Consider the following 57,276-nt stretch of genomic DNA (forward strand, 5'->3'; position numbering starts at 1 on the left):
GGCGCTCACCGGCCTGTGCGCGATGGCCGCCGCCTCCCTGATGGCGGACTCGGGACTGACCCCGTGGCTCGCGCTGCCGGCGGCCCTGCTCGTCGGCGCGCTGGCGGGCCTGGTCAACGGCACGCTCGTGGTCCTGACCCGGATCAACGGCTTCATCGTCACCCTCGCCACCATGTCGGTGATCTCGGGCCTGCGGTTCAGCATCAACGGCACGGGCACCTACCAGGACTACTCCCCGGGGCTGGTCCGCCTCGGGAGGGCCGACGTCCTCGGACTGCCCGTCGTCTTCCTCGTCGCGGTCGCGACCGCCGTACTGGTGTGGTTCTTCTTCGCCCGGTGCGTCGCCGGACGCATGCTCCTCGCGAGTGGAGGCAACCCGTTCGCAGCTCGCCTGTCGGGCATCTCCAACGACCGCAGCGTCGTGCTGGCCCACCTGCTGTCCGGGCTGCTCGCCGCGGTCGCCGGCGTCCTGGTCGTCGCGCTGTCGGGCAGCGTCAACGCCAGCGTGGGCGACGACCTGCTGCTGCCGAGCTTCGCGGCGCCGATCATCGGCGGCGTCGTGCTCACCGGCGGCGTCGTCAGCGTCCTCGGCACTTGCCTGGCCGCCTTCATCGTCCGTCTGGTCGACGTCGCCCAGGCGCAGTACGGCATCAACCCGCGCTGGGTGGACCTCGTCGTCGGAGCCGTCGTGCTCGGCGCGGTCCTGGTCAGCCAGCGCCGCGGGAAGGGATCGTCATGAGAGTCCGCTGCAGCCAGCTCGTCAAGGTCTTCCCGGGGGTGCGCGCCCTCGACGGCGTCGACCTCGACCTGCGCCCCGGCACGGTCCACGCGCTGCTCGGTGAGAACGGCGCGGGCAAGAGCACCCTCATCAAGGTCCTCACCGGTGTCCACCGCGCCGACGGCGGGACGGTGACGCTCGGCGAGGACGGGGAGACCCGCACCGTGGCGTTCTCACGACCGCTCGACGCGCAGGCCGCGGGCATCGGCGTGGTGCACCAGGAGCGCAACCTCGTGCCGTCGTTCTCCGTCGCCGAGAACATCGCCCTGCAGGCGTTGCCTCGCCGGGCCGGGGTGGTGGACCGCGCCGCGGTCCGCGACCTCGCCCGGCGCTGCCTGGCCCAGCTCGACCTCGACCTCGACGTCGACCAGCCGGTGGCGGAGCTGTCGGTCGCCCACATGCAGCTGGTGGAGATCGCCAAGGCCCTCGCCACGGACAGCCAGGTCCTGCTCCTGGACGAGCCGACCGCCTCCTTGACCGCGGACGAGGCCGACCGGCTCTACGCCGTGGTGCGGCGCCTGCGCGAGCAGGGTCACGTCGTCGTCCTGGTCACGCACAAGCTCGAGGAGGTCTTCGCGATCGCCGACGTCGTGACGGTGCTGCGCGACGGGCGCAGCGTCGCCGGGTCGGTGCCGCTCGCCACGCTGACCCGCGGCGACGTCGTCGACCTCATGGTCGGTCGCGCCCACACCGAGCTCGAGCTGAGCGAACGGTCGGTGGACCGTGCGGGGACGCCGGCCCTCGAGCTGCGAGGCGTCTCCACCTCGGTCGGTCACCGCGGGATCGACCTCGCGGTGCACCGCGGAGAGATCGTCGGCCTCTACGGCCTGGTCGGCGCCGGTCGAAGCGAGCTCGTGCGCGCGCTGCTCGGCCTCGACTCGGTCACGGGGGGCGAGGTCCTCGTCGACGGCGACGCCGTGACGATCCGCTCCGTCGGTGACGCCCTGCGGCGCCACCGGATCGGCTACGTCACCGAGAACCGCAAGGAGGAGGGGGTCTTCCTGACCCAGAACCTCGCCCGCAACGTCGCGGTCACCGTCTGGGACCGGCTCGCCCGGTTCGGCCTCGTGCGCGACCGCGACGAGAAGGACCTGCTCGCGACGTACCGCGACCGCCTCGGGATCCGGCTGTCCGGCCCCGACCAGCTCGCCGGGCAGCTCTCCGGCGGCAACCAGCAGAAGATCAGCCTCGCCAAGTGGCTGGCGGCCGACTGCTCCGTGCTCGTCGTCGACGAGCCCACCGTGGGCATCGACGTCCGCACCAAGGCGGCCTTCCACGAGCTCATCGTCGAGCTCGCGGACCAGGGGCTGGCGATCCTGCTCATCACCTCGGACCTGCCGGAGATGGTCACGCTCGCCGACCGGGTCGCGGTCATGCACGAGCGGCGCATCACCGGTGAGCTCCTCAACAGCCACCACTACACCTCGATGAGCGCCCAGGTCATCCGGCTCGTGCACGGCGAGTCCGCCGTCGACGACCCGCCGGCCGCCTGACCGGGCCCGTCCCGCACCACCCCACGACCACGCACCAGCACCGAACACCACAGGAGACACGAGCAGATGAGACTGGCACGAGCCGGTGAGCCGGGGGCCGAGCGCCCCGTCGCCCAGGACGAGAGCGGCGCGTGGCGCGACCTGACCGAGGTGGTCGGCGACCTCGACCCGAGCGCCCTCGCCCCCGAGGCCCTCAAGCGCGTCGCGACGGCCGTGGCCGGCGGTGACCTCCCCGTCGTCGCGGAGGCCGCCCGCTTCGGACCCCCGCTGGCCCGGATCGGCAAGATCGTGTGCGTCGGGCTCAACTACCGCGACCACGCCCGGGAGACCGGCGCCGAGGTGCCGGCCGAGCCGGTGCTCTTCATGAAGGCCCCCGACACCGTCGTCGGTCCCGACGACGAGGTCCTCGTCCCGCGCGGCAGCGACCGCACCGACTGGGAGGTCGAGCTCGCCGTCGTCATCGGCAGCACCGCGGCCTACCTCGAGACCCACGAGGACGCCGCCGCGGCGATCGCGGGCTACGCCATCAGCCACGACGTCTCCGAGCGCACCTTCCAGCTCGACCGCGGCGGGCAGTGGGACAAGGGCAAGAACTGCGCGACGTTCAACCCGTTCGGTCCGTGGCTGGTGACGGCCGACGAGGTGGGCGACCCCCAGCGCCTCGGTCTGCGGCTCTGGGTCAACGGCGAGCTCAAGCAGGACGGCACGACCGCCGACATGGTCTTCGGGGTCCACGAGATCGTCCGCTACGTCTCGCAGTTCATGACCCTCCACCCCGGCGACGTCATCAACACCGGCACCCCCGCCGGCGTCGCGCTCGGCGTGCCCGGCACGCCGTACCTCGTCGCGGGCGACGTCGTCGAGCTCGAGATCGACGGGCTCGGCCGCCAGCGCCAGCAGTTCGGGAGCGCCTGATGAGCGGCTCGACGCAGGAGGAGTTCGCGGGCCTGCGCGCCCTGGTCACCGGCGGCGCCTCCGGCATCGGCCTGGCCGTCGCCGAGCTGCTGCGTGACCGCGGGGCGCAGGTGGCGGTGCTCGACCGCGACGTCAGCCCGCTCGACGGGACCGGCTTCGTCGCCGTCACCGCCGACGTCACCGACACCGCGGCGGTCGACACGGCCGTCGCCGAGGCGGTCGAGCGCCTCGGCGGCCTCGACGTCCTGGTCAACAACGCCGGCGTCGGCGCTGCCGGCTCGGTGGCCGACGCCACCGACGAGGAGTGGCACCGCGTGCTCGACGTCAACGTCGTCGGCACCGCGCGGGTCACCCGGGCGGCCCTGCCCGCCCTGCGGGCCTCCGACCATGCGGCGGTGGTCAACACCTGCTCCATCGCGTCGACGGCGGGGCTGCCGCAGCGCGCGGTCTACTCCGCGAGCAAGGGCGCGCTCCTGTCCCTGACCCTCGCCATGGCCGCCGACCACCTCCGCGAGGGCATCCGCGTCACGGCGGTCGCGCCGGGCACCGCCGACACCCCGTGGGTCCAGCGGCTGCTCGCGGCCGCCGACGACCCCGCCGCCGAGCGCGCGGCCCTCGAAGCCCGCCAGCCGCACGGACGACTCGTGTCGGCCGCGGAGGTCGCCCACGCGGTGGTGTTCCTGGCCTCGCCGCTCTCGGGCTCGACCACGGGCACCGTGCTGGCCGTCGACGGCGGGATGGACCGGCTGCGCCTGCGGCCCCCGAGCGGTGACGACCGGTGAGGCGCGTCGCCCAGGTCGTGCGGCTGCGCCCGGAGAAGCAGGAGGAGTACGTCCGGCTGCACGCCGAGGTGTGGCCGCAGGTCCTGGCCCGGCTCAGCGCGAGCGGCATCACGAACTACTCGATCTTCCTGCGCGACGGCCTGCTGTTCTCCTACCTCGAGCACGTCGGTGACGACTACGACGCCGACGTCGCGGCCATCGCCGCGGACCCCGTGACCCAGCAGTGGTGGGAGCTCACCGACCCCTGCCAGGAGCGCTGGGACGACACGTCCGAGGGCACCCCGTGGGCGCCCATGGAGGAGGTCTTCCACCATGCCTGAGACCACGACCGCAGCAGTGAGCGCACCGGTCCTGGAGCGTCGCAGCCTCGGCTCGACCGGGCTCGAGGTGACCACGATGGGCTTCGGGGGCGCCAGCATCGGCAACCTCTTCCGCGCCGTCGACGACGAGACGGCCCGCGCCGCGGTCGACGCGGCCTACGACGCGGGCGTGCGCTACTTCGACACCGCGCCGCACTACGGTGTCGGGCTGTCCGAGCGCCGGCTCGGCCGCGCTCTCGCCGACCGGGACCGCGCGAGCTACGTGCTGTCCACCAAGGTCGGCCGCCTCCTCGTGCCCCACGACGAGCCGTCCGGGACCGACCTGGCCGAGGGGTTCGACACCCCCGACGACCTGCGCCGGGTGCGCGACTACTCCGCGGCCGGCGTACGCCGCAGCCTCGAGGAGAGCCTGGAGCGGCTGGGGCTGGACCGCATCGACGTGGCGCTGGTCCACGACGCCGACGACCACATGGACCAGGCGCTCGACGAGGCGCTCCCGGAGCTCGCGCGGCTGCGCGACGAGGGGGTGGTGGGAGCGATCGGCGTCGGCATGAACGGCTGGCGCGAGCCGCTCCGCTGCGTCGAGGCGGGCGCCGTCGACGTCGTGATGCTCGCGGGACGGTGGACGCTGCTCGACCGCACCGGGAGGACCCTGCTCGACGCCTGCGCGGAGCGCGGGGTCTCCGTGCTGGCCGCGGCGCCGTTCAACTCGGGGCTGCTCTCGCGCGCCGAGCCCGACGCGGACACCCACTTCGACTACGCCGCCCCCGACCCGGCGCTGGTCGACGCGGCGCGACAGCTCGCCGCCCTCGCCCGCGACCACGGCACCACGCTGCCGCACCTCGCCCTGCACTTCCCGCTGCGCCACCGCGCCGTGGCCTCGGTCGTGACGGGGCAGGCCAAGCCCTCCCACGCCCGGACCTCGGCCGCGTGGCTCACCACCCCCGTGCCGGAGGCCGTGTGGCCCGAGGCGGAGTCGATCGTCCAAGGAGTGCTATGACCACCGCCACGACCACCCCCGCGACCGCCGCGAGCAGGGTCCGCTCGCTCGAGATCAGCGACATCCGGTTCCCGACGTCGCGCGAGCTCGACGGCTCCGACGCGATGAACCCCGACCCCGACTACTCCGCGGCCTACGTGCGGATGACGTGCGACGACGAGTCCGAGGGCGACGGCTTCGTCTTCACGATCGGACGCGGCAACGAGGTCGTCGTCGCGGCGCTGCAGGCTCTGGCGCCGCTCCTGGAGGGACGCGCCGTCGGCACCCCCCACGACCTCGCCGAGGCGTCGCGGGCGCTCCTGCACGACAGCCAGCTGCGCTGGCTCGGGCCCGAGAAGGGCGTCATGCACATGGCGGTCGGCGCGGTGGTCAACGCGCTGTGGGACCGCCAGTCGCGGGTCGCGGGGGTGCCGCTGTGGGAGTACCTCTCGTTCCTCTCCCCGGAGGAGATCGTCGACCAGGTCGACTTCCGCTACCTCAGCGACGCGCTGAGCCACGAGCAGGCCCTCGACATCCTCCGGGCGGCCGAGCCCGGTCGCGAGCAACGCGCGGCGTCGCTGCGCGAGCAGGGCTACCCGGCGTACACGACGTCGCCGGGGTGGCTGGGCTACAGCGACGAGAAGATGGTCCGCCTCGCCGAGCAGGCCGTCGCCGAGGGCTTCACCCAGATCAAGCTCAAGGTCGGCGCCGACCTCGAGGACGACGTGCGTCGCCTCAAGCTGGCGCGCGAGGTGGTCGGGCCCGACATCCGCATCGCGATCGACGCCAACCAGCGCTGGGACGTCGACGACGCGGTCAACGCCGTGCAGCGGCTCAGCCCCTGGGATCCCTACTGGATCGAGGAGCCCACGAGCCCCGACGACGTCCTGGCCCACGCGGCGATCCGCCGCCAGGTCGGACCGGTGAAGGTCGCCACGGGCGAGCACGGGCAGAACCGCGTCATCTTCAAGCAGCTGCTGCAGGCCGGGGCGATCGACATCCTCCAGATGGACGCGGCGCGGGTGGCCGGGGTCAACGAGAACCTCGCGATCATCCTGCTCGCCGCGCGCTTCGGCGTACCGCTCTGCCCGCACGCGGGAGGGGTCGGTCTGTGCGAGCTGGTGCAGCACCTGTCGATGTTCGACTACGTCGCGGTCAGCGGCTCGATGGAGGACCGCGTCGTGGAGTACGTCGACCACCTGCACGAGCACTTCGAGGACCCCGCGGTGGTCCGGGGCGGTCGCTACGCCGCGCCCACGGCCGCCGGCTTCTCGGCCCGCATGCACGCGGAGAGCCGCGAGCGCTTCGCGTTCCCCGGCGGAGCCGCCTGGGCCACGACGTGAGGGGTGCGTCGTGCGTGTCGCCCTGATGGTCACCTGCATCAACGACGCGATGTTCCCCGAGACCGGTCGGGCCACCGTCCGGCTGCTGCGCCGGCTCGGGGTCGACGTGGACTTCCCGACGGCGCAGACCTGCTGTGCGCAGCCGATGGTCAACACCGGCTACCTCGACGAGGCGGTGCCGGTGGTGCGCACGTTCGTCTCGGCCTTCGAGGGCTACGACGCCGTCGTCGCCCCGTCGGGCTCGTGCGCCGGCTCCGTGCGGCACCAGCACGCGCTGGTCGCCCGGCGCGCGGCGGACCGTGCGCTCGCCGACGGCGTCGCGCGCACCGCGGCGCGCGTGCACGAGCTGAGCGAGTTCCTCGTCGACGTGCTCGGCGTGGTCGACGTGGGTGCCTACTTCCCGCATCGCGTCACCTACCACCCCACGTGCCACTCGCTGCGGATGCTCGGCGTCGCCGACCGTCCACGCCGGCTCCTCGAGGCCGTGCGCGGGCTGCGGCTGGTCGACCTGCCCGACGCGCAGGAGTGCTGCGGTTTCGGTGGCACGTTCGCCGTCAAGAACGCCGAGGTGTCGGTCGCGATGGGGGCCGACAAGGCGCGCCACGTCCGTGACACCGGAGCCGAGGTGCTCGTCGCCGGGGACAACTCCTGCCTCCTGCACGTCGGCGGCCTGCTCTCGCGGCAGCGCTCCGGCGTCCGGGTGGCCCACCTGGCCGAGGTGCTGGCCGCGACGGAGGCCGACGCGGCGTGAGCGCGACGTTCCTCGGCACCCCGCCGTTCCCCCGGGCCGCAGCGCAGGCGCTGGCCGACACCCAGCTGCGGCACAACCTGGCGCACGCCACCACGACCATCCGCGCCAAGCGCGCGGCCGTCGTCGCCGAGGTCGACCGGTGGGAGGAGCTGCGCCTGGCCGGCGCCGCGGTCAAGGAGGCGGCGCTGCTCGACCTCGACACCCACCTCCTGCGGCTCGAGGAACAGCTGCAGGCCCGCGGGGCCGTCGTCCACTGGGCCCGCGACGCGGCGGAGGCCTGCGCGGTCGTCGCCGACGTGGCTCGGGCGCACGGCGCGGACGAGGTGGTCAAGGTGAAGTCGATGGCCACCCAGGAGATCGGGCTCAACGAGGCGCTGGCCGCCGAGGGGATCGCCGCCTGGGAGACCGACCTCGCCGAGCTCATCGTGCAGCTCGGCGGCGACCTGCCCAGCCACATCCTGGTGCCGGCGATCCACCGCAACCGGGCCGAGGTGCGCGAGATCTTCCGGCGCTCGATGGCCGAGGTCGGCCGCCCCGCCCCCGACGACCTGACCGACGAGCCAGCGGCCCTCGCAGCGGCGGCGCGCGAGCACCTGCGCGAGAAGTTCCTGCGGGCCACGGTGGCGGTCAGCGGCGCCAACTTCGTGGTCGCCGAGACCGGCACCCTGGTCGTCGTCGAGTCCGAGGGCAACGGCCGGATGTGCCTGACCCTGCCGGAGGTGCTGGTCAGCGTCGTCGGCATCGAGAAGGTCGTGCCGACCTTCGCGGACCTCGACCCGCTGCTCCGGCTCCTGCCGCGCTCGTCCACGGGGGAGCGGATGAACCCCTACACCTCCACGTGGACGGGGGTGACGCCCGGCGACGGACCGCAGGAGGTGCACGTCGTGCTGCTCGACAACGGGCGCACCCGGGCCCTCGCCGACCAGGTCGGCCGGCAGGCGCTGCGGTGCATCCGCTGCTCGGCCTGCCTCAACGTCTGCCCCGTCTACAGCCGCACGGGCGGGCACGCCTACGGCTCGGCGTACCCGGGGCCGATCGGGGCGATCCTCAACCCGCTCATGCGCGGCACGGGCGACCCGCAGACCGACTCGCTGCCCTACGCGTCCTCGCTGTGCGGCGCCTGTTTCGAGGTCTGTCCGGTGCGCATCGACATCCCGGAGGTGCTGGTGCACCTGCGCAGCCGTGTCGTCGACGCTCACCGCGGCGACGCGGTGCCGTCGGCGGAGGCGCTCGCCCTGCGCGGAGCCGCAGCGGTGCTGTCCGACGCCCGACGGCTCGGCGCCCTGGAGCGGCTCTCTGGTCGGGCCGGGCGGCTGCTCGAGCGGTACGGCGGCCGGCGGCTGCCCGGCGGGCGTCGGGGGCTGGGCCGGCTCCCGGGCCCCGGGGCGGCGGCCTGGACGGGCGCGCGGGACCTGCCCTCGCCCCCACCGGAGTCCTTCCGCGCGTGGTGGCGGCGCACGGGCCGGCACGAGACCTCGGGGTCCGGCACGTGAGCGCGCGCCGGTCGGTGCTCGACCGCGTCCGGGCGGCTCTGGCCGACGTCGACCCGGCGGCACGTGACCTCGTCCCGCCGCCGGCGCCGCAGGTCGAGCCCGTCGACCCCGCCGCTCTGCTCGACCGCTTCGTCGAGCGGGTCGCGGACTACCGGTCGGTGGTCGAGCGCTGCTCGGACGCCGACGTGGCCGCCGCGGTGACGGCGGCCGTGCTCGGGCACGTCGGTCGGGCGGGCCGGATCGTCGTGCCCGAGGGCCTCCCCGCCGACGTCGTCACGAGCCTGGAGGCCGCTCTCGCCGCGGTGGTCGTCGACCGGCCCGGGGCCGCGCTGTCGGCGTACGAGCTGGACGCGCTCGACGGGGTCGTCACCACGGCCGCGGTCGGCGTCGCGGAGACGGGCACGCTCGTCCTCGACCACGGGCCGGGTCAGGGCCGGCGCGCCCTCAGCCTCGTGCCCGACCTGCACGTGTGCGTCGTACGCGCGGAGCAGGTCGTGCCCGACGTCGCCGACGCCCTGGCCCGCCTCGACCCGCTCCGGCCGGCGACCTGGGTCAGCGGCCCCTCGGCCACCAGCGACATCGAGCTCGACCGGGTCGAGGGCGTGCACGGCCCGCGCGTGCTCCACGTCGTGGTCGTGGACCCCGCCTGACCTCCCGGCCTCACCGGGTTCAGAACGGCTGCGCGATCGCGGTGACCCGCCGGGTCGCCAGCTCGATCATCAGCTCGGCGGCCGGGGACAGGGTGGCGCCGCGGCGGTGCACCACGGTGAACAGGTCGAAGAGCTTGGGACGCAGCGACTGGATGCCGGCGTTCGGGGCCAGGCGGGGGAGCAGCTGCTCGGCGGCACCGCGGGGGATGACGGTGTCGGCCAGGCCCTTGCCGACGAGCTCGACCGCGATCTCGACGTCCTCGACCTCGATCCGGGTCGGTGGGTTGAGACCCGTCTCGTGCAGCCACTGGCGCAGCATGATGCGGATCGAGTCGGTCGCGCGCCAGGTCGTCTCGGGCATCACCAGGCTCGCCTGGGCGAGCCGGCGGGCGGTGATCGGGTGCTCGAGGCGTTCGTGGTCGGCGCTGACGTAGACGAGCTCGTCGCGGGCGACGGGCCGGATCTCGAGCCCCTCGCTCTCCAGCGAGTGCACCGCGATCATCGCCGCCTCGAGCTTGCCTCGGCGCAGATCCTCGGCGACCTCGGAGGAGTTCTGCCCGACCAGCTCCACCCGGACGCCGGGGTAGCGCTCGAGCACGTCGGCCACGAGCCCGGCACCGGCGTACAGCCGCGCGGTGCCGAACATCCCGAACCGGATCGTCCCGGTCTCGAACGCCTTGACCTGCTGCGCCGCCCGCCGGGTGTCCTCCGCCGCGGCGAGCGTGCGCTCGGCGTGCGGGCGCAGGGTGTCGGCCACCGTCGTCGGCACGACGCCGCGACCGACCCGGCGGAACAGCTGCACGCCGAGCGACTTCTCGAGCGCTCGGACCTGCTCGGAGACCGATGGCTGGGCGTAGCCGAGCTCCTCCGCCGCCCGGGTCAGCGAGCAGTGCTCGTAGACGCTGAGGAAGACCGTGAGCTGGTGGAGTGAGAGCACGCTCACAACTCTAGGCGAGTCCTTGGGTTGTCATCGGAAAGACAGGCTACCCCTATGACTTGCGCTCCCTCAGACTGGAGTCACGAGCCCTCCACGTCCGGTGGGCCAGAGAACCCGAATGGAGGCCCTCGACATGTTCGACCACCACTGCTCCGCGTGCGACAAGCGCCAGCTCATCTTCCCGAGCCAGGTGAACGCCCTCGTGAACACCGCCGACGGCATCCAGGTGTCCTTCACCTGCTGGTGCGGGGCCGAGCAGACCCTGCTGACCGGCAACTCCGCCGGCCGCCGGGAGTCCGTCGCCGCCTGAGTGCACTCGGCCGTCGGTGACGACGGCAGCGGCGACCTACCCCCACAGCACCCCCGCCTCGCCCCGTACGGCGAGCGGGGGTGCGGTCGTTTTCGCACCTCACGACGCGCCTCCCTATACTCCTGCAGGTTGCCCTCGCGGGCAGCGCGCCGCCTTAGCTCAGTCGGTAGAGCGTCTCACTCGTAATGAGAAGGTCGTCGGTTCGATTCCGACAGGCGGCTCCACTGAGGGCACATCACGGTGCTCGTCCATTGGCGCTGTCGGCGTCATGGGGCCGTTGCTCCCGTGCTCGGATCGGAGTCCGCTCCCGAGTCGGCTGCACTGGACCGCGCGTCGCACCACTCGGGCCATCGACTCGTACTAGTCGAAAAGTCCGACCTTGATCAACCGACTTCTGCTCGTGTGTTCGATTGGCCTTGACGGAGGCCCGCCGTGACACAGCGGTCACGGCCCGGCTCACCACCTCAGGACGGCCGGTGACGTCCCGCGTCGTGGTGGAGTTTCTCGACACCGTGCGGGTCAGTGATTGTTGATCATGCCGTCATGAGTTCGGGCTTGGCCACCTCCTGGTCGGTCTTCTTGGCGCCGGTCACGAGTTCCATCGAGTGCTCGGACAGGTATCGCCGTTCGGCAGTGACCTGCCACTCGTCGTGGGCCTCGACCAGGACGGCTCCTGCTAGGCGTAGTAGCGCCTCGGGGTTGGGGAACACGCCGACGACGTCGGTGCGGCGCTTCACTTCCTTGTTGAGCCGTTCCAGCGGGTTGGTCGACCAGATCTTCTTCCAGTGGCTGACCGGGAACCCGGTGAAGGCGAGGAGGTCGTCGTGGGCGTCGCGGAGCATCTGCTCGACCTTGGGCAGCTGTTTGCCGAGCATCAGCGCGATGACCTCGAACTGCTCGATCACGTGCTCGGCGTCGGGCTGGGCGAAGATCGTGCGGATCGCCGCAGCGACCATCTCGGAGTTGCCCTTCGGGACGATCGCCAGGACGTTACGCATGAAGTGCACCCGGCAGCGTTGCCAGGCGGCGCCGATGAATACCGACGAGATGGCCTGCTTCAGTCCGGTGTGGGCGTCGCTGATGACGAGCTGGACTCCGCCCAGACCACGGGCCTTCAGTCCGCGTAGGAACGCGGTCCAGAACGCCCCGTCCTCGCTGTCGCCGACATCAAAGCCCAGCACCTCGCGACGCCCGTCCGCGGTGACGCCGGTAGCGATCACGACCGCCTGGGACACGACCCGGCGGTTGACCCGGGCCTTGCAGTAGGTCGCGTCGAGGAACACGTAGGGGTAGGCGATGTCGCCCAGTGACCGGTCACGAAACGCCCCGACCTCTTCGTCGAGGTCGGCGCAGATCCGGGAGACCTCGGACTTGCTGATCCCGCTGGCAGCGCCGAGGGCTTTGACGAGGTCGTCGACCTTCCTCGTCGACACGCTGTGGAGGTAGGCCTCCATCACGACCGCGAACAGCGCCTGGTCGACCCGCCGTCGGCGCTCGAGCAGCGAGGGGAAGAACGACCCCTCCCGCAGTTTCGGGATCCTCAACTCAAGATCCCCAGCGGTCGTCGAAAGGGTCCTCGGCCGGGTCCCGTTGCGTTGTGTCGTGCGTTGCTCGGTGCGTTCCCAGGGGCCGGCGCCGATCACCGCAGTCAGCTCGGCGTCGATCAACGCCTGGTAGATCGTCTGAGCTGCGATGCGGACGCGGTCCTCGACCCCGCCCGCCTGCATGGCTTCAAGCACCTCGAGTAGTGCAGCATTGTCCAAGGCCATCGTGCTTCGTGTCCTATCCGTGAGTGTCTGTCGCGAGTACTCACTGACCGTCGCACGATGGCCGCCTACGTCACCGGCAACACGACCGTCCTCAACGCCGAGGAACTACACCACTCGGCGGGACGCCACCGACGGCCCCCGATGACTGAAGTCCACGGAACCAACGATCCCCGTTTCCACCGGTCAGCCGCACGCAAGGTTCGGCGGGTCCGGGCGGCCGACCCACGAGTGGACGCTGAGCCGCGACATCCACCCGTCGTGCAGAGGAGCGCCTGGACATCGTGGTCCGCAAGACCGTCTCGCCGGGGTTACCTGAAAGATGTCTCTGGCGATAGCATTCTGCAATGCCCATGATCGGGGTCCCGGCCGCGGCACGACGTCTCGGGGTCAGCCCCGGCCGCGTGCGCCAGCGCATCTCGGACGGCTCACTGCCCGCTGAGTGGGTGGGGCGGCAGTGGGTCATCGACGAGCGAGACCTCGCGCCGCTGACGGATCTACCGGGCCCAGGCCGCCCCCTCTCCGAGCGGTCCGCGTGGGCCCTCATCGCTCTGTCGAGCGCGCTCGCCAACGAGAACGCCGACGGTCCTGCCGTCCGGTGGATCGCAGCGCTGCCTGCCCTAGACCGGTCCCGAGCGCGCAAGCGGCTGCGCAACCTTCTCGCCGACCACCAGGCAGCCTCGGACGAAGGTCATGCCGCAGAGTCCGCTGCCGCTCTTCGCTCGCTGGTCGGCAACCGGGCGCGGCGAGTTCTTCTGCGCGCGTCGCCCCGCGACCTCGATGACGTCCGAGACGATGACCGCATCGTCCGGGCCGGTCTGTCGGACCCGAAGGCAGGAATTGCCTCCGGCGACCTCGTCGAAGGGTACGCAGCCGGGCGAGACCTGTCCGGCATCGTCGAGGACTACCTGCTCGACAGTGTCGATCGCGACGAGGGCGCCAACGTCGTGCTCCACGTCGTCGCAGACGATGACCTGGCGGACAGAGCCCTCGCGCTGCGGCGATCCGAACCGATGGTGCACCTGCTGCTCGCCGCCGACCTGGCCGAGCACGGGCGTCCGCGCGAACGGGCGCGGGCCGTCGGCCTCGTCGCCGACCTCGCACGCATGCTCGACATCGCGCCGACCAGCGTTGGAGAGCCAGTCCGTGACTGAGCTGGTGGGCACCTCGCAGGAGGAGTCGGGCCCCGTCACGCTGCCGGCCATGCTCGCACCGCAGGAGGCGGCCTGGCACGCGCTGATGGACCTGCACGAACGGCTACCCGAGAACTGGACCCTCGTCGGCGGCCAGATGGTGCACCTGCACTGCGCGGAGCGGGACGTCAGCCCCGAGCGCCCGACCGACGACGCCGACACGGTGCTCGACGTGCGCGCCTCCAGCGACATGCTGGACCGGTTCACGAGTGCGCTCGTCGACATGGGCTTCAAGCCCGCGACCTCCGGCGACGGTCTTCAACACCGCTGGCACCGCGACGACGGGGCACAGATCGACGTGCTCCTTCCCGACGGCATAGGCGAGCGGGCCTCATCCCGACGAGGCGCCGGTGGCGCACCGACGCTGGAGACCCCTGGCGGCTCGCAGGCTCTCGCACGCAGCCGGTCCATCGAGGTCACCGTGGCGGGCAGGACCGGACACGTCCGGCGGCCGGATCTGGTCGGCGCTCTCGTCATGAAGGCAGCGGCACACGGCACGACCCGAGAGGGAGACTCAGCCAAGGGTAGGCATCGGCGCGACTTCGTGACCCTCGCCGGGATGGTGTCCGCTCGCGACTTCAGGGACACCGACCTACGGCCGAAGGATCGGAAGCGACTGCGCACGATCGTCGCGGCGGTGCGTAGAGATCGAGCGACCATGCTGTCCATGGAGGGCGCCGAACGCGCCCTGTCCAGGGTGGAGCGGGCAGCCGGGCTGGGGCCCTGAGGCATCCGTGCGGACCTCGGGCTGCGACGGACAGCCCGCCCACGTCGATCTCCCGGGCTCAGTGCGCCTGACCCGTGCTGGCGGTGGTGCCGCCGTCGACGGGGAGCCACGCGCCGGTGACGTAGGCCGCGTCGTCGCTGGCCAGCCACAGGACGGCCGGCGCGATGTCGTCGGGTCGACCGGGGCGGCCGAGCGCGATGCGGTTGTTCGCGGCGGCGAGCGCCTCGGGGTCGTCCTCGACCGCCTGGGTCAGCGCGGTGATGGTGAGCGCGGGAGCGACCGCGTTGATCCGGACGCCTCGGCCGCCGTAGTCCAGCGCGAGGGACTGGACGAAGTTCATGATCGCGGCCTTGGTGGCGTTGTAGGCGGCCTGGCCCCAGTCGCCGGCTATGCCGGAGACCGACCCGACGACGACGAGGTTGCCGCCGACCTTCTCCAGCTCGGGGAGGGCGTGGCGGGCGACGTGAACGAACCCGTCGATGTTGACCGAGCGGATCTGCTGCCAGCGCTCGAGCGTCAACTCGTCGAAGGGTGCGTTGACGTAGTCGGCGGCGTTGTTCACGACGACGTCGAGGGAGCCGAACCGGTCGACGACCGCCCGCACCATGGCCGCCGCGGAGTCGTCGTCGGCGACGTCGGCCTCGACGACCAGCGCCCTCTCATCGGGGACGTCAGCGAGGGTCTCGGCCAGCGGGTCGCGGCGGCGTCCGCTGACGGCGACGTTGGCTCCGTTGTCGGCGAACGCGCGAGCGATGGCACGACCGATGCCGGAGCCGCCCCCGGTCACGAGGACGGTGCGGCCGGCGACGTCGTAGGTGTTGTGGGTCATGACGACGTGAACGGCGTCGGCCCCCGACGTGTTCCGCGGGCCGACCTCAGTACGCCGCGCCCGGGTTGAGGATGCCCTGCGGGTCGAGAGCGGCCTTGATCCGGTGGTTGAGCGCGAGCACGTCGTCGCCGATCTGGTCGGCGAGCCAGCCCTTCTTCAGCCGGCCCACGCCGTGCTCGCCGGTGATGGTGCCGCCGAGGCGGATGGCCAGGCTCATGACCTCGCCGTAGGCCTGCTGGGCGCGCTCGGCCTGGTCGGCGTCGGCGGGGTCGAAGACGATGAGCGGGTGGGTGTTGCCGTCGCCGGCGTGGGCGACGACGGCGATGGTCACGTCGCGCTGACGGCTGATGTCGGCGATGCCTTCGACCAGCGTGCCGAGCTGGGGCAGCGGCACGCCGACGTCCTCGAGCAGCAGGGTGCCGGTGCGCTCGACGGCCGGGATCGCGTTGCGGCGGGCGACGACGAACTGCTCGCCCTCGTCGGGGTCGTCGCTGGTGAAGACCTCGGTCGCGCCGTGGGTCGTGCACAGCTCCGAGATCAGCTGGCACTCGGCCGCGGCGTGCCCGGCCGGCTCGTCGGACTGGATGACGAGCATCGCCGCGGCCTCGGTGTCGAGGCCCATCCGCGTCATGTCCTCGACCGCGCGGATGGTCGGCTGGTCCATGAACTCGAGCATCGAGGGCCGCAGCTGACGGCGGATGGCCAGCACCGCCGCGGTCGCCTCCTCGAGCGAGGCGAACGTCGCGACGAGGGTGGCCGGCGGGCGCTGGACCGGGATGAGACGCAGGACGACCTCGGTGACGATGCCGAGGGTGCCCTCGCTGCCCACGAACAGCTTGGTCAGCGGCAGCCCCGCGACGTCCTTGATGCGTTTGCCGCCGAGACGCACCACGCTGCCGTCGGCCAGCACCACGGTGAGGCCGAGGACGTAGTCGGTCGTGACGCCGTACTTCACGCAGCACAGGCCGCCGGCGTTGGTGGCGACGTTGCCGCCGATCGAGCAGATCTCGTACGACGAGGGGTCGGGCGGGTACCACAGCCCCTCGTCGGCGGCCGCCGCTTTGACCGCGGCGTTCATCGCGCCGGGCTGGCAGACGGCGGTCTGGGTGACGGCGTCGATCTCGATGCCGGTCATCCGCTCGGTGCTGACGACCAGGCAGCCGTCGATCGCCGACGAGCCTCCGGACAGGCCGCTGCCCGCGCCGCGCGGCACGACGGGCACCGCGTGGGCCGCCGCGAACCGCACCGCCGCCTGCACGTCCGCGGTCGAGCGGGCGCGCACCACCGCGAGCGGGGTGCCGGCGCTCGGGTCGTGGGCGCGGTCCCAGCGGTACTTCTCGGTGCGGTCCGCGTCGGTGACCACGACGTCGTCGCCGAGCTCGGCGACCAGACGTTCGATCGGGGCCTGGATCGGGGCGGTGGTCTGGGTGGCGGTCGTCATGCGGTCTCTCCTCGTCTGCCGGTCAGCTCTCGGGAGATCGCCGTCACCGTGCGCTGCAGCAGCGGCACGGCGCGGGCGACCAGGTCGTCGGTCATGCGTGCGGTGGGCCCCGAGACCGAGACGGCCAGGCGGGGTCCGGGGCCGGGTACGGCGAGCGCCACGCAGCGCACGCCGAGCTCCTGCTCCTCCTCGTCGAGGGCGTAGCCGCGCTCGGCCACCCGGCGCAGCTCGGCGGCCAGGGTGTCGGGGTCGGTGATGGTGTGCTCGGTGGCCGGGGGCATCCCGTCCGCCGCGGCCAGCGCGAGGGCCTCCGCGGCGGGGAGGTCGGCGAGCATGGCCTTGCCGACCCCGGTGCTGTGGACCGGGCGTCGGCTGCCGACCTCGGTGAACATCCGCATGGAGCGGGACGAGGGCACGTGGGCGACGTAGACGACGTGGTCGCCCTCGAGCGCGGCCAGGTTGACCGACTCGCCCAGCTCCTGTGCGGCCTCGGCGAGCAGCGGCCGGCACCAGGCGCCGAGGCCTGCCGAGGCCCGCTCGCCGAGCCGGATGAAGCCCGGTCCGAGGGCGTAGCCGCGCGAGGCCTCCTGACGGACGTAGCCCAGGTCGACGAGGGTTCTCAGCAGCCGGTGCACGGTGCCGAGGGAGAGGCCGGTGGGGCCGGTGAGCTCGGTGACGCCGAGCGGGCGGTCGGCCTCGGCCAGCGCCTCCAGCAGGACGAACGCGCGCTCGAGCGACTGCACCCGACCGCCGCCGGTCACCGTTGTGGTCGCCGCTGTGGACACGTTGTCGTCCCTCCCGGTCCTTCGCTAGGGTGGAAAGCATATTCCACGATGCGGAAATTGGCACGAGCGGAAATGGGGCAGGGTCGATGGCGGAGCAGTCGACAGACCGGGTGGACGTGGGTGGCCTGAGGATCGCACCTGAGCTGCACGCCTTCGTGCGCGACGAGGCGCTGCCGGGCTCGGGTCTGGACGAGGGGGCGTTCTGGGCCGGCTTCGAGTCGCTGCTGCGAGACGTCGTGCCCCGCAACCGCGACCTGCTGGCCCGCCGCGACGAGCTGCAGCGGGCCCTCGACGCCTGGCACGCCGAGCACCCCGGCCCGGTGACGGAGCCGGCGGCGTACGAGCAGGTGCTGCGCGACCTCGGCTACCTCGTCGACGAGCCCGGTGAGGTCACCATCTCCACCCGCGGCGTCGACCCCGAGATCGCCACCACCGCCGGCCCGCAGCTGGTGGTGCCGATGCTCAACGCACGGTTCGCGGCCAATGCCGCCAACGCCCGGTGGGGCTCGCTCTACGACGCGCTCTACGGCACCGACGCGGTCGACGAGAGCGACGGCAAGGAGCGCGGCTCGTCGTACAACCCGGTCCGCGGTGCGGAGGTCGTGCGCCGCGCCAAGGCCTTCCTCGACGAGCACTTCTCGCTCGCCGACGGCTCGCACGCCGACGCAACGGCGTACGCCGTGAGCGACGGAGCGGTCGTCGTGAGCCTGGGGGAGCGCCGCACCGGCCTCGCCGACCCGGGGCAGTACGTCGGCCACCGCGGCGACCCGGGCGCGCCCGAGGCCGTGCTGGTGGTCCACCACGGTCTGCACGTCGAGGTGCAGGTCGACCGCGACGACGCCATCGGTCGCGAGGACCCCGCGGGCGTGAAGGACCTGCTGCTGGAGTCGGCGGTCTCGACGATCATGGACCTCGAGGACTCCGTGGCCGCGGTCGACGCCGAGGACAAGACAGCGGGCTACCGCAACTGGCTGCAGCTCAACGCCGGCACCCTGACCGCCGAGGTCACCAAGGGCGGCGAGACCTTCACCCGCCGGCTGGCCGAGGACCGTCGCTACGACGGCCCCGACGGCGAGGTCGTGCTGCCCGGGCGCTCGCTGCTGTGGGTGCGCCAGGTCGGTCACCTGATGACCACCGACGCGGTGCTGCTCGACGGCGAGGAGGTCCCCGAGGGCGTGCTCGACGCGGTGATGACCGCGCTGTGCGGCCTGGTCGACGTCCAGGGCCGCAGCGAGCTCGGCAACTCCCGCACCGGCTCGATGTACGCCGTGAAGCCGAAGATGCACGGGCCCGACGAGGTCGCCTTCACCGACGACCTGCTCGCCCGCGTCGAGGACCTCCTCGGTCTGGCCCTCGGCACGATCAAGCTCGGGATCATGGACGAGGAGCGCCGGACCTCCGCCAACCTCAAGGCCTGCATCGCCGCCGCGCAGGGCCGGGTCGCCTTCATCAACACCGGCTTCCTCGACCGCACCGGCGACGAGCTGCACACCTCGATGCAGGGCGGGGCGATGATCCGCAAGGGCGAGATGAAGTCGTCGCAGTGGATCTCGGCCTACGAGGACCAGAACGTCGACATCGGCCTCGAGTGCGGCCTCGCCGGCACCGCCCAGATCGGCAAGGGCATGTGGGCGATGCCCGACGACATGGCCGACATGCTCGTGCAGAAGGTCGGCCACCCCCGAGCGGGTGCCTCCTGCGCCTGGGTGCCCTCGCCGACCGCCGCCACGCTGCACGCACTGCACTACCACCAGGTCGACGTGGCCGCCCGGCAGCGCGAGCTCGCCGGGTCCCGTCGTACGACGCTCGCCCAGCTGCTGACCATCCCGTTCGCCGCCGACACCGACTGGTCGGCCGAGGACCGCACGGCCGAGGTCGAGAACAACCTGCAGGGCGTCCTCGGCTACGTGAAGCGCTGGGTCGACGAAGGCGTGGGGTGCTCCAAGGTGCCCGACATCCACGGCACCGCGCTCATGGAGGACCGCGCGACCTGCCGGATCTCGTCCCAGCACGTCGCCAACTGGCTGCGGCACGGCGTGGTCACCGCCGACGAGGTCGAGGCCGCCTTCCGCCGCATGGCCGACGTCGTCGACGAGCAGCAGGGCGGTGCCGAGGGCTACGAGCCGCTCGGTCCGTCGTACGACGGGCAGGCGTTCCTGGCCGCCCACGACCTGGTGTTCGAGGGCGTCGACCAGCCCTCCGGCTACACCGAGCCGATCCTCCACCGCCGCCGTCGCCTGAAGAAGGAGTCCTGATGAGCCTCACCCTGGATGTCGCCCGCACCATCGTGGCCGCCGCCCGCGCCCACGGCCGCGAGGCCGGCCTCAAGCCGCTGACCGTCGTGGTCATCGACGCCGGCGGTCACGTCGTGGCCGTCGAGCGCGAGGACGGGTCCTCGATCAAGCGCTTCGAGGTCGCCTTCGGCAAGGCCCACGGCGCCCTGTCGCTCGGCATGGGCTCGCGGGCCCTGATGGCCCGGGCCGAGCAGCAGCCGTACTTCGTCGCCGCGGTGACCCATGCGGTCGGCGGCGCGCTGGTGCCCGTGCCCGGCGGCGTCCTCGTCAAGGACGACGCCGGCACGGTGATCGGTGCGGTCGGCATCTCCGGCGACATCTCCGACAACGACGAAGCGGCCGCGCTCGCCGGCATCGAGGCGGCGGGCCTGGTCGGTCAGCCCGACTGAGCAGGGCCGCCTGAGCCGCTGAGCATCTCGGCGTCCAGGGCGGCGTCGTAGCGCTCGCGCGCCTCGTCGATCGCCGGCATGTGCTCCGACGCCCACCCCAGGATCGCCTCGACCGGGGGGCGGATCGTCTTGCCGAGCGGCGTGATGCGGTACTCCACCGCGACCGGGCGGGTGCTGAGGGTGACGCGCTCGACGATGCCGTTGCGCTCGAGCCGACGCAGCGTCGCAGTGAGGGACTTCTGCGTGACCGCCGGGATCCGGCGGCGCAGGTGGTTGAAGCGCGCCGGCGCCTCGCAGAGCTCGTTGAGCACGTGCAGCGACCAGCGGTCGAGCACCTGGTCGAGCAGCTCGCGGTGCGGGGCGTCGATGTCGAACCGGCCGTGGCCCGCCGTCCTGGTATCGGTCACGACACCTAGTCTCGTTGAAGTGGCCTCCGGAAACCAGGTAGTCATGAGATACCGCTACCGGAGGAGACCACCGTGACCGTCCACCTGTCCACGCCCCAGGGCCTGATGCAGCCCACGCCCTACCACCACGTCGCCGTCGCCACGGGCAGCAGGCACGTCCACGTCGCCGGCCAGATCGCCCGCACCGCCGACGGGGAGCAGGTCGCCCCGGGCGACCTCGCCGGGCAGGTCGCGCAGGCGCTGCGCAACACCCACACCGGCCTCGTCGGCGCGGGGGCGGGGTTCGGCGACGTCGTGCGGCTGACCTTCTACGTCACCGACTGGGCCCCCGAGCGCATCGGCGACTTCATGGCCGGGGTGCAGGCCGTGGCGGACGAGCTCGGCCTGCCCACGCCCATGCCTCCCGCATCGCTGATCGGGGTCGACCACCTCTTCGAGCCCGACGTGCTCGTCGAGGTCGAGGCGACAGCCGTCACGGATTGACGTGACCCGCCCGCTCCGCCAGCTCCGTCAGCGCCCGGACGGTGAGGCCCGGCTCGGCGAACGAGGCCGGCCACGGCGTCCCTTGCCGGTCGATCCAGACGGTCTGCAGCCCGGCCGCCGCGGCGCCGTCGAGGTCCCACGGGTGCACCGCGACCATCGTCAGCTCGGCGGCGAGCGTCTGCAGCTCCCGCACGGCGATGGCGTAGGCGTCGGGGTGCGGCTTCCACACCGGTCCCACCTCGACGCTGAGCACCGCGGTGACCTCGTCGCGGATCCCGGCCCGCTCGAGCAGTCCCTCCGTCGAGCGCACCGAGCCGTTGGACAGCGTGCTGACCGCGTGACCAGCGTCGGTGAGCGCACGGACGCCGGGGACGACGTCGGGGTGCACGTCGAGGTCGCCCATCGCCGCGAGCACGTCCTCGACCACCGTCTCCACGTCGCCCTCCAGCCGCTCGACGCCGTGCAGCGCGACGCGCAGCTCGTCGCGGGCGAGGTCGAGGAACGCCGGCGCCCGCCGCTGGAGCGAGAGGGCGAAGCCGTCGCGCAGGAGCCCGGCGAACCAGGTCCGGGCGAGCTCCGCCGGCGCGCCGTACGACGACAGCACCTCACCGAGCGGCGAGAGGTCGGAGAGCGTTTCGTTGACGTCGAGGACGTAGTGGGCCACGTCGCCCCGTACCCGCTCAGGACCGCAGCGTCTTCTTCCCCCCGTGCAGCAGGGTGACGACGAGGTTGAGCGCCTTCTCGTCCTTGGCCGTACGCCGGAACGACGTGAGGTTGAGCGGTGGGGCGTAGCGCTGCTTGGTGATCGCCTTGGCGTAGGTGAACTCCTTGAGCCCGTCGGGGCCGTGGATGCGACCGAAGCCGGACTCGCCGACGCCGCCGAAGGGCAGGCCGGGCACGCCGGCGAAGGTGATGATCCCGTTGACCGAGGTCATGCCCGAGCGGATGCGGCGGGCGATCGCGACGCCGTTGCGCTTGGAGAACACCGCGCCCGCAAGGCCGTAGCGACCGGCGTTGGTGAGACGCACCGCCTCGTCCATGTCGCGCACGGGGTTGATCGCCAGGGTCGGGCCGAAGGTCTCCTCGGTGATCGCGCTCGAGGTCTCCGGGACGTGGGTCAGGATCGTCGGCTGCACGAACCGCTCGCCCACGGCGTCGGCCCCACCGACGACGGCGGTCGCGCCCTGGTCGAGGGCGTCCTGGACGTGGCGGCGGATGATGTCGACCTGCGACGGCACGGTGATCGGGCCGATCTGCGCGCCCGCGTCGCTGCCGGCCCGCACCTCGCGGGCCTGCTCCGCGATCTCGGAGACGAACGCGCTGAACACCTTCTCGTGCACGTAGACGCGCTCGGTGCCGATGCAGGTCTGGCCGGCGTTGGACATGCCGCCCCACAGCGCAGCCTCCGCGGCCTTGGCGAGGTCGGCGTCCTCGTCGACGATCAGCGCGTCCTTGCCGCCGGCCTCGATGACGACGGGGGTGAGGCGCTCGGCGCACGCCGCCATCACCTTCTTCCCGGTGGCCGTGGAGCCGGTGAACGCCAGCTTGTCGATGCGCGAGGTGCACAGCGCCGCCCCGGTCTCCCCGAGACCGGTGACGGTCTGCAGGAGGGGGATGCCACCGACCACCTCGGCGAGCTTGTCGGCCAGCCAGACCCCGATGCCCGGAGTGTGCTCGCTGGGCTTGAAGACGACCGCGTTGCCGGCGGCGAGCGCGTAGGCGATGGAGCCCAGCGGCGTGAAGACGGGGTAGTTCCACGGGCCGATGACGCCGACGACGCCGAGCGGCTTGTACTCCACCGTCGAGCGCTGGTTGGCCATCACCAGGCCCGAGGCCACCCGGCGCGGGCCGAGCACCTTCTTCGCGTGCTTGGCCGCCCAGGCGATGTGGTCGACGGCGAGCGCGATCTCGAGCTGCGCGTCGGCGACCGGCTTGCCGGTCTCGCGGTGCGAGAGCTCGGCGAGCTGGGCGGTCCGTCGGGTGATGACGCTGCGCCAGGTGAGCAGGACGTCGGCGCGCTGGTCGAAGCTCAGCCCGCCCCACCAGTCGGCGGCGCCGCGGGCCCGCTCGACCGCCAGCGCGACGTCCTCGGCGCTGGCGACCGGGTGCACGCCGACGACGTCACCGGTCGCCGGGTCGAGCGAGGTGAAGGTCTCGACGCCGTCGGCGGGGACGGACGCCGAGGTGGGCGGCGGGGACGGGTGGCGGTCGTACGTCGAGGTCACCGGGACTCCTTCAGCAGGTCGGCGGCCTTCTCGCCGATCATGATCGTGGGGGCGTTGGTGTTGCCGCGCGGGACGGCCGGCATGACGGAGGCGTCGGCGATGCGGAGGCCCTCGACGCCGCGCACCCGCAGCTGCGGGTCGACGACGCTCTCGTCGCCGGTGCCCATCGCGCAGGTGCCGACCGGGTGGTAGAGCGTCTGGCACAGGCGGTTGATGGAGGCGTAGACCTGGTCCTCGGTCGGGCTCAGCGACGCCGGCTCCCACGGCGCCTCGACATAGCGCGCGAGCGGACCGTCCTTCAGGACCTCGCAGGCCCGTCGTACGCCGGCGGCGAGCGCCTCGAGGTCGGCGCGGTCGTCGAGGTAGGCCGCCTCGATCTCGGGCTTCCACGACGGGTCGCTCGAGCGCAGCCGCAGGTGGCCACGGCTCTGGACGTCGACGAGGGTCGCGGCCAGCGTCAGCGCGGGTCGGGTCGGCTCGTGCAGGCCGTTGTCCCAGAAGCCGGTCGGGGCGAAGTGGAACTGCAGGTCGGGCAGGTCGAGGTCGTCGCGGGAGGTGAAGAACGCGCCCGCCTCGGCGACGTTGGAGGTGAGCGGACCACGGCCCAGCTTCTGCGCCTTGAGCAGCTGCCCGAGGTTGAGCGAGGCGGCGATGTCGGTGGTGTCGCGGGTGTGCACGAGCACCCCAGAGACCGGGTGGTCCTGGAGGTTCTGCCCGACGCCGGGCAGGTCGACGCGCACGTCGATGCCGTGCTCGCGCAGGTGCGCCCCGGGGCCGATGCCGGAGAGCATGAGCAGCTGCGGTGAGTTGACCGCGCCGCCGGCGAGGACGACCTCGCCGTCGACGCGGACGGTCTCGGTGCGTCCGTCGCGCCGGTAGGTGACCCCGACCGCGCGCGTGGTGCCCGCGCCGCCCTCGAGGTCGATCGAGGTCACGAAGGCCCCCGTCCGCAGCACCAGGTTGGGCCGCGACAGAGCGGGGCGGATGTAGGCGTCGGCGACCGACCAGCGGCGGCCCTTGCGGCAGGTGACCTGGTAGAGCCCGGCGCCCTCCTGCTCGGCGCCGTTGAAGTCGTCGGTGCGCTTCATCCCGTTGGCGACGGCCGACTCGACGAACGCCAGGCTGAGCTCGTGGTCGTGGCGGCGGTCCTCGACGTGCAGCGGACCGTCGTTGCCGTGGAAGCGGTTGCGGATGCGCTGGTTGCCCTCGGAGCGCACGAAGTAGGGCAGGACGTCGTCGTAGCCCCAGCCCTCGGCGCCGTAGCCGTCGCGCCACCGGTCGTAGTCAGCGCGGTTGCCGCGGATGTAGATCATCGCGTTCATCGACGAGCACCCGCCGAGCGCCTTCATGCGCGGCCAGTCGGCCCGCCGGCTGCCCAGGTGCTTCTGCGGCGTGGTCTCGTAGCCCCAGTCCCAGGAGGTCTTGAACAGCGTCGAGAACCCCGCCGGCAGGTGGATCATGTCGTCGTCGTCCATCGGACCGGCCTCGAGCAGCAGCACCCGGACACCCGGGTCCTCGGTGAGCCGGGCGGCGACCACACCGCCCCCGCTGCCCGAGCCGATCACCACGTAGTCGAAGGTCTCGATGCCGCTCTCGTTGGCCACGTTCGTCCTCTCGCCGCGTGCGGGTGACGCAGGACACACAACGTACGTCGACGGCGTCGCTGACACCAGAACTGTCACGGAACGAGACGGTCGACTGGGTACCTAAGTAGAGAAGACACTCATGGACTTAGGGAGTTGCACGATGGCCCGCACCGAAGGAGTCGCCCTGGGCGACGTGACCCGGACCGGCGCGACGAGCGGCACGAAGGGCACGAGCGCCGCGCGTGGGCGGGGCCTCGCCTGGGCGGTCCTCGCCACAGCCGTCCTGCAGGTGCTGGCCCCCGTCGTCCCGGCCCTCGGTGCGGGCGCCTCGCCCGGCGAGGGGGCGGGCGCCGAGCTGCTCATCACCCCCGTCGGGTGGGCGTTCTCGATCTGGGGGGTCATCTACACCCTGGCGATCGTGCAGGCGGTCTCCGCGCTGGTGAGCAAGGACGCTCGGGTCTCACGCCGCTTCCAGGTCGACCAGGTGGCGCTCTACCTCGCGGGCACGCTGTGGATCTTCATGGCCGCGCTCGAGAGCAGCACGCTCACCTTCCTCGCGCTGGCCCTGATGTTCGCTGCGGCCGTCGACGGCGTGCTCACCCTGGCCCGTGCGGCCGTCGAGCCGCGGTGGTTCGGCGTCCTCACCCGCGCGGCGTTCGGGCTGTACGCCGGCTGGGTGACCGCGGCGTTCTTCCTCAACCTCTCCACCGCGCTCGTCGGGTGGGGCGTCGTCGAGGCGGACCAGGTCGCGTGGCAGCTGATCGTGGTCGCCGTCGCCACCGGCACGCTCGTCGGCCTGCTGCTGACGACCCGCCTGCCGGCGTACGCCCTCGCCGGTCTCTGGGCGCTCTTCGGCATCGTCGTCACCGGGCTCCAGGACGGCACGGACTCCGTGGTGGTCGCCGGCACCGTCGCCGCGGTCGCGCTGGTCGCCGCCGCCGCGGTCGCCCTGCGGGGAGGCCCGACGACCGCTCGCTGAGGGGGCGTGGCGCGCTGGTGTGAGCGGTGTCACCATGTGCCGGTGCCGGTCATCATCCCCGTCGCCCGCTCGTTCGCCGTCCGCGGCGGCGACGGTGACCGCGTCGCGCAGTGGGAGCGGCACAACGCCGAGGCGCTGATCCCGCTCACCTGCGACGCCGCGGCGGGCGGCGGGTTCGAGGCCGTCGAGTCCAACCTCCAGCTCTCGCGGCTGCATCTCGCGCGGGTCGCCGCCAGCGGGCACGGGGTGGCGCGCACGGCGCTCCTTGCCGAGACGCTCCCGGTCCGGTCGGTCGCCGTCTACGCCTCGGTGCGCGGCCGGGCGGTCTTCGAGCGGGACGGGCGTCGGCGGGTGATCGGGCCCGGGCAGCTCCTGATCTGCGACGCCGACGGGCCGTTCCGCCGCGAGTTCAGCCGTGGGCTCCTGGAGCTCGTGGTCAAGGTCCCCCACGCGGCGCTCGAGGAGGCCCTGGGGCGTCGACCCCCGGTGTTGCCGCTCGTGCTGTCGAGCGGTCCCTACGTCGACGCGCTGGTCGGCCTCGTCGACCGGGCCGTGCGTCACCGCCGTCCCGTGCCCGTGGACGAGCACGCCCTCCTCGAGCTGGTGGCGTGGCTGGTGGCCGATGGACACGTCGACGCCGCGATGGGCCACCGCGTCACCGCACGCGCCTACGTCGAGCAGCAGCTCGACGACCCCGCGCTCTGCGCCACCGCCGTCGGCCGGGCCGCAGGGGTCAGCGACCGCACGCTGACCCGGGCCTTCGCCGCCGCCGGCACCTCGCTGCCCCGCTACGTGCTCGGCCGCCGGCTCGACGCGGCGTACGGCATCCTCGTGACGCCCGGCGCGCCGCCCACCGCCGAGGTCGCCGCGGGGCTCGGGTTCGCCTCACCGGCCTACTTCAGCCAGAGCTTCCGGCGCCGGTTCGGTGTCGCCGCGGGCACGGTGCGGCGCACCGGGCACGGCGCGCAGGAGCCGGCGGCCTGATCCCGGGGTGCAGGTCCGAACGGACCTTCTCCATTTCCGCCACCTGAGGCCGCGGCGCTGGTCCGGGCCGGGCCGCGCTCGCAGAATGGCGCCATGCCTGAATTCTCCGACGGGATGAGCGAGACCGAGCTGCCGCGCACGGAGGACGTCGTCGAGACCGACGTCCTGGTGGTCGGCTCGGGGCCGGCCGGTGCCGCCGCGGCGCTCCTGCTCAGCGAGCTCGGCGTCGACAACATCATGATCACGAAGTACCGCTGGACCGCCAACACCCCGCGCGCCCACATCACCAACCAGAGGGCGATGGAGATCTTCCGCGACCTGGGCATCGAGGACCAGGTGCTGGCGGACGCCACGCCGCACGACCTGGTCGGCGACACCGTCTTCTGCACCTCGATCGCGGGCGAGGAGATCGGTCGCATCCGCACCTGGGGCACCCGGCCCGACCGCGAGGCGGACTACCGGCTCGCCAGCCCCTGCCTGACCGTCGACATCCCGCAGACCTACCTCGAGCCGATCCTGGTCCGCAACGCCGCCGTCCGGGGCACCGAGGCCCGCTTCTCCACGGAGTACCTCTCGAGCAGCCAGGACGAGGACGGGGTCCGCGTCCGGGTGCGCGACCGGCTGACCGGGCACGAGTACACCATCCGCACGAAGTACCTCATCGGGGCCGACGGGGCCCGGTCCCGGGTGGCGGCGGACGCCGAGCTGCCGTACGAGGGCGCGATGGACATCGCCGGCTCGATGAACATCACCTTCAAGGCCGACATCTCCGAGCTGGTCGACCACCGCCCCTCGGTCCTCTACTGGGTGATCCAGCCGGGCTCCAACGTCGGCGGGATCGGCACCGGGCTGGTGCGCATGGTCCGGCCGTGGGACGAGTGGCTGATCGTGTGGGGCTACGACATCGCCTCGCCGCCGCCCGAGCTCGACGACGAGATGGCGCGCGGCATCGTGCGGGACCTGCTCGGCATGCCCGAGCTCGAGCCCGAGATCACCGGCTACTCGCTGTGGGGCGTCAACGAGATGTACGCGACGCGGCTGCAGACGGGGCGGGTCTTCTGCGTCGGCGACGCCGTGCACCGCCACCCGCCGTCGAACGGCCTCGGCTCGAACACCAGCATCCAGGACTCCTACAACCTCGCGTGGAAGCTCGCGGCGGTGCTGCGGGGGCAGGCCGATCCGAGCCTGCTCGACTCCTACACCGACGAGCGGGCGCCGGTGGCGCGCCGGATCGTGACCCGCGCGAACCGGAGCGCGCGCGAGTTCGCCGACATCTTCGAGGCCCTGGGCGTGGTGGGGCTCGAGGGCGAGGAGATGGCCGCAGCCATCGAGGAGCGCAAGGCCGCCACCCCGGCGGGCGAGGCCAAGCGCGCGGCGCTGGCGAAGGCGATGGAGACCAAGAACTACGAGTTCAACGCGCACGGGGTCGAGCTCGGCCAGTTCTACGAGTCCTCCGCCGTCGTGTCCGACGGCACCCGCCCTGCCCCCTCCCGCGACGAGGACCTCTACCACGTGATGTCGACGTCGCCCGGCGCGCACCTCCCGCACGCCTGGGTGGGCGACAACACCACCCGCCTGGCGCTGATGGACCTCGCGCCCTACCACCGCTGGACGCTCCTGACCGGCCCGACCGGCGAGGCGTGGTCGGAGGCGGCCGAGGCGGTCTCGGCCGAGCTGGGCGTGCCCCTCGAGACCGTGGTGATCGGTCCGGGTCGCCCCGTGACCGACCTCTACTTCGACTGGGCGAAGCTCCGCGAGGTCGAGGAGTCCGGAGCGCTGCTCGTGCGACCCGACAAGCACGTCGCGTGGCGGTCCACGGCGTTGACCGACCAGCCCGTCGACGACCTGCGCGCCGCGATGCTCCAGCTGCTGGGTCGCCGGTGAGGTTCACGCACGAGACGCTGCCGCAGCGCGTCGTCTTCGCGAGGGGCGAGGCCGCGCAGGCCGTCGCCGCCGAGGTCGAGGCGCTGGGCGCCTCGCGGGTCATGCTGATCGCCTCCGAGCGCGAGGCGACCCTCGCCGACCCCGTCGCGGCGGTGCTGCCGGTCGCCGTGCGTCACGACGAGGTCGTGATGCACGTGCCGGTCGACGTCGCCCGCCGGGCGCGCTCGGTCGCCGCGGAGCACGACGTCGACGCGCTGGTCAGCCTCGGCGGCGGCTCGACGACGGGACTGGCCAAGGCGGTCGCGCTCACCACCGGGCTGCCGGTCGTCGCCGTGCCCACGACGTACGCCGGCTCGGAGGCGACCGACGTGTGGGGCCTGACCGAGGACGGCACCAAGACCACGGGCGTCGACGCGCGCGTGCTGCCGCGCTCGGTCGTCTACGACGCCTCCCTGCTGCGCGGCCTGCCGTCGGAGCTGGCCGTCGCCTCGGGGCTCAACGCCCTGGCGCACTGCGTCGACTCGATGTGGGGACCGCGGGCCGACCCGATCGACCGGGCGCTCGCGGGCGAGGGCATCCGAGCCCTGGCCGCGGGACTGCCCGGGATCGCCGAGGTGGCCGGCACCGACGGGGACGGCAGCGACGAGTCCGCGATCGAGCAGACCCTCTACGGCGCCTACCTCGCCGCGGTGTCCTTCGCCTCGGCGGGCTCGGGGATGCACCACAAGATCTGCCACGTGCTCGGCGGCATGTTCGACCTGCCCCACGCCCAGACCCACGCGGTGGTGCTGCCGCACGTCCTGGCGTTCAACGCCCCCCACGCTCCCGACGCCGAACGCCGCATCGCCGCGGCCTTCGGCAGCGCGAGCGCCGTGGCGGGCCTGGCCGCCCTGCGCGCCCGGCTGGACGCGCCCCGGGCCCTGCGCGACTACGGCATGCCGCACGACGGCATCCCCCGCGCGGTGGAGCCGATCCTGGCCGCCGTGCCCGGCAACAACCCCACCCCCGTCACGAGGGACGACGTCACCGCGCTGCTCGAGGCCGCGTGGGCAGGAGAGGAGACCGCATGAGCGCCGGAGTCAGCCCGGAACAGGCAGCGCGCGAGGAGGAGCTGGTCGAGCGGGTCGTGCGCTCCTTCGACGACTGCGCCGACCCGCGGCTGCAGCAGCTGATGGTCTCGCTGACCCGGCACCTCCACGCCTTCGTCCGCGACGTGCGCCTCACCGAGGCCGAGTGGGGTGCGGCCGTCGACTTCCTGACCCGCGCCGGTCACATCACCGACGACCGCCGCCAGGAGTTCATCCTGCTCTCGGACGTCTTCGGCGTGTCGATGCAGACGATCGCCGTCAACAACGTGGCCTACGCCGACGCGACCGAGGCCACCGTCTGGGGACCGTTCTTCGTCGACGGCTCGCCCGAGATCGAGCTCGGAGGCGACATGTCCTTCGGCGCGGTCGGGCAGCCCTGCTGGGTCGAGGGCACGGTCTCCGACACCGAGGGCAACCCGGTCGCCGGGGCGCTCGTCGAGGTGTGGGAGGCCGACGACGAGGGGCTCTACGACGTGCAGTACGACGACGACCGCACCTCGGCGCGGGCGCACTTCCGCACCGCGGACGACGGGTCCTACCGCTTCTGGGCGATCACGCCCACGCCGTACCCGATCCCGCACGACGGCCCGGTCGGCCAGATGCTCGCCGCGGTCGGTCGCTCGCCGTACCGCGCCTCGCACCTGCACTTCCTGATCCGCGAGCCGGGGTTCCGCGAGCTCGTCACCCACATCTTCGTCGCGGGCGACGAGCTGCTCGACCACGACAGCGTGTTCGGGGTCAAGGACTCGCTGGTCAAGGAGTTCCTCGAGCAACCGGCCGGCACCCCGACCCCCGACGGACGGCTGGTCGAGGGCAGCTGGACGCGCACCCGCTTCGACATCGTCCTGGCGCCCGAGGGGGCCTGACCGGCCGCGGTGGTCACCGCGCCGCGGCGCGAGGTGGTCAGCGCGCCGCGGCGCGGCGCACGGCCTCGGCGAACAGCTCGGGCAGGCCGGTGCCGGCCGCGGCGGCCATCGTGGCCAGCACGGACTTGGGGGAGAACGAGTTGTAGAGGCTGGCCTCGAGGAACCACGGCCGACCGCTGGGGTCGATGCGGAAGTCGAAGAGGCTGTAGTCGCGGCAGCCGAGGGCCACGTGGCACTGCCGCGCCGCGGCGTGGACGGCCGCGGTGACGGGGTCGTCGGGGTCGACGATCCAGGCGTGCTCGACGTCCTTGGCGACCAGCTCGAGGTCGCCGTCGCCGCTGCGCCGGAGCTTGTCGTCGGCCAGGCGGACGGGCTTGGTCGCGGTGTCGACGGCGTACTCCTCGAGCGGGAGGCCGACGAGCTCGCCGTCGCGCTCGAGGACGCCGCAGCGGACCTCGCGGCCCAGCTCGACGTAGGTCTCGACCAGGGCGCCGCCGGAGTGCTCCCACGCCGCCTCGAGGGCGGGGGCGAGGTCGCCCTCCTCGCGCACGAGCGTCACGCCGAGGGAGTTGTCGGCGTCGACCGGCTTCACGACCACCGGCACGTCGAAGGTGACCCGCTCGCCCCGGCGTACGACGCGACCGGGGGGCACGTCGACGCCGGCCGCGGCGACGACCGCGCGGGCCTTGGCCTTGTCGGCGCCCAGGGCCATCACCGACGACGGGTTCCCGACGTAGGGCACCCCGAGGACGTCGAAGAGGCCGCGGTAGGCCGTCATCCCGGGCAGGCAGAACATCTGCGGCACGACGACGTCGACGTCGAGCCGGCCCACGTGGTCCAGGGCCGCGCCGAGGGAGACGGGCTCGGCCGCGGCGACGGCCCCATCGCTCACGTCGGCCGGGAAGCGCCAGCGCCCGTCGGGGCTGACGTGGACCACGTGGAACTCGTAGCGCGCCGGGTCGGCCGTGGCGGCCAGGCAGCCGGCGGCGTAGAGCCGGGACAGGTCGTCGAGGTCGTCGGAGACCGCGGACCCGGTCAGGTGGAGCACCTTCAGCACGTCACTCGCCTCAGTCATCCTCAGTCGCCCCCGGGCTCGACGAGCTTGCCGATGTTGACGTCGATCTTCACCCAGGGCCGCAGCCGCACGAGGTTCTGCAGCAGGAGCGACGGCAGGTGCACGTGCTGCAGCGCGAAGAACGGCCACGGGTCGGCGCGGTCCCACACCGCGTCCTTGCCGCCGGCGACGACCGCCAGCCGGGCGCGGAGCTCGCGCGGGTGCCGCAGCAGCTGCCACACCTCGTGGTAGAGCCAGTACGTCGGCCGGCTGGCGGCCGTCGGCGTCACCAGCGGTCCGCCGGTCTCGAGGTAGGCCCGGGCCAGGTCGGGGTGGTCGTAGAACATGGTGATCGCCGAGTGGGTGCGCGGGTTGCACTCGATCGCGCTCAGCCCGCCGTCGGGGGTCTCGATGAAGTCGAAGGAGTACTGCCCCGTCAGCCCGAGCTCCTCGACGAAGCGGGTCACCCACGCCTGGATCTCGGGCTTGTCGACGGCCTCGTAGTTGAGCTGCGAGGCCGAGGACTCACAGCACGCGTAGACCTGGAGCCGTCCGTCGCGCGCCGTCCCGTGGGTGCAGTACTCCTTGCCCGGCACGAAGGCCTGCAGGATCCAGGGGTTCGCCTCCGAGATGGGCTTGGAGCGGGCGAACGCCGCGGTCCCGGCTGCGGTGGGCCTGGGCAGCCGGGTGAGGTCGAGCCGGTTCACGGGGTCGTAGGGGATCGACTTGAGGACGTAGTCGTCGTCGCGGGAGGCGAAGTCGAACCGCTCGACCTCCTCGGGCGAGGTCACGCGGTGGGTGTCGGGCACGCCGAGCCCGAGCTTCTCGGCGGCCTCGGCGAACGCCGCCTTGTCGTCGACGGTGTCGATGACGTCGGCGTCGCCGTGCACGACCTCGCACCACTGCTCGAGCACCGGCTTGGCCAGCGCGTCGTAGCGGCTCGACAGCGGGCTGCAGACGGGGACGTAGACGTCGACGCCCTCGCGGCGCACGACGTCGACGAGCGCGTCGACGTAGCCGGGGGAGTCGGCCTCGGGCACGACGTGGAAGGCGTCGACGGCGCGGGAGAAGCGGTGGGCGGTGAGCCGGTAGCGGCCCGACTCGACCAGCACCACCCGGTGGCCCGCGGCGTGGAAGGACCGGGCGAGCTGCAGCGCCTTGGTCATCTTGCCGCCGCTGAGCAGCACGGTCTTCCGCCCGCCGACCGGCTCGGCCGGGGGAGGCACAGGGTGCAGCCGGGTGCGCACCTCCGCGGCCACGACGAGGGCCACGTCGAGCGGCAGCGTGGCCTGCAGGAGGCCGAGGGTGGCCAGCGTCTTCGGCACGGTCCAGGCCCGTGCCCGCCACCCGGCGGACCCGGCGCTCACCCGGCGTACCCGGCGACCATCCCGCGGTGCATCACCCGGTCGCCGACCACGCCCTCGTGGTCGGCCTTGTGCAGCACGCACCCGTTGTCCCACATGACCACGTCTCCCGGTGCCCAGGTGTGGCGCAGGCAGTTGTCATCGCGCGTGGAGTGGGCGAGGAGCTCCTCGATCGTGGCGCGGGCCTCGTCGTCGTCCATCCCGCTGACGGCCGCGCAGCGCTGCGGCGTCGAGAGGTAGAGCGCGGTGCGACCGGTGAGCGGGTGCGGCCGGAAGACGGGGTGCTCGGCCGAGGTCTCGGCGTCGTCGTCGACCTCGACGCCGGTGGCGACGTGGCGCACGGTGCGACCCTCGAGCCGCTCCTTGAGCTCCGCGGGGAGCGACTCGTAGGCGGCGTACTGGTTGGTGAAGACGGTCTGACCGCCCTGCGCGGGGATCCGCACCGCGCGCAGGGCGGTGTACGCCGGGGGCTCGGCGACGTAGCTGGTGTCGACGTGGAACTGGCTGCGCGGCGGTCGCTCGCGGCCGACGTTGGAGATGACGTTGAGGTCGGGGTGGCCCTCGAGCGGCGTCTCGCCCTCGGTGAAGGTCATCGGCCCGAAGCCCCGCAGGAAGGCGAGGAAGGTGTCGTCGTCCACGAACTGACCGGGCAGCACCACCACGCCGTGCTCGGCCAGCAGGCCACGCAGGTGGGTGACGTCGTCCGCGCCGAGGGTCCCCAGGTCGACCCCGGTGACCTCGACGCCCACCGGCTCCAGCACACGCTCCTGCACGATCAGCTCCCGTCGGCTCGCCGGATGAGGGTGAGGCCGTCGCGCAGCGGCACGACGACCTGCTCGACGCGGGGGTCGGCGGCCACCGCGGCGTTGAACGCGGCGATCGCCTCGCCATTGGCGGTGCTCTGCCCGCTGGTCCACGGCAGCCCCTGCATGAGGGTGTTGTCGACGACGACCACGCCGTGCGGCGCCAGCAGGCCCGACTCGAGCACCAGGTCGAGGTAGGCGGTGTAGCCGCCCTTGTCGGCGTCGACGAAGACCAGGTCGAAGACCTCGCCGGCGGCGTCGAGCTCGGCCAGCGTCTCGAGCGCCGGACCCACCCGCACCTCGACCCGCGACCCGGCCTCGGAGTCGGCCAGGCACGCCTGCGCGAACTCCGCGACGCCGGCGTCGATCTCGAGAGCGACCAGGCGTCCGTCCGCCGGCAGCGCCTCGGCCATGGCCAGGGCGGAGTAGCCGGTGAACAGGCCGACCTCGAGCACCCGCGTCGCGCGGGCCAGGTGCACGAGCGTCTTGAGCAGCTGGCCCTCGACGTGGCCCGAGAGCATCTCCTGCTCGAGGACGCCGTTGCCGCGCGGCCCGTTCCAGTCCTCGCTCGCCGTACGCCGCGCCAGCTCGGCCAGCGCGGGCGACTGCGGCGTGGTCACCGACTCGAGGTAGGGGTCGAGGCCCCGCGCCAGCTCCACGGCCGAGCGCAGGTCCTCGATCCACTCCTGGTCCACCACCGACCCCGAGGAGTCGACACGGTCGAGCAGCCCCCCGAGCCGCTCGGCCAGGATCGAGCCGGGCGTCACCGGGCGCGGGGCGCCCGGTGACGAGACGGTCGTCGGGGCAGCCGTCATGCGGTGAACGCGTCCTCGCCCTCGCCGCCACGCGGGTAGCGAGCAGCCACGGCCTTGTGCTCGGCCAGCAGCGAGTCGAGCTCGTCGCGACCCAGGTCGTTGAGGAAGCCGCAGGTGCCGATCGGCTGCGGCACGGCGGCGCGCAGCAGGCCGTCGCGGGTCTGCACGATCGAGTCGGTCGCGGAGTGGACCAGCTCGGGCGTGAGGTACGGCGAGTCGAGGGTCAGGCCGAGACGGCTCATCAGCCACAGGATCCGGTCGCGCTCGGACTCGGGGATCAGCCCGCGCTCCTTGGCGATGGTCGCCGAGAACGCCATGTCGACGTTGATGGCGTGGCCGTGGAAGTAGGGCACCTCGGGGGCCAGCTCGAGCGTGGGGCTCCAGGTGTGGCCGAAGGCGATGACCCGGTCGAGGTCGAGCTCCCACAGGTTGGGCACCTCGAGCTCGAGCATCGTCTTGATCGCGTCGTAGGTGATGCGGTCGGCGATCTCGCGCAGCTCGGGCGTCCCGTCGAGGTGGCCGAACCGGGTCGTGAGCAGGTCCTCGCCGTACTTCTCGAGCAGCTCGAAGATGCCGGCGTGGCCGACGGTCGAGATCTTGATGATCTCGGCCATGCCGTTGCGGACCTGGTCGATCGGCAGGGTCTTGAGGAAGCTGAAGTCCAGGAAGACCTGCGACGACGCGTGGTAGGCGCCGAGCCGGTTCTTGTACTTGCCGTGGTTGACGCCGACCTTGATCGAGACGCTGGCGTCGATGAGCCCGATCAGCGTCGTCGGGATCCGCAGGTAGTTGGTCGAGCGGCGGAACGCCGCGCACGCGAACCCGGCCACGTCGGTCGTCAGCCCACCGCCGACCACCAGCACCGGCTCCTTGCGCAGCAGCCCGAAGTCGGCGAACGCGTCCACGATGCGCTCGACGGTGCGCAGCGACTTCTCGACCTCGCGCACCTGCACCGGGAAGACGCTCAGCTCGAGGCCGTGGTGCTCGAAGTAGGCGCGCATCTGATCGCCGTACAGCTCCAGGACGGTCTCGTCCACGACGGCCAGGCAGCGGCCGAAGGGGCGATAGGCGTCGGCCAGCTGCACCTGCGCGACGTCGAAGACGCCGGTGACCATCGTGAGCTGGTAGTCGATCTTCTCGTAGGCCTCGACGTGGAACGCCGTCTCGGTGGCCTCGACGGTGCTGGCCGGGGAGCTGGCAGGAGAGCTGCTGGGCGACTGGGTCATCTGTGGTCCGTCTTTCAGGCGAGGCCGGCGGTGAGGGTGGAGTAGTCGAGGCGGTCGGTCTTCTCGGCGCTGCCGAAGTCCGCCTCCGCGGTGTTGTCGTTGGGGAAGGCGACGACCGTGAGGCCGGCGGCCTGGGCGGACTTCACGCCGCCGGGGTTGTCCTCGATCGCGACGGCCGAGCCGGCGTCCTCGCCCAGCTGCTCGAGCGCGCGGGTGTAGGCGTCGGGGGCCGGCTTCTTGTCGTCGACGTCCTCGGCGGTGACCACGACGTCGAAGTCGGAGCGCTGCACCGCGGGGGCGAGCGCGTCGAAGAGTGCATCGACGTTGGCCTTGGCCGTGGTGGTGACGAAGGCGAGCTTGGCGCCGGCGTCCTTGGCGGCCTTGATCGTGTCGACCACGCCGGCGCGCGGGCTCGAGGTGCCGGCGAGCCCCTTCTGGAAGAGCTCCGACTTGGTCGCGTGCACGGCCTTCGCGTCGACGTCCTCGCCGCGCTGCTCGGCGTACGCCGCGACGCGCTCGGCGCCACCGTTGCTGTCGAGGAGGGTGCGGTACTCGTCGCGGTCCCAGCGCCAGCCGAGGCCGTGCTGCTCGAACGCCTCGTTGAACGACGAGCGCTGCAGCTCGGAGGAGTCGGAGAGCGTGCTGATGGAGCCGAACAGGATGGCCGTCATGGCGAGCCTCGGTTTCTCGGGAGGAAGGGAGCTGTGAGGAGCGGGGGTGTGGCGGGGAGTGGCGCGGCGGTGCATGATCCGAGGCAGTCCCTGCGCGCGGTTCCCACCTGAGACTAGTTCCACACCTTCGCCAGGGAACCACCCTCAACCTGAACATCAGGTGCAGGTTTCGAGGCTCCTCCGAGCCCAGTGGCGCTCACAGGTCCCGCACAGCCGCGGCCGAGCGCGCACCCAGCGGGCGTCCGCAGACTCGCGGCATGAGCGAGACACCCCGCAGCGGCAACCGCTGGGAGCCCGAGCCCGAGCCCGAGCGCGGGCCCGAGAACGACGAGACCGCGCCGATCGCTCCCGTCGCCTCCGACCAGCCTCCTGCCTGGACCCCTGCCGCCCCGGCTCCCGAGGTAGCCGAGACGACCCGGCCGACCGCGCCCCGGTCGTGGGCGACGCGGACCCGCGCGGCCGTGGCGGGCGCCGCGGCCGCGGTGCTGCTCGTCGGCGGGGTCGGGGGCTTCGCCCTCGGTCGCGCCACCGCCGGCGACGGTGCCTCCCGTGACGGGCAGGTCGTGCCCACCGGGTTCCAGCAGGACGGGCAGCAGGACGGGCAGCAGGACGGGCAGCAGGACGGTGGCCGGTTCGGCGACCGCGACGGCGACGGGTTCGGACCCGGCGGCCAGATGCCGCCCGGAGGCATGGATGGAGGCACGGACGACGGGAGCGGCTTCGGCGCCCCGCCCGGCAGCGACGGGTCCACCGACGGGTCCATCGACGGCGGCGCAGGCGGCACGACGACGTGACCACGCTCCAGCCACCGGCGCCGGCCCGGCAGTCGCCGCCACCTCCTGGGCCGGCGTGCCACCCGGCACGACTCGCGGCCGACCGGACCACCCTGGACCGCGCGGTCCGGCTGGGCGCGGGGGCAGCGCTGTGGCTGAGCCTGCTCCTCGTCACCTGCTGGTGGGTCGCCGACGGCGGTCTGCGCACCGGGCTCTCCCACGGGGCCGCTGTGCTCGGGGTCGGGCAGCTGAGCGGACTGGTCGCCAGCGTGCTCCTGCTGGCGCAGGTCGTGCTGATGGCGCGGGTGCCTGTGCTCGAGCGCGCCTTCGGTCAGGACCGGCTCGCGCGCATCCACCGCGTGGTCGGCTTCGTGGGCTTCGACCTGATGGTGCTGCACGTGCTCGCCACCACCCTCGGCTACGCCGGCGGCGACCTGCTCGCCAGCCCGGGCTGGCTGTGGCGCCTCACCGTCGACTACCCGGGCATGCTGCTCGCCGCGGCCGGCACGCTCTGCCTCGTCCTGGTCGTCGTCACCAGCGTCCGCGCGGCGCGACGCCGGCTGCGCTACGAGTCCTGGCACCTGCTGCACCTCTACGCCTACCTCGGGGTCGGGCTGGCCCTGCCGCACCAGCTGTGGACCGGGACGCAGTTCGTCGGCTCGACCGCCCGCACGGTCTTCTGGTGGACGGCGTGGGCGCTCGCGGCGGGGGCCGTGCTCGGGTGGCGGCTCGGCCTCCCGGCGTACCGCACCCTGCGTCACGACCTGCGCGTCACCTCGGTGGCGCACGAGGCGCCCGGCGTGGTCTCGGTCTACGTCGGCGGCCGCCGCCTCGACCGGCTCCCGGTCAGCGCCGGGCAGTTCCTGACCTGGCGGTTCCTGGCCGGACCCGGGTGGTCACGCGCCCACCCCTACTCGCTCTCCGCGGCTCCTGACGGTCGCAGCCTGCGCATCACCGTGAAGGACCTCGGCGACGGCAGCCGCGACGTCGCCCGGCTGCGCCCCGGCACCCGGGTGGTCGTCGAGGGGCCCTACGGCCGGCTGACGGCCCGGGCCCGCCGGCGCCGTCACGTCCTGCTGGTCGGCGCCGGCGTCGGCATCACCCCGCTGCGCGCACTGGCTGAGGGGCTCGAGTGCGCCCCGGGCGAGGTCGTCGTCGTGCACCGGCACTCCGGGCAGCCGCTCTTCGCCCGCGAGCTCGACGTCCTGGCCCGCGAACGCGGCCTGCACGTCATCGACCTGCCGGGCCCGCGCGGCTCGTCGTACGCCCACGACCCGCGGGCCCTGCCTCGCCTGGTCCCAGACCTCGTGCACCGCGAGGTCTACGTCTGCGGTCCCGACGCGTGGGCCGCCGAGGTCTCGGCCGCCGTGCTGGACGCCGGCCTGTCCCGTGACCACCTCCACGTCGAGTCCTTCCGGTGGTGACCGCATGAAGCGCATCGTCCTGTCCCTGCTCAGCACCCTCTCGGCCGTCGTGCTCCTCTTCGGCTACCGCACCTCGACCTCGGGGCCCGACCTCGCCGCGACCACCGGCAGCTCGACCACCCAGACCCTCGTCCGGTCGGGCGGCACCACGACCACCGGTGACGTCGCGCAGACCCGGTGGGGTCCGGTGCAGGTGCAGATCAGCACCGACGCCGACGGCACGATCACCGACGTGCAGGTCGTGCAGTACCCGGACGGCAACCACGAGGACCAGGAGATCAACGCCTACGCGCTGCCGGTGCTCGTCGACGCGACCCTCGCCGCCCAGAGCGCCGACATCGACATGGTCAGCGGCGCGACGATCACCAGCGAGGGCTACGTGCAGTCGCTGCAGTCGGCCCTCGACCAGGCCCCGGCATGACGACCGTCGCGACGGCCCGCCGGGTCGAGCACGTGATGGGGATGCCGATCAGCCTGGCGCTGCGCGGCCGGCACACCGACGACGCCGCGGCCCGTGACGCCTGGGCGCAGGCGGTCGAGACCCTGCGCGACGTCGACCGCGTCTTCAGCACCTACCGCCCCGACTCCGTCGTGAGCCGGCTCGGCCGCGGCGAGCTCGACCTCGCCGACTGCCCGCCCGAGGTGGCCGAGGTGCTGGCCCTGGGGGAGGCCGCGCGGGTGCAGTCCCACGGCGCGTTCGACGTGCGCCGCGGCGGGGTGCTCGACCCCAGCGGCGTCGTGAAGGGCTGGGCGGTCGAGCGGGCCGCCGTCGCGCTGCGCCGGCTGTCCGAGACGGACTTCTCGCTCGGCGCGGGCGGCGACCTGGTCTGCCACGTCGCCGGCCCGGACTCGCCACCGTGGCGCGTCGGCATCGAGGACCCCCACGACCCGACCCGCGTCGTCGCCGTCGTCCCCGTGCGCGGCGGTGCGGTCGCCACCTCGGGCCTCGCGCACCGCGGCGGCCACGTGGTCGACGCCCGCACCGGTGCCGTGCCCGCGAGCGTCGCGTCGGTGACGGTGGTCCACGACGACCTCACCTGGGCCGACCTCGACGCCACCGCGGCGTTCGCGCTCGACCACGAGGCCGCCGCCTGGCTGACCGCCCGCGGCCGCGTCGGGCTCGTCGTCCGGGCCGACGGACGCCGTGAGCTCGTCGGCCCGGCGGCGACGCCGCACGACTGAGGTGTGGTCAGCCGACCAGCGCCCGCAGGAGCACCGACACCGCCGCGACGACCGACGCCGCCCCCGTCACCAACCACGCTCCGCCGATCACGGCGTCCTCCTCGTCCGCTGTCCGTCGACCACCACTCGGTGGCCCACCTCCAGGAGACGCCCTCGCGACGGCGAGGACCAGGCTCTTGACGGGTTCCGTACGGCGACCGGCCGGGTCCTGACGCACCCTTGACCCCGGCGGCGACCGACGGGCTGCCTCAGCCCGCCGGTGGCAGGTACGACGACGTCGTCCCGCCGTCGCGGTGGGCGAGGACGGCTGCGTAGACGGCGTCGGGGTCCTGGCTCCCGATGGAGGCGACGAGGTCCTCGTGGATGCGCAGCCGCGACCCGATGTACTCGTCCCGCTCGCCGGCGTCGTCGTCGAGCTCGGCCGCCGCGACGTCGGCGACCTGCGCGCAGGTCGCGAGGTAGACCGCCTTGAGCAGCTCGTTGGTCGAGATGGCGGCGATGCGCTCGTGCAGCGCCCAGTTGGCGCGCATGAAGCTGGTGAAGTCGTCGACGTGCCGTCCCATGCGCGACACGAGCGCGTCGAGGTCGCGCAGGTCGTCGTCGGTGCGGTGCTCGGCCGCGTCGAGGTTGACCTGGAGCTCCAGGGCGTCGCGGACGACGACGGCGTCGGCGACCCGCGCTGCGGGTTCGCGCAATCGCAGCAGGGTGTGACGCACGTGCACGATGGGGTCGGACTCGGCGACGAACAGCCCGCCGTTGCGACCGGGACGGATCTCGATGATGCCCCGGTCGCGCAGCAGGCGCACCGCCTCGCTGACGGTCGAGCGGGCGTACCCGGACTGCGAGCGGAGCTCGTCCATCTTGCCGACCAGCGCCCCCGGAGCCAGTCCCTGCGTGCGGATCGAGTCCTCGATCTGCTCGGCGAGCGACTCCGCGCGCGTCATCGGGCTCTTCAGATCCACGAACCGATCGTACCGTTCGGCAGGCTCCACGCCCCGGCGTCGATGTGACGGTTGACACCTCGGACGGTGGTTCGGATACTTGCGAAAGGTTCGCACAGTTTAGGAGATCCGAAATGCAGGAGCACGAGTACGACGTCGTCGTCGTGGGGTTCGGACCTGGCGGCGAGGTCCTCGCCGCGACGCTCGGTCGAGCCGGTCACCGCGTGCTGGCGGTCGAGAAGGCCTCCAACCTCTACGGCCTGCCCCGGATGACGACGCTGGACGGTGAGCTCGCCCGGGTGCTGACCAACCTGTGCGACGGCGAGCACGCGCTGCGCAACGCGATGCCGCTGACGGAGTTCCGGATGGTGGGGGCCGACGGTCAGCCGAGCCCGGCCATCGACTGGCGTGGCGACCGCGGCGGCTTCCCGGCCCACATGGCGATGCACCAGCCCGACATCGAGGAGGCGCTGGCCGAGCGGATCGCGTCGTACGACAACGTCGACGTGCGCTGGTCGACGCAGGCCACCGACTTCCGGCAGACCGGTGACGGCGTCGAGGTGACCGTCGAGCCCCGGACGGGCGAGGGGGAGCAGCAGGTCGTCACGGCGCGCTACCTGGTCGGGTTCGACGGCTCGAGCAGTGGTGTGCGCGAGGCCCTGGGCATCGAGCGCGAGGTGCTGCGCCAGCACGAGGACTGGTGGGTCCTCACGGACTTCGACGTCGTGCAGCCGCTCCCGGACGGGTTCGACGAGGCCATCGGCACGATGGACCCGCGGCGTCCGCACTTCTTCGGGCTGGCCGGTGTCGGTCGCTGCCGCAGCGACGTCAAGGTGATGCCGGGCGAGGTCCTCGAGGAGGAGAAGACCGAGGAGCGTGCGCTGCAGCTGATGGAGGAGCACCACGGCATCCCCCGCGACCACCTGCGGATGACCCGTCAGGTGGCCTACAAGTTCCGTTCGGAGATGGCCCACCGCTACCGCGTCGGCAACGTCCTCATCGGCGGCGACGCCGCGCACTCGATGACGCCGTTCATGGGCCAGGGCGCCTGCTGCGCGATGCGCGACGGGATCAACCTCGGCTGGAAGCTGAGCGCGGTGCTCTCCGGGGCGGCCGACGAGACCCTCCTCGACACCTACGAGGAGGAGCGGGTGCCCCACGCGGCGTTCTTCGTCCACGGCTCGCTGGCGACGTGGGCCGCCCTCGAGGAGCCCGACCCGGAGAAGGCCGCAGCCCGCGACCACGCCCTGCGCGCCGGACTGGTGCCGCCCCCGCCGCCGTTCCCCGGCGTCGTCGGCGGCGTGACGCGACGCGCTGCGGACGACGCGGTCGCGGGAGCCCTCGCACCGCAGGGTCGCGTCCGCCGGGACGGTCAGGAGGGCACCTTCGACGAGGTGACCCGCCCGGTGTTCGCGCTCGTCAGCTCGGTGCCGCTCGACGACGTCCTCACCGACGAGCGGCGCGACTTCCTGTCCTCGGTCGGGTGCGTCGTCGCCGTGGTCGGTGAGGGCGGAGACGTGGAGGACCTCGACGGTGTCTACGGGCGCTACCTCGACGAGCACGGCATCGTCGCGTTCCTCACCCGGCCGGACTTCTACCAGTTCGGCTCGGCGAGGGGCGCCGACGAGGTCGGACAGGTGGTCGACGACCTGCAGGTCGCGCTCGCACCCAGCCGGAGCCGCTCGGTCGAGCTGGTCTGACCGGACGAGGGTCGGGGACCGTCACTCACGGAGGAGGTCGGCCACGTCGGTCACCGAGCTCGCCTCGACCCCCGGCGCCGGTCCCTCGGGATCCACGACGTGGCCGGGCCTGACGAGGCGGACGACGCTGATGCCCGCCTCGAGGGCGCCCCGCACGTCTCGGGCCGAGCTGGCGACGTGCACGTGGGGTCCGTCCCCGGCCTGCACCCGCGCGCGGCGGTAGAGCTCGGGTGAGGGCTTGTAGGCCGCGAGCCGCTCCGAGGTCCACAGCTCGGAGGGGTCGACGAGCCCGCCGGCCTGCGTGCGACGGGCGATGTCGTCGTCGACGTTGGACAGGATGCCGATGCGCCAGGCGGAGCCGACCCGGTCGCGCAGGCGATCCAGACCCGGTCGTACGTCGTCCCACAGCGGCCAGGTGTCGACGCTCGCGAGCAGCGCTCGAGCGTCCTGCTCGACGTCGCCGACGAGCCCGAGGTGGGCGCACGTCGCCCGCCACGCCTCGGTGGCGTGCCAGGCGAACGGCCGCCAGTCGGCGAGGGTCGCCTGGGAGGCCTTGTTGCGCCGGTCCCAGTCGTCGTAGACGGTGCCGGGGTCCGTCGGCCAGCCCCTGGCCTGTGCCCACCGCGCCAGGACCGACGCAGCGCCCCGGCGTGAGTCGGTCAGGGCGCTGAACAGGTCGAAGGTGACGAGGCCCGGTGCCGGGCTGGCCGTCACAGGTGGGCGCGCAGGAAGGCGGCCGTCATGGCGAGGTGGGAGGACGCGTCGAACGCCGCGCCCTCGTGGCCCGCGCCGCCGACCACGACCAGGGTCGACTCGACGCCCGCGCGCACGAGCGCGTCGTGCAGGGCCCGGCTCTCGGTCATCGGCGTCACGCGGTCGCGGTCCCCGTGACTGATGAGGAACGGCGGAGCCGAGGGACCGACGTGGGACAGCGGGCTCGCCGCCCGGACGCGGTTCGGGTCGTCGTCGACGCTCCCGATCCCGAACAGCGGCGGCTCGACGGGCGGCGCCAGGATCGCGGTCTCCAGCCCGCTGCGCCGAGCGTTCTCCACCAGGTCGCTCTGACCGAACCAGTCGACGACCGCGTCCACCGCGCTGGACGCCTCGGCCGCGTCACCGACCTCGCCCTCGAGGTCGGGGTCCCCGGCGGTCAGCCCGAGCATGGTGGCGAGGTACGCGCCCGCGGAGGCGCCCCAGGCCGCGACCCGGTCCGTGGCGAGATCGTGGTCGTGTCCGCGGGCCCGGATCCAGCGGATCACGGCCTTCGCGTCGTGGAGCTGGGCCGGGTGGGTGGCCCCGGACGGGACCAGCCGGTAGTTCGCCGAGACCACCGCCACGCCGTACGCCGCCAACGCGGCGAGCCGCTCGGCCGCGCCCTCCGCCTTGTCTCCGACCGCCCACGCGCCGCCGTGGAAGTAGGCGACGACGGGAACGGGCTCGGCCGTGTCGGGCCGGTGGAGGTCGAGGGTGAGGGCGTGGCCCGCGACCTCGGCGTAGACGAGGTCGGTGGTGGTGGTGACGGGAAGGGTGGCGGGGTGCACGGCTGCTCCTGCGGGTGGTGTGGGCGGGTCACATGAGGACGACGGCGTTGGCCGCCGACGAGATCCCTCCGGGGGCACGGGTCGGGGTGCTCACGAACATCCCCTCGTGTACGCCGGTCCGACGGCAGTCGAGGGCGAGGTCGCGGAGCCACCACAGCTCGCCGAGCGCCATGCCGAGGCTGCCGATGAGGACGTGGTGGATGAAGCCGAACGGCGCCGCCTCTGCGGAGGTGTCGGCCGGCCAGGCCTCCACCGCGAAGGTGTCGGAGCCGACCGCTGCGATGCCCTGGTCCCACAGGTAGGCGCAGATCTCCTCGGTGTGCTCGAGCCCGGGCGCCGTGACGTGACCGGGGAGACCGGCCCGTGTGGCGCGGTCCTGCTCGACGTACCACCCCGTGAAGCCGGTGTGGAGCAGCAGCACGTCGCCGGTGCGGAACTCGACGCCGCTGTCGCGACGGGCGCGCTCGAGGTCGTCGACCCCGAACTCGACGGTCGCGGAGGGGTCGTAGGCCCGACCGGCGGCGGCCATCGACGCGGGCATGTCGAGCAGGACCCCGCGCCCCGCGATCCCGTGGGCGGCCCACACGTCGATGCCGTTGCGGCCCTCGCGGCGGATCTGCTCGGCGGTCGCCCCGTTGTAGTAGACCTCGCGGTCGCGGCCGATGTGCGCGAGGGAGTCCCACTGGCTCCCCGCCTGCGGGAAGACGTTGTCCCATGCGTCGTCGAGGCCGACTCCGCCGGGCTGGTCGATGACGCGGTGCACCGGGTTGCCGCGCGCCGGGTTGAGCGGCGGGTCGAAGGCTCCCAGGGGGAGGTCCAGCGGGAACGCCGCACCGCGGCGGACCAGGCGCGCCGCCTCGGCCACGCGCTCGGGGGTCAGCAGGTTGACGCGACCGGCCTGGTCGTCGTCGCCGAAGGCACCCCATCCGCTCCGTCCCCCGCCGGGGGAGGGCGGCAGGTCGGCGTACGCCGGGAGCACCCGCTCGTCGCTCACGCGTCCTCCCGCGGGGTCTCGGCGACGACCAGGACCACCGCGGGACGGTCGCCGTCGTTGCGCACCGTTCGGACCGTGCCCGGGGGCAGGTGCACCGAGTCGCCGCGCTCGAGCGTCCAGGTGGACTCCCCGACGCCCAGCTCGATCGCGCCGTCGAGGACGACGTAGACGGTGTGGCCGGGGTTGGCGGACGGGTCCACCCGTGCGCCGGGGAGGAACGTCGAGTGGGCGACCCGGAACCCGGGCGGCCCCCCGAGGGCGGGAGCGTGCAGTGCCCGGCCGACGACGTCGTGGTGGCCCGGCGCGTCGTAGGCCTCGCCGCCGCCGTCGCGGACCACCCGGACGCCGTCCTCGGCCGCGCCGCTCACGCCTCGACCCCGTGGTGCTGGATCGTCGTGGTGATCGGGGCCAGCCCCTGGATCGTCACGGTGACGACGTCGCCGTCGCCGAGGAAGCGCGGGGGGTCCTGGCGGTGCCCGACGCCCTCGGGGGTGCCGGTCGCGATCACGTCGCCCGGGTGCAGGGTCATGACGCTGGCCAGATCGGCGATCAGGGTGTCGACGCCGAAGATGAGCCGGTCGGTGCTCGAGTGCTGCACGCGCTCGCCGTTGACGTGCGCGCTGATGTCCCAGCCGTCCCGCGGGTCACCCACGTCGTGGGCCAGGGCGATCGGACCGAGGACGCCGCTGTCGTCGACGTTCTTGCCGAGGGTCCACTGCCGACCGCGGTGCTGGGCCCGGCGAGCCGTGATGTCGTTGAAGGCGGCGTAGCCGAGGACACCGGCCATCGCCTCCGTCTCGTCGACGTCGCAGAGCCGGCGTCCGATGACGACCGCGAGCTCGGCCTCCCAGTCGAGGCCGGGCTCGCCGCGGGGGGTCCTCACCGTCCGCCCGCTGACCCCGACGGCGGGGGTCCAGCGGCCGAAGTACTCCGGGTGGTCCGGCACGCCGAACGGGCCCTCCTGGGCGTGGTCGCGGTAGTTCAGCCCCACGCACACCACCCGCGCCGCGGGCGGCAGCGGTGGGCAGCAGTGCAGGTCGGCCGCCTCGAGGCGGGGTCCGTCCGACCCCGCCGCCAGGTGAGCCGCGGGGTCAGCCCAGAAGCGACCGGTCTCGCCCAGGGGGCTGACGGTCCCGTCGTCGTGGAGGAGGCCGACCTGGGCGGTGCCGCTGTGGTCGTATCCGATGAGGGGCACGGGTGGACCTGCTGTCTGTCTGCTGTCGGTCTGGTGGGGTGGCGGTGGAGTGGCGGTGGAGTGGCGGTGGGGTGGCGGTGGTGCGCCGGTGTCGACCGGCTCAGGCCGGCGGGCGCAGGACGACGAGGTGGGCGTCGGTGTCCGAGACGTTGACCAGCTCGCGCGTGCTGCCGCGCGCGATCGCGACGGTGTCGTAGGGGCCGAGGTCGGTCGACGTCCCGTCGACGGTGATCCTGAGGTGGCCGCGGGCGACGAGGTAGACGACGTCGCCGGACTGCGGTGTGGCCTCGGCGCCGGCACCGGGCGGGTAGACCGAGATCGCCAGGCTGAGGAAGGTCGCCGGGTCCACGCCGTCCAGCACCCGGCGGGGCCGGACCCCGCCGTGGTGGCGCGGTGAGACGAACTCCGGCGCGTCGTCCCAGCGGACCAGCGCCGTCACGCCCGCCGCCGTCACGCCCGCCGCCGTCCCCGCCGCCGCGTCAGCGTCGCTCACTGGGCGAGCTTGGCCATGAGGTCGGCCCAGAAGGACACCTCGGCCCAGCCGTCGATCACGACCGACTTGTTCGTGAACAGCCACCGGCCGTCGTCCTGGCGCGCGAGGGTGTCGTCCCACCGGCCCCAGTGGTCGGGCTGCGCGATGTCGGTGTAGGCGATGAAGTAGGTGTCGGCGCGGGCCACGTCGGGCGTGGGGAAGTCGACGACGCACGTGGTGATGTGGTGGCGGATGAAGTCCGGCTCGCCCGTCGCCACGATGGTCCTGATCTCGGTGGGCGGCACGGCGTGACCGTTCGGCAGCGTGAAGGTGCCGTCGGGAGTCCACAGCGGCACCATCGCGTCGAAGTCCGCAGCCTCCTTCGCGAGGTGTGCGTAGCGGTGGACGGTGTCGAGCACGGCGCTCTTGGCCGCGGCGCGGTCGTGCGCACTCAGGGAATCGGTGCTCATGCGATCTCCTCGGGAGGTCAGGATGACGCGGGACGTGACAGCAATTACAGTACAACCGTTCGGATGTTTTGTCGCGGGCGGTCCGCTCGGCGACGGACGGGGCGAGAGGTGGAGATCGTGAGCACTGGCGTGGGCGACGCGGGCACGGGCGGCGAGCGGCCGTCGTACGAGGACCCGGAGACGATCCAGAAGCTCCTGGTGGGGGCCATCGGCATCCTCGACACCTTCGATGCCGAGCAGCGGCGGGCGGCGGTGCTCGACTTCGACGACCCGGCCCGGCTCGACTGGGACATCATCCCGAGACCGGACCGCACCGGGGTCTCGCTCCACCAGCTGGACCGGCACCAGAAGGTGGCCGTGCTCGAGATGGTCCGGCTGGCCACGTCGTACGAGGTGTTCACCAAGGTCCTGGCGATCATGCAGCTCGAGCACGTGCTGCGCGCCCGGGAGACCGACTTCCTGGGCTTCGCCGCGCCGCTCTGGCGCACGTCGGACTCCTACTTCTTCACCGTCTTCGGACGGCCGGGCTTCGAGGACACGTGGTCGTTCCGGTTCCTCGGCCACCACGTCTGCCTCAACGTCACCGTGGTCGAGCAGCGCTGGCTGTCGACGACCCCGAGCGCCCTGGGCCAGCAACCGGTCAATGATCCCGGGGTCCTCGACCCGCTGCGCGACGACGAGGGCCTCGCCTTCGCGCTGCTCGACGCCCTCGAGCCCGCACAGGCCGACGCCGCGCTCGTCCACGCCGTGGCGCCGGCCGACTTCGTGACGCGCCAGGTCCCGAGGGTCGGCGCCGTCGAGTACCCCGACACCTACGACCTCGGGATGCCGCAGTACCAGATCGGGACGGCCGACCGGGAGGCGCTCGCCTGGAGGCGGGACGCGCCGGGTGGCCTGTGCGCCGCCGAGATGACCGATGACCAGCGAGCCCTCCTGAGCGACCTCGTCGCGGTCTACCTCGCGCGCTGCCCCGACCGGCTCGCGGCGGAGTACGCCGCGGAGCTGGAGGCCGAAGGTCCGGAGCGGCTGTTCTTCGCGTGGGCCGGGGTCCGTGACCGCACCGATGCGCACTACTTCCGCATCACCAGCGGCCGGCTGCTCATCGAGACGGTCAACGCGGTCGACCACGGCGACCACCTGCACTCCGTGCTGCGCGACCTCGACCAGGACTTCGCGCACGACCTGCTCGGCGCGGCCGCGGAGCGCAGCGCGCGCGAGGGGAGTCATCTCGACACGCGCACGACCAGCAGCGAGGTGACCGGGCTGCGCCACGTGGACGGGGCCTGGTGATCGGCCGTCGCGTGTCCCGCATCGCGTGGACGCGTCGCCCTGATCGGCCGGATCAGGCCATCTTGTGACCTTGATTACTCCCGACCCGGGTTTGTAGCGTGAGGCCGGCGGCAGTGCTGAAACGATTCAACCAAGTCAGCCCTGACGCATAAACAGCTACAACACCTCGGACGAGAGCGGACCATGAGACGAACGGCGCGCGCCGCAACGGCGATCCTCACCCCACTGCTGATGACCTCGGCGGCCCTGAGCCTGCAGGCCGGGAGCACTCCCGCGACGGCCGCTCCTGCCGGCGCCGTGCAGCTGTCCCTGCGCACCGACGACATGGTGGACCCCCTCGGCACGGGCAACGCCACCCCGGCGTTCTCCTGGAAGATCTCCGACACGGCCGCGACCGGGCTGTCGCAGACCGGCTACGAGCTGCGGGTCGCGTCGTCGGCCGCCACGCTCGCGCAGGGGGCCGGCGACCTCTGGCAGACGAGCGGCACGGGTGCGGCGCAGCGCGTGACCTACGCAGGCAGGGCGCTGACCTCGCGGGAGAAGGTCTTCTGGCAGGTCCGGGTGACGCTGTCGAACGGCACCACCAGTGCCTGGAGCGACCCCGCGACCGTCGAGCTGGGCCTGCTCGCGCAGAGCGACTGGACCGGTGACTGGATCACCGACCCGGCCTGGCAGAGCACCACCAACCCGGTCACGGTGTCGGTGCCCACGACGACGGCGCGCTACGTCCGCCTCGACGTGTCGAAGATGGGGCTGCCCGTCACCGAGAACAACAAGACCGAGTACTTCGTCCAGCTCGCCGAGCTCACCGTCTCGCGCAGCGGCGGCGACAACCTCGCGAAGGGTGCCACGGTCACGGCCTCCTCCGACCTGGGCAACTACGGCTGGAAGACTTCGTACCTCACCGACGGTGTCCTCGACACCAACGACGGCGGCGCCCGCGGCTGGACGACCTGGGGTCCGCAGACCAGCAACACCGGCGGAGCCCCGCACTGGGTCACCGTCGACCTGGGCGCGAGCAAGACCTTCGACCAGGTCACGCTCTACCCCCGCACCGACACCCAGTCCGCGGACGGCCGCACGCCGTCGTTCCCGGCGGACTACACCCTCAAGGCGGGTGACTCCACCTCGTCGCTGAGCCAGATCAAGGCCGTGACCGGCCAGGTCGCGCCGCCTGTCCCCGTCAAGCCGCAGGCGCTGCCGGTGCTGGCGCGCGACTTCCAGCTCGACACCACCAAGACGGTGGCCTCGGCGCGCCTCTACGCCGCGGGTGTCGGCATCTTCGTGCCGAGCCTCAATGGTCGCTCGGTCACCGACAACGTCCTCGAGCCCGGCTACACCGACTACGACGAGCGGGTCGAGTACTCCGTCTACGACGTCAAGGACGAGCTGAACGCCGGGGCCAACGCGCTCGGCATCGAGCTCGGCACCGGACTGGCGTGGGCCCAGAGCGAGAAGGGCCGCTACGCCAAGATCACCTCGCTCATCACCCCGCCGCGAGCCCTGGCCCAGCTGGAGGTGCGCTACACCGACGGCACCGTGCAGCGGGTCGTCACCGACGACTCCTGGCGCACCGAGCAGGGCGCCACCACGATGGCGCAGTGGTACGGCGGCGAGGACTACGACGCCCGCCGCGCGATCCCGGGATGGAACGAGCCCGGCACGGACCGCTCGTCGTGGGACCAGGCCGCGGAGGTCGCCACCCCCGCGACCGGCCCGGAGCTGATCGCCCGTGACGCGCCCGCCCTGAAGGTCGTCGACACGATGGAGGCCGCGGCGCCGACCACCCCCGCGACGGGCGTGCAGGTCTACGACCTCGGCACCAACGTCGCCGGCTGGCCCGAGCTGACCATCGACGCTCCGAAGGGCACCTCGGTCCAGATCTGGATCGGCGAGCTCCTCTCGAACGGTCGGGTCTCGCAGAACTGGGCGACCACCGGCACTCCGATCTACGACACCTTCACCAGCGACGGGACCCCCCAGACCTGGCACCCGAAGTTCGTCTACCACGGCATGCAGTACCTCGAGGTCCGCGGCGTCACCTCCGACGTCAAGATCAGCGGGGTCAAGGCACGCGTCATCCGCGCCGACAACGATCAGGTCGGCTCGCTGGACACCTCCGACCCGATGATCGACGCGGTGCATCGCCTGGTGGACCGCGCCGTGCAGGGCAACATGTACAGCGTCCTCACCGACTGCCCGGACCGCGAGAAGCTCGGCTGGATGGAGCAGAACCATCTGGTCTTCGGCACCATCATGCGCAACTACGACGTCGCGGCCTACGCCCGCAGCGTCGTGCAGAAGATCGCCGACGCCCAGCTCCCGAACGGGATGGTCCCGGACACCGCGCCGGAGTACGCCATCTTCGGCGGCGGCTTCCGCGACGACCCCAACTGGGGCTCGGCCATCGTGCTGATGCCGTGGGCGATGTACGAGAACTACGGCGACATCCAGACCCTGCAGCGGTTCTGGCCGACCATGGTCAAGTACGTCGACTACCTCGACACCCGCGCGTCGGGCGACCTCGTCAACTACCCCGAGGGTCTCGGTGACTGGGCCGAGCAGCTCTCGGGCAGCGCCCGGACCCCGATCAACCTCGTCGCCAACTTCGGCTACTACCGGGCGGTCGACGGGATGGCCAAGACTGCGGCCGCCCTCGGCAAGACCGATGCGGCAGCGGCGTACGCCGCCCAGGCGCAGCGCATCCGTGCGGCCTTCACCCAGGCCTACTACAACCCCTCCACCCAGACCGTGGGCAACGGCTCGCAGGCCAGCGGCGTGCTGGCCCTCGACATCGGGGCCGTCCCCGAGGCGGGACGCCAGGCGGTGTTCAACAAGGTGATCGCCGACATCCAGGCCAAGAACACCCACCTCTCGGTCGGTGAGATCGCGCTCCCGTCGGTCTACCGCGTGCTGTCGGCCTACGGTCGCGACGACCTCGTGCACACCCTCACGGTGCAGACGACCAAGCCCAGCTTCGGCTTCTTCGTCCAGAACGGTGCCACGTCGCTCCCGGAGTACTGGGACGACACGAACGGGTCGCGCAACCACTTCATGCTCGGCGCGATCGACGAGTGGTTCTCCATGCACCTCGTCGGCATCGACCAGGCGCCCGGCTCCATCGCCTTCGAGCAGCTGACCTTCACCCCGTCGGTCGTGGGAGGCATGACCCACGCCGAGGGCGGCTACGAGACCCCGTACGGCCACGTCGAGTCCTCGTGGCAGAAGGCCGCCGACGGCAAGCTCACCATGCAGGTCGAGGTCCCGGTCGGCTCGACCGCAGTCGTCAACGTCCCGCTCGCCGCGGGCGTCGACGCGGCCTTCGTGCCGGCCTACCCCACCGGGGCGACGTACACCGGACGCAGCACCCTGCCGAACGGCACCTACGCCACGTTCCGGGTCGGCAGCGGCTCGTGGACCTTCGGTCCGGGGGCCGCGCCGGTCGCGCCGCCCACGACCGACCCGGGCACGGGCACCGACACCGGAACGGGCACGGGCACCGGCGCCGGCGACGTGGCCGCTCCGGTCGCGACGGCGGCCCCGACGGTGAGCGGCACCCCGCTCGTCGGCGAGGTCCTCTCGGCCACGACCGGCACGTGGACCTCGGGCTCGACGACCGGTTACGCCTACCAGTGGCTGGCCGACGGCCAGCCCCTGCCGGGCGCGACCGGTGCGTCGCTGACCCTGCCGGCTGCGGCCGCCGGGACCCAGGTGTCGGTCCGGGTCACGGCCACCGCAGCCGGCCGGTCGGCCACCTCCGACTCCTCCGCGGTGCAGGTCTTGGCTCCGGCGTCGCTGAAGGCGCGAGCGGGAGGGACCTCGGCCACGGGAGTCCGGCTGACGGTGAAGCTGAAGGCCGCAGCGCCCGTGGCCGTCGACGGCACCGTGGTGGTGAAGGTGGCGGGCAAGCGCTACAAGGTGAAAATGCGTGGCATCCGCAAGGACGCGGTGAGGCTCACCGTCCGTCTCGCGCCGGGCCGCCACAAGGTGAAGCTGTCCTACTCGGGCAGTGACGCCGTCGCCGCGACCACCGAGGTCGTGAAGGTCACCGTGCGGCGCTGACGCGGCCCGCTGACAGCGTGCACCACCGACTCGAGGTGCCCGGTCCCCCCGGCCGGGCACCTCGGTCGTTCCCCCGTCCCGACACGTCCAGCGCGAGGAGCCCCGAGGTGTCCCACGCCCTCCCCCCGCACCGGAGCGAGGACGCCCTGCGCCTCGACGAGACCGACCTGCAGATCCTCCGGCTCATCTCGGAGGGCGTCACCGTGGACGGCGCCGCGCGACGCGTCAGCCTCTCCGAGCGGACGGTGCGGCGCCGGCTCAGCTCGATCGCCACGGAGATGGGCGTCGGCACGACCATCGAGGCGGTCGTCACCGCGGTGCGCCGCGGCCTCATCTGAGTCCTCCGCGGGTCCGGATCCGGCCACGAGCCGGCCGAACCCTTGTGGCTGTGACGGTCATCACCATACGGTCGCGACGCCGGTTTGAAACGTCTCAACCGGTTCAGTCACGGAAGTAGGACACGATGGTCGTCAGAACGTCTGGTCAGGCACGAGGAGCCGCCCGGCGGGTGGTCGCCGGTGCGGTGGTCGCATCACTGGCCGGCACCTGGTGCGCGCTGCTCCCCACGAGCGCCCACGCGGCCACCCCGCTGGTGAGCTCCGCCCGGGCCACGACCGGGGTCGAGGCCACCGGGCTGACGACCAACGGGCGCCGCGAGCCGCTGGGCATCGGCGGCGCGGACCCGACCTTCGGATGGCAGCTCGAGTCGGCTCGCCGCGGGGTGACCCAGCAGGCCTACGAGGTGCGCGTCGGCACGTCGGCCGGCGCCGCCGACGTCTGGTCCTCGGGCAAGGTCACCTCGCCCGCCCAGACCGACGTGGTCTACGACGGCCCCGCGCTCACCTCCGCCACCCGCTACACCTGGCAGGTCCGGGTCTGGGACGACCAGGGCACGGCGAGCGAGTGGAGCACCCCCGCCCACTTCGAGACCGGCCTGCTGACCCCGGCCGACTGGGGCTCGGCGGCGTGGATCGGCAACCCGGCTGCGTCGTACGCCGACTGGACCGACTACACGGCCGACGTCACCTTCCACCTCAACAACGGCGCGTTCGGCACCTACCTGCGGGCCAAGGACCTCAACAACGCCCTGATGTGGCAGCTCAACGTCGGTGACCGGTCCACGAGCGTCCCCCTGCTGCGCCCGCACGCCAAGGTCAACGGCGGCTACTCCCTGCTCGGCGAGGTCGACCTCCGCCCGTTCGGCTTCACCCGGGCCGGGCTGCTGGCCGGCTCGCACACGTTCTCCTTCAAGGTGACCGGCACGAGCATCGAGACCCGCCTCGACGGTGTCCTCGTCGACACCCGCAACGCCCCCTCCGTCCCGTCCAGCGGTCGGGTCGGCATCCGGACCTACGGCTCGGAGTCGGTCGACCTCAGCGCCGTCAAGGTCGTCGCCGCCGGCGGCTCGGTCCTCGCCCAGCCCGACCTGAGTGGGGCCAACCCCTTCGGCGGCGGCACGCCGGGCGGGGGAGTGGTGCGGTTCGCGGGCACGATCGACGCGCTGATGAACGGTCCCGAGAGCAACGCTCCGCTGCTGCGCACGACGTTCACCACCGCGCCGGGCAAGACCATCGCCTCGGCCCGGGCCTACGCCTCGGCGCACGGCGTCTACCAGTTGCAGCTCAACGGCCAGAAGGTCGGCGACCAGTTCCTCGCCCCGGGCTACACCGAGTACGACAAGCGGATCCAGGCCCAGACCTACGACATCACCTCCCAGGTGGTGGCCGGCCAGAACGCGCTCGGTGGCGCGCTCGGCGACGGCTGGTGGGCGGGCAAGATCGGCCTGGCCGGCAAGGGCGGCTACGGCACGGAGCTCGCGCTGGTCGCCCGGGTCGCCATCCGCTACACCGACGGCACCGTCCAGTGGGTCGACACCGACCCGTCGAGCTGGCGGTGGGCGCCCGGCCCGCTCGTGGCCAACGACCTGCAGATCGGCGAGACCTACGACGCACGTCTCGAGCGGCGCGGGTGGGACCGTGCGTCCTTCGACGACTCCGGGTGGCGTCCGACCGTCGCCCGCACCTCCGACACCGCCAAGCTCGCCCCGCAGCCCGACGAGCCGGTCCGGGTGACCGGCACCGTCCCGACGCGCGCGGTCACCACCCCGCAGCCGGGCGCGACCGTCTACGACCTCGGGCAGAACATGGTCGGCGTCGCCGCGGTCACCCTCAGCGGCAAGGCCGGCGAGACGGTCCGGATCCGGCACGCCGAGGTCCTCAACCCGAACGGCACCCTCTACACCGCCAACCTGCGCGCGGCCTCGGCCACGGACTACTACACGTTCGCCCAGGACGGCACCGTCACCTACCAGCCGACGTTCACCCAGCACGGCTTCCGCTACGTCGAGATCACCGGTGCCTCGACGGTCCCGGCGGCCGGCGACGTGGTCGGCGTGGTGCTCGGCTCCTACCTGCCGGTGACCGGCACGATGCGCACCTCCGACGCGATGCTCAACCAGCTGACCAGCAACGTCAGCTGGGGCGCGCGGGGCAACTTCCTCTCCATCCCGACCGACACCCCGGCCCGCGACGAGCGGCTCGGGTGGACCGGTGACATCAACGTCTTCGGCCCCACCGCGAGCTACCTCTTCGACACCCGCGCCTTCCTCGGCAAGTGGATGACCGACGTGCGCGACGAGCAGAAGGCCGACGGCCAGATCCCGGCTGTGGTCCCCTCCAGCCAGGGCGCCTTCAACGACAGCGGACCCGGCTGGCAGGACGCGGTCGTCGCGGTCCCCTACGCGCTCTACCGCGCCTACGGCGACGTCGGGGTGGTGCGGGACAACTGGGCGGCGATGACGAGGTTCTACGACTTCGCGGCCGGCCGCATCGGTGACGACAACCTCGGCGCCTACGCCGAGACCTTCTTCACCACGACCGACTGGCTCTCGCTCGACAACACCTCGGGCCGGGCCAACGACGCGAAGACCACGGCGATCTGGGCCGACACCGTCCGGATGATGGCCGAGCTCGCGAAGGCCGTCGACGACCCGCGGGCGGCGGAGTACGCCGCGAGCTACCAGCAGGTCAAGCGCGACTTCGTGGCGGCGTACGTCGCCTCCGACGGCACCGTCGCCGGGGGCTCCCAGACCGGCTACGCCCTGGCCCTCGGCATGGGGCTGATCGACGACCCCGCCCTGAAGACCAAGGTCGGTGAGCAGTACGTCGCGACGCTGGCGCAGGCGGGCTACCACCTGCGGACCGGCTTCATCGGCACCCCGTGGCTGCTGCCCGCGCTGAGCGCCATCGGTCGCGAGGACCTCGCCTACACCCTGCTGCTGCAGAAGGACTACCCGTCCTGGGGCTACGAGATCGCGCAGGGGGCCACCACCATCTGGGAGCGGTGGAACTCCATCCAGCCCGACGGCTCCTTCGGTCCGGTCGACATGAACTCGTTCAACCACTACGCCTACGGCGCGGTGGCCGACTGGATGCACCAGAACATCGCGGGCATCGCGATCGGTGAGCCGGGCTACCGCCGCAGCATCGTCGCGCCCCGTCCCGGTGGCGGGCTGACCTCCGGCGCCGGCACGATCGACACCGTCTACGGCGACCTGTCGACCGACTGGGAGCTGACCGCCGCCGGCATGAGCCTCGACGTGGTCGTGCCCGCGGGCACGACGTCCGAGGTGCGCATCCCCACCGAGCCCGGCGCGCAGGTGACCGAGTCCGGTCGGGCCCTGGACACCGCCCCCGGTGTCACGTCCAGCCGCTACGACGCGACGGCCGGCGTCACGGTCGTCGAGGTCGGGTCGGGTCACTACGACTTCACCAGCACCGAGTCGCTCACGCTCCGCGGCGTCGCCGTCAAGGCCGACGGAGAGCGCCGGTCCATGGTCACCGTGACCGCGACCAACAACGGGACCACCGCGTTCAGCGGTCGTGTGCAGGCCACCGCGCCCGCCGGGTGGCCCGCGATCACCCCGTCGCGGGTGCTCGACCTCGCCCCGGGCGCCTCGGCCACCGTCACGCTCGCGGTCGCCATGCCGTACGACGCGGTGGCGGGCTCCTACGCCGTCCCGCTGAGCTTCGGCAGTGCGACCACCGCCGCCTCGGTCGTCCTCGCACCGCTCAAGGTGCCGCCGACGGGCGCTGTGCGCGACCACGTCGACTTCGGCGAGGCGACGTCCGAGCACGCGCACGCCGTCGCCGGCTCCCCCAGCAGCGGGACCAGCTCGGAGGCCGGGCTGACCCGTCGCTACGCCAACAACAACAACCCTGGGGCCTACTTCACGGCCACAGTCGCGGTCGAGCCCCGTCAGCCGTTCGTCCTGCTCGCCCGGGAGACCTGGAACACCCCGGGCACCAAGGACTACGACGTCTACGTCGACGACCGGCTGGTCCGCCACGTGCGGGTCGACCGCGGGGAGAGCGGCCAGGGCGTCACGTCGTACCAGTTCCTCGTCGACGACGCGCAGGTGCTCGACAACGAGGGCACCGTGACGGTTCGCTACCAGTTCCCGGAGACGACGGCGCCGCGGCAGTACTACGACCCCTCGATCGCCGACCTGTGGGTGCTCGACGCTCCCGACACGGGGGCACCGGCGGTCGCGCTCGCGCCCGCCGACGGGACGCCCGCGCCGACGAACGGGTGGTACACCACCGCACCGCGCTGGGTGGCCA

Annotated in this window: 53 protein-coding genes and 1 tRNA gene (2 of these 54 running past the window's edge); 31 read left to right on the plus strand and 23 right to left on the minus strand. The window is 72.7% G+C overall.

Going from position 1 to position 57,276, the window contains the following annotated elements:
* The 10 genes from GRQ65_RS06765 to GRQ65_RS06810 form a co-directional block, all read left to right on the plus strand.
* On the plus strand, positions 1-739 hold the 3' portion of the coding sequence (locus GRQ65_RS06765) for an ABC transporter permease (protein ID WP_160876441.1). The gene continues 269 nt to the left of window position 1, outside the view; 739 of the gene's 1,008 nt are visible here — the last part of the coding sequence; its start codon lies off the left edge, out of view; its stop codon occupies positions 737-739.
* Positions 736-2,271: a sugar ABC transporter ATP-binding protein gene (locus GRQ65_RS06770; RefSeq protein WP_160876443.1), complete on the plus strand. Its 1,536-nt coding sequence runs from the start codon at positions 736-738 to the stop codon at positions 2,269-2,271. Before GRQ65_RS06765 ends, GRQ65_RS06770 begins: the two co-directional genes overlap by 4 nt.
* Positions 2,272-2,337: 66 nt before the next feature.
* A complete protein-coding gene (locus GRQ65_RS06775) occupies positions 2,338-3,186 on the plus strand; it encodes a fumarylacetoacetate hydrolase family protein (protein ID WP_160876445.1) in 849 nt (282 codons plus the stop codon).
* Positions 3,186-3,968 carry an SDR family NAD(P)-dependent oxidoreductase gene (locus GRQ65_RS06780; RefSeq protein ID WP_160876447.1) on the plus strand — a complete coding sequence of 261 codons (783 nt, stop codon included), beginning with the start codon at positions 3,186-3,188 and terminating at the stop codon, positions 3,966-3,968. Before GRQ65_RS06775 ends, GRQ65_RS06780 begins: the two co-directional genes overlap by 1 nt.
* Entirely contained in the window at positions 3,965-4,288 is a 324-nt protein-coding gene (locus GRQ65_RS06785; protein WP_160876449.1) for an L-rhamnose mutarotase, read from the plus strand. The genes GRQ65_RS06780 and GRQ65_RS06785 overlap by 4 nt, the downstream gene beginning before the upstream one ends.
* Positions 4,281-5,288, plus strand: a complete 1,008-nt coding sequence (locus GRQ65_RS06790; protein ID WP_160876451.1) for an aldo/keto reductase — start codon at positions 4,281-4,283, stop codon at positions 5,286-5,288. Before GRQ65_RS06785 ends, GRQ65_RS06790 begins: the two co-directional genes overlap by 8 nt.
* A complete protein-coding gene (locus tag GRQ65_RS06795) occupies positions 5,285-6,610 on the plus strand; it encodes an enolase C-terminal domain-like protein (protein WP_160876453.1) in 1,326 nt (441 codons plus the stop codon). Before GRQ65_RS06790 ends, GRQ65_RS06795 begins: the two co-directional genes overlap by 4 nt.
* 25 nt (positions 6,611-6,635) lie before the next feature.
* A complete protein-coding gene (locus GRQ65_RS06800) occupies positions 6,636-7,361 on the plus strand; it encodes a (Fe-S)-binding protein (protein WP_160876653.1) in 726 nt (241 codons plus the stop codon).
* Entirely contained in the window at positions 7,358-8,854 is a 1,497-nt protein-coding gene (locus GRQ65_RS06805) for an LUD domain-containing protein (RefSeq protein ID WP_160876455.1), read from the plus strand. Before GRQ65_RS06800 ends, GRQ65_RS06805 begins: the two co-directional genes overlap by 4 nt.
* On the plus strand, positions 8,851-9,504 hold the full coding sequence (locus GRQ65_RS06810) for an LUD domain-containing protein (RefSeq protein ID WP_160876457.1): 654 nt from the start codon (positions 8,851-8,853) through the stop codon (positions 9,502-9,504). Before GRQ65_RS06805 ends, GRQ65_RS06810 begins: the two co-directional genes overlap by 4 nt.
* Positions 9,505-9,523: 19 nt before the next feature.
* Here the strand turns inward: GRQ65_RS06810 and GRQ65_RS06815 are convergent, their stop codons facing one another.
* On the minus strand, positions 9,524-10,441 hold the full coding sequence (locus tag GRQ65_RS06815) for a LysR substrate-binding domain-containing protein (protein WP_160876459.1): 918 nt from the start codon (positions 10,439-10,441) through the stop codon (positions 9,524-9,526).
* A gap of 118 nt (positions 10,442-10,559) precedes the next feature.
* Here GRQ65_RS06815 and GRQ65_RS06820 point away from each other — a divergent pair, with 118 nt between their 5' ends.
* Both GRQ65_RS06820 and GRQ65_RS06825 read left to right on the plus strand, forming a co-directional pair.
* Positions 10,560-10,751: a hypothetical protein gene (locus GRQ65_RS06820; protein ID WP_160876461.1), complete on the plus strand. Its 192-nt coding sequence runs from the start codon at positions 10,560-10,562 to the stop codon at positions 10,749-10,751.
* 148 nt (positions 10,752-10,899) lie between these two features.
* Positions 10,900-10,975, plus strand: a tRNA-Thr gene (locus GRQ65_RS06825).
* Between the two features lie 309 nt (positions 10,976-11,284).
* Here GRQ65_RS06825 and GRQ65_RS06830 read toward each other — a convergent pair.
* Complete coding sequence (locus tag GRQ65_RS06830; protein WP_160876463.1) at positions 11,285-12,520, minus strand: IS256 family transposase; 1,236 nt, start codon at positions 12,518-12,520, stop codon at positions 11,285-11,287.
* Between the two features lie 344 nt (positions 12,521-12,864).
* Here GRQ65_RS06830 and GRQ65_RS06835 point away from each other — a divergent pair, with 344 nt between their 5' ends.
* Positions 12,865-13,671 (plus strand): helix-turn-helix domain-containing protein, encoded by an 807-nt coding sequence (locus GRQ65_RS06835; protein ID WP_160876465.1) that lies wholly within the window; start codon positions 12,865-12,867, stop codon positions 13,669-13,671.
* On the plus strand, positions 13,664-14,437 hold the full coding sequence (locus GRQ65_RS06840) for a hypothetical protein (protein ID WP_160876467.1): 774 nt from the start codon (positions 13,664-13,666) through the stop codon (positions 14,435-14,437). The genes GRQ65_RS06835 and GRQ65_RS06840 overlap by 8 nt, the downstream gene beginning before the upstream one ends.
* A 58-nt stretch (positions 14,438-14,495) precedes the next feature.
* Here GRQ65_RS06840 and budC read toward each other — a convergent pair whose 3' ends face one another.
* From budC to GRQ65_RS23880, 3 genes are read right to left on the minus strand one after another with little or no spacing between them, the layout of a single operon-like run.
* Positions 14,496-15,266: a meso-2,3-butanediol dehydrogenase gene (gene budC / locus GRQ65_RS06845; protein ID WP_160876469.1), complete on the minus strand. Its 771-nt coding sequence runs from the start codon at positions 15,264-15,266 to the stop codon at positions 14,496-14,498.
* Positions 15,267-15,312: 46 nt separating this feature from the next.
* Complete coding sequence (locus GRQ65_RS06850; RefSeq protein ID WP_160876471.1) at positions 15,313-16,707, minus strand: FAD-binding oxidoreductase; 1,395 nt, start codon at positions 16,705-16,707, stop codon at positions 15,313-15,315.
* On the minus strand, positions 16,704-17,492 hold the full coding sequence (locus GRQ65_RS23880; RefSeq protein WP_337191542.1) for an IclR family transcriptional regulator: 789 nt from the start codon (positions 17,490-17,492) through the stop codon (positions 16,704-16,706). The genes GRQ65_RS06850 and GRQ65_RS23880 overlap by 4 nt, the downstream gene beginning before the upstream one ends.
* An 86-nt stretch (positions 17,493-17,578) precedes the next feature.
* On the opposite strand from GRQ65_RS23880, the gene GRQ65_RS06860 reads away from it, so the two are divergent.
* Together GRQ65_RS06860 and GRQ65_RS06865 are read left to right on the plus strand one after the other, a co-directional pair.
* Positions 17,579-19,747 (plus strand): malate synthase G, encoded by a 2,169-nt coding sequence (locus tag GRQ65_RS06860; RefSeq protein ID WP_160876473.1) that lies wholly within the window; start codon positions 17,579-17,581, stop codon positions 19,745-19,747.
* Complete coding sequence (locus GRQ65_RS06865) at positions 19,747-20,175, plus strand: GlcG/HbpS family heme-binding protein (protein WP_160876475.1); 429 nt, start codon at positions 19,747-19,749, stop codon at positions 20,173-20,175. The genes GRQ65_RS06860 and GRQ65_RS06865 overlap by 1 nt, the downstream gene beginning before the upstream one ends.
* On the opposite strand, the gene GRQ65_RS06870 is transcribed toward GRQ65_RS06865, so the two are convergent.
* Positions 20,163-20,582 (minus strand): winged helix-turn-helix transcriptional regulator, encoded by a 420-nt coding sequence (locus GRQ65_RS06870; protein WP_202387682.1) that lies wholly within the window; start codon positions 20,580-20,582, stop codon positions 20,163-20,165. The two genes, GRQ65_RS06865 and GRQ65_RS06870, sit on opposite strands and share 13 nt — an antisense overlap.
* Before the next feature lie 72 nt (positions 20,583-20,654).
* On the opposite strand from GRQ65_RS06870, the gene GRQ65_RS06875 reads away from it, so the two are divergent.
* Positions 20,655-21,065 (plus strand): Rid family hydrolase, encoded by a 411-nt coding sequence (locus GRQ65_RS06875; RefSeq protein ID WP_160876479.1) that lies wholly within the window; start codon positions 20,655-20,657, stop codon positions 21,063-21,065.
* On the opposite strand, the gene GRQ65_RS06880 is transcribed toward GRQ65_RS06875, so the two are convergent.
* The 3 genes from GRQ65_RS06880 to GRQ65_RS06890 are packed head-to-tail and all read right to left on the minus strand — an operon-like array spanning position 21,055 to position 24,894.
* Positions 21,055-21,729 (minus strand): haloacid dehalogenase type II, encoded by a 675-nt coding sequence (locus GRQ65_RS06880; RefSeq protein WP_160876481.1) that lies wholly within the window; start codon positions 21,727-21,729, stop codon positions 21,055-21,057. The genes GRQ65_RS06875 and GRQ65_RS06880 overlap by 11 nt on opposite strands.
* A gap of 16 nt (positions 21,730-21,745) precedes the next feature.
* On the minus strand, positions 21,746-23,290 hold the full coding sequence (locus GRQ65_RS06885) for an aldehyde dehydrogenase family protein (RefSeq protein WP_160876483.1): 1,545 nt from the start codon (positions 23,288-23,290) through the stop codon (positions 21,746-21,748).
* Positions 23,287-24,894, minus strand: coding sequence for a GMC family oxidoreductase N-terminal domain-containing protein (locus GRQ65_RS06890; RefSeq protein WP_202387683.1), 1,608 nt, complete (start codon positions 24,892-24,894; stop codon positions 23,287-23,289). The genes GRQ65_RS06885 and GRQ65_RS06890 overlap by 4 nt, the downstream gene beginning before the upstream one ends.
* Positions 24,895-25,036: 142 nt before the next feature.
* Between GRQ65_RS06890 and GRQ65_RS06895 the strand changes: the two genes are divergently transcribed.
* The 5 genes from GRQ65_RS06895 (at position 25,037) to GRQ65_RS06915 (ending at position 30,677) form a co-directional block, all read left to right on the plus strand.
* Positions 25,037-25,855: a TspO-related membrane protein gene (locus GRQ65_RS06895; protein WP_160876485.1), complete on the plus strand. Its 819-nt coding sequence runs from the start codon at positions 25,037-25,039 to the stop codon at positions 25,853-25,855.
* A 42-nt stretch (positions 25,856-25,897) separates the two neighbouring features.
* Positions 25,898-26,839, plus strand: coding sequence for a helix-turn-helix domain-containing protein (locus GRQ65_RS23885; protein WP_202387684.1), 942 nt, complete (start codon positions 25,898-25,900; stop codon positions 26,837-26,839).
* Positions 26,840-26,932: 93 nt separating this feature from the next.
* Positions 26,933-28,723: an FAD-dependent oxidoreductase gene (locus GRQ65_RS06905; protein WP_160876489.1), complete on the plus strand. Its 1,791-nt coding sequence runs from the start codon at positions 26,933-26,935 to the stop codon at positions 28,721-28,723.
* Positions 28,720-29,793, plus strand: a complete 1,074-nt coding sequence (locus tag GRQ65_RS06910; RefSeq protein WP_160876491.1) for an iron-containing alcohol dehydrogenase — start codon at positions 28,720-28,722, stop codon at positions 29,791-29,793. The genes GRQ65_RS06905 and GRQ65_RS06910 overlap by 4 nt, the downstream gene beginning before the upstream one ends.
* Positions 29,790-30,677, plus strand: coding sequence for a dioxygenase family protein (locus tag GRQ65_RS06915; protein ID WP_160876493.1), 888 nt, complete (start codon positions 29,790-29,792; stop codon positions 30,675-30,677). The genes GRQ65_RS06910 and GRQ65_RS06915 overlap by 4 nt, the downstream gene beginning before the upstream one ends.
* Positions 30,678-30,714: 37 nt before the next feature.
* On the opposite strand, the gene GRQ65_RS06920 is transcribed toward GRQ65_RS06915, so the two are convergent.
* Genes GRQ65_RS06920 through GRQ65_RS06945 form a run of 6 tightly spaced genes read right to left on the minus strand, consistent with a single transcriptional unit; the run spans position 30,715 to position 36,610 of the window.
* On the minus strand, positions 30,715-31,752 hold the full coding sequence (locus tag GRQ65_RS06920; protein ID WP_160876495.1) for a D-alanine--D-alanine ligase family protein: 1,038 nt from the start codon (positions 31,750-31,752) through the stop codon (positions 30,715-30,717).
* Between the two features lie 2 nt (positions 31,753-31,754).
* Positions 31,755-33,098, minus strand: a complete 1,344-nt coding sequence (locus tag GRQ65_RS06925; RefSeq protein WP_202387685.1) for an ATP-grasp domain-containing protein — start codon at positions 33,096-33,098, stop codon at positions 31,755-31,757.
* Entirely contained in the window at positions 33,095-33,868 is a 774-nt protein-coding gene (locus GRQ65_RS06930; protein ID WP_160876497.1) for a TauD/TfdA family dioxygenase, read from the minus strand. Before GRQ65_RS06930 ends, GRQ65_RS06925 begins: the two co-directional genes overlap by 4 nt.
* A gap of 2 nt (positions 33,869-33,870) precedes the next feature.
* Positions 33,871-34,713: an O-methyltransferase gene (locus GRQ65_RS06935; protein ID WP_160876499.1), complete on the minus strand. Its 843-nt coding sequence runs from the start codon at positions 34,711-34,713 to the stop codon at positions 33,871-33,873.
* On the minus strand, positions 34,710-35,939 hold the full coding sequence (locus GRQ65_RS06940; protein WP_160876501.1) for a sedoheptulose 7-phosphate cyclase: 1,230 nt from the start codon (positions 35,937-35,939) through the stop codon (positions 34,710-34,712). Before GRQ65_RS06940 ends, GRQ65_RS06935 begins: the two co-directional genes overlap by 4 nt.
* A 14-nt stretch (positions 35,940-35,953) precedes the next feature.
* Complete coding sequence (locus GRQ65_RS06945; protein WP_160876503.1) at positions 35,954-36,610, minus strand: HAD-IA family hydrolase; 657 nt, start codon at positions 36,608-36,610, stop codon at positions 35,954-35,956.
* A gap of 257 nt (positions 36,611-36,867) precedes the next feature.
* On the opposite strand from GRQ65_RS06945, the gene GRQ65_RS06950 reads away from it, so the two are divergent.
* The 4 genes from GRQ65_RS06950 to GRQ65_RS06965 are packed head-to-tail and all read left to right on the plus strand — an operon-like array spanning position 36,868 to position 39,989.
* Entirely contained in the window at positions 36,868-37,404 is a 537-nt protein-coding gene (locus tag GRQ65_RS06950) for a hypothetical protein (RefSeq protein ID WP_160876505.1), read from the plus strand.
* Positions 37,401-38,807 carry a ferredoxin reductase family protein gene (locus GRQ65_RS06955; RefSeq protein ID WP_337191543.1) on the plus strand — a complete coding sequence of 469 codons (1,407 nt, stop codon included), beginning with the start codon at positions 37,401-37,403 and terminating at the stop codon, positions 38,805-38,807. Before GRQ65_RS06950 ends, GRQ65_RS06955 begins: the two co-directional genes overlap by 4 nt.
* A 4-nt stretch (positions 38,808-38,811) precedes the next feature.
* On the plus strand, positions 38,812-39,228 hold the full coding sequence (locus GRQ65_RS06960; RefSeq protein WP_160876507.1) for an FMN-binding protein: 417 nt from the start codon (positions 38,812-38,814) through the stop codon (positions 39,226-39,228).
* The gene (locus GRQ65_RS06965) at positions 39,225-39,989 is read left to right on the plus strand and encodes an FAD:protein FMN transferase (RefSeq protein WP_202387686.1); all 765 of its coding nucleotides are present in this window, start codon (positions 39,225-39,227) and stop codon (positions 39,987-39,989) included. The genes GRQ65_RS06960 and GRQ65_RS06965 overlap by 4 nt, the downstream gene beginning before the upstream one ends.
* 248 nt (positions 39,990-40,237) lie before the next feature.
* Here GRQ65_RS06965 and GRQ65_RS06970 read toward each other — a convergent pair whose 3' ends face one another.
* Complete coding sequence (locus GRQ65_RS06970; protein ID WP_202387687.1) at positions 40,238-40,951, minus strand: FCD domain-containing protein; 714 nt, start codon at positions 40,949-40,951, stop codon at positions 40,238-40,240.
* A 113-nt stretch (positions 40,952-41,064) separates the two neighbouring features.
* On the opposite strand from GRQ65_RS06970, the gene GRQ65_RS06975 reads away from it, so the two are divergent.
* A complete protein-coding gene (locus GRQ65_RS06975; RefSeq protein ID WP_160876509.1) occupies positions 41,065-42,630 on the plus strand; it encodes a bifunctional 3-(3-hydroxy-phenyl)propionate/3-hydroxycinnamic acid hydroxylase in 1,566 nt (521 codons plus the stop codon).
* Between the two features lie 21 nt (positions 42,631-42,651).
* On the opposite strand, the gene GRQ65_RS06980 is transcribed toward GRQ65_RS06975, so the two are convergent.
* The 7 genes from GRQ65_RS06980 to GRQ65_RS07010 all read right to left on the minus strand — a co-directional run bounded on the left by GRQ65_RS06980 (position 42,652) and on the right by GRQ65_RS07010 (position 47,302).
* Positions 42,652-43,344, minus strand: coding sequence for an HAD family hydrolase (locus GRQ65_RS06980; RefSeq protein WP_160876511.1), 693 nt, complete (start codon positions 43,342-43,344; stop codon positions 42,652-42,654).
* A complete protein-coding gene (locus tag GRQ65_RS06985; protein ID WP_160876513.1) occupies positions 43,341-44,171 on the minus strand; it encodes an alpha/beta hydrolase fold domain-containing protein in 831 nt (276 codons plus the stop codon). The genes GRQ65_RS06980 and GRQ65_RS06985 overlap by 4 nt, the downstream gene beginning before the upstream one ends.
* Before the next feature lie 28 nt (positions 44,172-44,199).
* On the minus strand, positions 44,200-45,165 hold the full coding sequence (locus GRQ65_RS06990; RefSeq protein ID WP_160876515.1) for a cyclase family protein: 966 nt from the start codon (positions 45,163-45,165) through the stop codon (positions 44,200-44,202).
* On the minus strand, positions 45,162-45,533 hold the full coding sequence (locus tag GRQ65_RS06995) for a cupin domain-containing protein (RefSeq protein ID WP_160876517.1): 372 nt from the start codon (positions 45,531-45,533) through the stop codon (positions 45,162-45,164). The genes GRQ65_RS06990 and GRQ65_RS06995 overlap by 4 nt, the downstream gene beginning before the upstream one ends.
* A complete protein-coding gene (locus GRQ65_RS07000) occupies positions 45,530-46,360 on the minus strand; it encodes a fumarylacetoacetate hydrolase family protein (protein ID WP_160876519.1) in 831 nt (276 codons plus the stop codon). The genes GRQ65_RS06995 and GRQ65_RS07000 overlap by 4 nt, the downstream gene beginning before the upstream one ends.
* 100 nt (positions 46,361-46,460) lie before the next feature.
* Positions 46,461-46,853: a cupin domain-containing protein gene (locus tag GRQ65_RS07005; protein ID WP_160876521.1), complete on the minus strand. Its 393-nt coding sequence runs from the start codon at positions 46,851-46,853 to the stop codon at positions 46,461-46,463.
* The gene (locus GRQ65_RS07010; RefSeq protein WP_160876523.1) at positions 46,850-47,302 is read right to left on the minus strand and encodes a nuclear transport factor 2 family protein; all 453 of its coding nucleotides are present in this window, start codon (positions 47,300-47,302) and stop codon (positions 46,850-46,852) included. Before GRQ65_RS07010 ends, GRQ65_RS07005 begins: the two co-directional genes overlap by 4 nt.
* 117 nt (positions 47,303-47,419) lie before the next feature.
* On the opposite strand from GRQ65_RS07010, the gene GRQ65_RS07015 reads away from it, so the two are divergent.
* From GRQ65_RS07015 to GRQ65_RS07030, 4 genes are all read left to right on the plus strand, one after another.
* Complete coding sequence (locus GRQ65_RS07015; RefSeq protein WP_202387688.1) at positions 47,420-48,592, plus strand: DUF3500 domain-containing protein; 1,173 nt, start codon at positions 47,420-47,422, stop codon at positions 48,590-48,592.
* A gap of 183 nt (positions 48,593-48,775) precedes the next feature.
* Complete coding sequence (locus GRQ65_RS07020) at positions 48,776-52,654, plus strand: family 78 glycoside hydrolase catalytic domain (protein ID WP_160876527.1); 3,879 nt, start codon at positions 48,776-48,778, stop codon at positions 52,652-52,654.
* 107 nt (positions 52,655-52,761) lie between these two features.
* Complete coding sequence (locus GRQ65_RS07025) at positions 52,762-52,992, plus strand: LuxR C-terminal-related transcriptional regulator (RefSeq protein ID WP_160876529.1); 231 nt, start codon at positions 52,762-52,764, stop codon at positions 52,990-52,992.
* A gap of 170 nt (positions 52,993-53,162) precedes the next feature.
* Positions 53,163-57,276 carry the 5' portion of a family 78 glycoside hydrolase catalytic domain gene (locus GRQ65_RS07030; RefSeq protein ID WP_202387689.1) on the plus strand. The gene runs 758 nt beyond the window's last position, so 4,114 of the gene's 4,872 nt are visible here — the first part of the coding sequence; its start codon is at positions 53,163-53,165; its stop codon lies off the right edge, out of view.

Source organism: Nocardioides flavescens (genome assembly GCF_009823805.1).
In the GTDB taxonomy this organism is placed as follows: Bacteria; Actinomycetota; Actinomycetes; order Propionibacteriales; family Nocardioidaceae; genus Nocardioides; species Nocardioides flavescens.

Coding starts and splice junctions, on each gene's coding strand:
- GRQ65_RS06770 (WP_160876443.1), top strand. CDS start 736: ATGAGAGTCCGCTGCAGCCAGCTCGTCAAGGTCTTCCCGGGGGTGCGC.
- GRQ65_RS06775 (WP_160876445.1), top strand. CDS start 2,338: ATGAGACTGGCACGAGCCGGTGAGCCGGGGGCCGAGCGCCCCGTCGCC.
- GRQ65_RS06780 (WP_160876447.1), top strand. CDS start 3,186: ATGAGCGGCTCGACGCAGGAGGAGTTCGCGGGCCTGCGCGCCCTGGTC.
- GRQ65_RS06790 (WP_160876451.1), top strand. CDS start 4,281: ATGCCTGAGACCACGACCGCAGCAGTGAGCGCACCGGTCCTGGAGCGT.
- GRQ65_RS06795 (WP_160876453.1), top strand. CDS start 5,285: ATGACCACCGCCACGACCACCCCCGCGACCGCCGCGAGCAGGGTCCGC.
- GRQ65_RS06800 (WP_160876653.1), top strand. CDS start 6,636: ATGGTCACCTGCATCAACGACGCGATGTTCCCCGAGACCGGTCGGGCC.
- GRQ65_RS06820 (WP_160876461.1), top strand. CDS start 10,560: ATGGAGGCCCTCGACATGTTCGACCACCACTGCTCCGCGTGCGACAAG.
- GRQ65_RS06830 (WP_160876463.1), bottom strand. CDS start 12,520: ATGGCCTTGGACAATGCTGCACTACTCGAGGTGCTTGAAGCCATGCAG.
- GRQ65_RS06835 (WP_160876465.1), top strand. CDS start 12,865: ATGCCCATGATCGGGGTCCCGGCCGCGGCACGACGTCTCGGGGTCAGC.
- budC (WP_160876469.1), bottom strand. CDS start 15,266: ATGACCCACAACACCTACGACGTCGCCGGCCGCACCGTCCTCGTGACC.
- GRQ65_RS06850 (WP_160876471.1), bottom strand. CDS start 16,707: ATGACGACCGCCACCCAGACCACCGCCCCGATCCAGGCCCCGATCGAA.
- GRQ65_RS06860 (WP_160876473.1), top strand. CDS start 17,579: ATGGCGGAGCAGTCGACAGACCGGGTGGACGTGGGTGGCCTGAGGATC.
- GRQ65_RS06865 (WP_160876475.1), top strand. CDS start 19,747: ATGAGCCTCACCCTGGATGTCGCCCGCACCATCGTGGCCGCCGCCCGC.
- GRQ65_RS06895 (WP_160876485.1), top strand. CDS start 25,037: ATGGCCCGCACCGAAGGAGTCGCCCTGGGCGACGTGACCCGGACCGGC.
- GRQ65_RS06905 (WP_160876489.1), top strand. CDS start 26,933: ATGCCTGAATTCTCCGACGGGATGAGCGAGACCGAGCTGCCGCGCACG.
- GRQ65_RS06915 (WP_160876493.1), top strand. CDS start 29,790: ATGAGCGCCGGAGTCAGCCCGGAACAGGCAGCGCGCGAGGAGGAGCTG.
- GRQ65_RS06920 (WP_160876495.1), bottom strand. CDS start 31,752: ATGACTGAGGCGAGTGACGTGCTGAAGGTGCTCCACCTGACCGGGTCC.
- GRQ65_RS06935 (WP_160876499.1), bottom strand. CDS start 34,713: ATGACGGCTGCCCCGACGACCGTCTCGTCACCGGGCGCCCCGCGCCCG.
- GRQ65_RS06940 (WP_160876501.1), bottom strand. CDS start 35,939: ATGACCCAGTCGCCCAGCAGCTCTCCTGCCAGCTCCCCGGCCAGCACC.
- GRQ65_RS06945 (WP_160876503.1), bottom strand. CDS start 36,610: ATGACGGCCATCCTGTTCGGCTCCATCAGCACGCTCTCCGACTCCTCC.
- GRQ65_RS06950 (WP_160876505.1), top strand. CDS start 36,868: ATGAGCGAGACACCCCGCAGCGGCAACCGCTGGGAGCCCGAGCCCGAG.
- GRQ65_RS06960 (WP_160876507.1), top strand. CDS start 38,812: ATGAAGCGCATCGTCCTGTCCCTGCTCAGCACCCTCTCGGCCGTCGTG.
- GRQ65_RS06965 (WP_202387686.1), top strand. CDS start 39,225: ATGACGACCGTCGCGACGGCCCGCCGGGTCGAGCACGTGATGGGGATG.
- GRQ65_RS06975 (WP_160876509.1), top strand. CDS start 41,065: ATGCAGGAGCACGAGTACGACGTCGTCGTCGTGGGGTTCGGACCTGGC.
- GRQ65_RS07010 (WP_160876523.1), bottom strand. CDS start 47,302: ATGAGCACCGATTCCCTGAGTGCGCACGACCGCGCCGCGGCCAAGAGC.
- GRQ65_RS07020 (WP_160876527.1), top strand. CDS start 48,776: ATGAGACGAACGGCGCGCGCCGCAACGGCGATCCTCACCCCACTGCTG.